The following is a 57,671-nucleotide window of genomic DNA, read 5'->3' on the forward strand; positions in this document are numbered from 1 at the left end:
CATGGTATGAAAAAAATAGAATCACTTCCCATAGTCGTTTTCCAGTTGTTGATCAAGGGATGAAGGTCGTTGGAATGGTCACTTCAAAAGACATTATGGAATTTGACCATAACCTTGCGATTGAAAAAGTAATGACAAAAAATCCGATATCTGTAGGTTTAAAGACAAGCGTTACCTCCGCTGCGCATATGATGATTTGGGAGGGGATAGAAGTATTGCCGGTTGTTGATGATTATCATCGCTTATTTGGGATAATCAGCAGGCAGGATGTTTTGAAGGCACTGCAAGTGAGTCAACGTCAGCCTCAAGTTGGTGAAACGATTGATGATATCATTACTACCCAAATAGAGACAGCTGCTGAAACTGCGGATAAAGAAAGTTATTTTTTTGAGGTTTCCCCACAAATGACGAATCCGCTTGGAACAATATCATATGGCGTTTTTACCACTCTAGTATATGAAGCGGCAACTCGAAAATTAAAGAAGCAGAAAAAAGGCGATATTGTTATTGAAAATATGACGATTTATTTTATCAAACCCGTTCAAATTGAAAGCACAATCGAAGTTGTCCCTACGATTCTCGAAGCAGGTCGAAAGTTCGGGAAAATAGATGTAGAAGTGTTTAATAAAGGTCTGCTCGTCGGAAAAGCATTATTAATGTGTCAATTAATAGATAAATAAGAAAAGCGAAAGCGCCTTGTTCAGCCCCGACAAGCAAATGTTCTTTGGCAAAAAAAGTCCGCCTTTTGACTTTTATTGCCGAAGGTTATTTGACCTCGAGGGGCTAGGCGCTGCAGCTGGACAGCAAAAAAAGCCATTCAATGGCTTTTTTATCAACTAATTTTTCATTTCTTCCAATTCTTTCATAACATACGGCCGATAAAATCGAAGTGATTTCATCCCGGCCCAAACACTAAAGAAGCCTAGGATAATAAAAATTGCACCGATAATATAGGTAATGGTTGATGGATGAAGAAATAATTGATTAATACCGAATAAACCAACGAAAAGACCTAATGAAATCCCTGATTTTCCGGATAAATATTTTCGTTCCATTGGAAGATGGCTTCTTACAAATTTTATTTTATAGAATACATAGAATGACAATGATAATATAATGAAAAACACTACTATAGGCAAAATGTTCCCTCCAAATATAATATTCAACATTGTTTACATTGTAACGAGTTTTATAGGAAAAAGCTACAAAGGAATATGACAAATTAAAGAAGGTGTCAACTTATGAAGGATAAAATACTAGAAACAATAAAACAATATGAGACGATTATTGTTCATCGACATGTTCGCCCAGACCCAGATGCATATGGATCACAAGGGGGATTAGTAGAAATTTTGCGCACATCTTTTCCGAATAAAAAAGTGTATGCTGTTGGTAAGCCCGATCCTTCACTTGAATTTTTAAAAGAACTTGATGTGATCTCAGATGAAACCTTTCATGGAGCACTCGTTATTGTTTGCGATACCGCAAATGAGGAAAGAATATGTGATCGTCGCTATTCTTTAGGGGATAAGCTAATTAAAATTGATCATCATCCAAATGAAGATGCTTACGGTGATCTCCTTTGGGTGGACACAACGGCATCATCAGTAAGTGAGATGATTTACGAATTTTATTTATTTGGTGCCGATAAAGGACTAAAAATGAATGATGAAGCAGCTCGGTTGATTTATGGTGGGATTGTTGGGGATACAGGTAGATTTTTATATCCTAGTACGACACAAAAAACATTCGATTATGCCGGGGAGTTAATCAAATATTCGTTCGATCGAAATGAATTATACGACAAAATGTATGAGCTAGATTCAAAAGTGATTCATTTGCAAGGATGTATTTTGCAAAACTTTCAAATGTTTGAAGATGGTGCAGCGATAGTTAAGCTGAGTACGGATATTCTTAAACAATTTCGCGTTATCCCTTCTGAAGCTTCCTTGTTGGTAAGTTCCTTAGGTAATGTTCGCGGAATGAAAGCATGGTGCTTCTTTATTGAGGAAGAAGATCAAATTCGAGTTCGATTACGCTCGAAAGGACCGGTCATCAACCAAATTGCAAAAAAATACAACGGCGGGGGCCATCCGTTGGCGGCTGGTGCCTCTATTTATTCTTGGGATGAAGCCGAACATGTAATAAACGATTTAAAGGCTGTTTGCAAAGACTAGAGTTTATGCTCTAGTCTTTAATTCAGCCTTAATTCGAGTTCGATACTAATTGTTGTATAAAAAATTATTGATTTTATGATATATCTATACGGACGGTTATTAAATTTCACCGTCTTATTTTCAATTGTTTTTATAATTAAATCTTTATTTTTAACTGTACTGTTAAGGTCATTTGCAATTAATGATTTCAAATCTTCCTTCACTTTATTCTCCTCTTCGAGTTTACTTTGTAAATCAATATTATATTTTTCGTAGTCTTTTATTTTTACTTGAACATTTTGAATGGTTAATAGATCAGCATTTTTTCGATTCAACTCTTTATATTCATCTTGCCAAATTTTTATATCTTGTTCTAAATTATTGATTGTTTCTTGTTGGAACTTTATTTTTTTTGCGTGTTTTTCTTGCGTAACACCAAACATAAATAAAAAGACAAGCCAACTAATACAACCGCCAATGACGATGCCAGCAATGAATCGTTGCCAAGCCGGACGACGATATAATGGTGGAATTCTCATTGGACTTCCTCCTGAGTTAACCATAGTATAATAAGCGCGGCTGTATTGGCTCCCCCCATTGCAGATAAAATTAATAAAAATTGTTTAAATAAATCTTTAATTTCTCCATTCAAAAAACCTTTTTCAAAACTGTATACCGTATCGAATGTTCCGCCAATAGCTGCAATAATCGCCCATATTCTTAACGTTTTTGAAATTTTTGCAATCGCTGTTAATACCTGTTCTCCAGTTATAAATGTGGCCAATCCAGCTCCAATTAAAGACCCTCCGATCATGACGCCAAAAGCAATAAAAAAACTATTAAAAAATGCAGGGAAGAATGCTTCATCCATGGAAATCACTCCAAACTGTATAACCATTTGCTATTAATATATATGGGACAACTTAAGATGATATGTAATGTAATCCGAAAAAATAAAAGTTAATATGGGAACATATTTTCTTTTTTCCTATGGAGGTCTTATAATATGAATAAAGATTTCAATTGAAAGGTGGGAGGAGATTGTCATTTGTCCATTTACAAGTAACAACCGCATATAGCTTATTATCTAGCACCATCTCAATTCAAAAACTAGTTGAAAAAGCTAAAGAGCTTCAATATCAAACATTGGCCATTACCGATCGGAATGTGCTGTACGGAGTGGTTCCGTTTTATAAAGAATGTATAAAAAATCAGATAAAGCCTATTATCGGATTAACAATAGATGTTATCAGTGAAATGGATAAAGAAACGTCCTATCCACTCGTCCTATTAGCTAAAAATACAACGGGATACAATAATTTATTAAAGCTTTCAAGTACGATCCAAACAAAATCACCAAATGGTATTCCGTTAAAATGGTTAAAAGGATACCATGAAGGCTTGTTTGGCTTTACACCTGGGATAACTGGTGAAATTGAACAGTATTTACTGCGGGGAGAATTCGAAAAGGCGGAAAAAGTGGCATCTATTTTCCAAAGTATTTTTGAAAAGGATTCATTCTATCTTTCTTTGCAAAATCATCAACTTGCTGATGAAAAAATAATAAGAGAAAAATTCGTTCAACTTTCAAAAAAATGTAATATAAAACTTATCGTTACGAATGATGTGCAATATTTGGAAAAAAGTGATAGCTTTAGCCACGAATGTTTACTTGCTATCAATGAAAATAAGAAACTTAGTGATGATGATCGAAAAACACTTCCATCCGAAGAGTACGATTTGAAAGATAAAAAGAGCATGGTGGAAGCTTTCTCTGAATATATCGACGCATTAGAAAATACAGTACTTGTAGCAAATTCGTGTCAATTACAAATTGAAATGGGGAGAAAACTTCTACCGAAATTTCCCTTGCCTATTGGGGAAACCTCTGACAAAGTTTTAAAGGAATACTGTGAAAAAGGGTTGCGGGAAAGATTTGATCATCCGGAACAGATTTATTGGGAACGTTTATCTTATGAATTATCAATAATTAATCAAATGAAATTTAGTGATTATTTCCTTATAGTTTCGGATTTTATGAAATTTGCACGAACCCAAGGAATATTAACTGGACCTGGTCGAGGTTCAGCAGCGGGCTCTCTTGTCGCCTATGTATTAAAAATTACGAATGTCGACCCAATTGAACATGAATTGCTTTTTGAACGATTTTTAAATCCAGAGAGAATAACGATGCCTGATATTGATATTGATTTTCCGGATCATCGTCGGGATGAAGTCATTCAATATGTTACTGAAAAATACGGACAGTTACATGTAGCACAAATTATTACGTTTGGAACATTTGCCGCAAAAGCTGCGGCAAGAGATGTTGCTAGGGTATTTGGCTTTAATTCAAAGGAATTAGAGCAATTGTCAAGGATGATTCCAAGTAAACTAGGTATAACATTAAAACAAGCATTTAAGGAATCAAAGAAGCTTCAGGAATTTGTTGATGAATCTGAAATACATCAAAAACTTTTTCAGACAGCATTAAAAATTGAAGGAATTCCACGACATGTTTCAACACACGCGGCGGGTGTCGTCATTAGTGAGGAACCGCTAGTTAACCTTATCCCCATCCAGGATGGACATACAGGCAGTTATTTAACACAATATCCAATGGACATCTTGGAAGAAATAGGCCTATTAAAAATGGATTTTCTAGGTCTTCGAAATTTATCGTTAATTGAACGTATAGTGACGAGTATTCAAAAAGGTACGGGAACAAAAATAAATATTGATCAAATTCCTTTAGATGATGAAAAAACCTATCAGTTGTTAAGTGAAGGAAACACTACCGGTGTATTCCAATTAGAATCAGAAGGTATGCGCAGTGTACTAAAAAGGTTAAAACCGACAGATTTTGAGGATATTGTTGCAGTAAATGCACTTTACCGTCCCGGTCCAATGGAAAATATTCCACAATACATTGATCGAAAACATGGGAAAGAAGTGATCAAACATCCACATCAAGATTTAGAATCAATTCTAAAGAAAACCTATGGCGTTATCATTTACCAGGAACAAATTATGCAAATTGCCTCACGAATGGCTGGGTTTTCGTTAGGTGAAGCGGATTTACTTCGAAGGGCTGTTAGTAAAAAGAAAAAGGATGTATTAGATCAGGAAAGGATTCATTTTGTTAATGGAGCGACTGAAAATGGATATAGCGAGAAAACGGCCAATGAAATATATGATTTAATTGTTCGATTTGCTAATTATGGATTTAACCGAAGCCATGCTGTTGCTTATAGCTTTATCGCCTACCAACTCGCATATTTAAAAGCTCACTTCCCATTATATTTTATGGCTTCTTTACTAACTTCTGCTGTTGGAAATGCGGATAAGATTGCACAATATATACGAGAAGCGAATCAGATGAACATTCAAGTGCTTCCGCCATCTATTAATAAAAGTCATTACTTTTTTAAGGTCGAAAAAAACGCCATTCTCTTTAGCTTAGCAGCGATAAAAGGATTAGGTGGTGTAGCATTAAAAGATATTTTAAATGCAAGAGCATCCAAGTCTTTTAGTGATCTATTCGATTTTTGCATTCGAACGTCACATCTGTCTATTAATCGGAAAACGATTGAAAATCTAGTGTTTTCAGGAGCGTTTGATGAGTTTCAGGTTGATCGTGCAACACTTTTGGCAAGTATTGACGTAGCATTGCAACATGCTGAACTTGTCAATCCTAGCGATAATATGGAAGATTTATTCTCTGATGATGAATTTTTTCAAATTAAACCAAAGTATGTGGAAGTGGAACCAATCAGTATTATTGATAAACTTTCTTTCGAAAAACAAGTACTCGGACTGTATTTATCAGACCATCCTATTCGTCCATTTCAAAAATTAATTAACGATTATACGAATGACACGATACTTTCCATTTCTAATAATCAAAAACACGTGAAACTAGGGGTTTACTTGAATGAAGTAAAAACTATCCGTACAAAAAAAGGGGAGCAAATGTGTTTCGTTAAAATCAGTGATTCTAGTGGTGAAATGGAGGGGGTATTATTTCCGAAAAGTTATCGACAATACAGTGGGTTATGTAGACAAGGGCAAGTAACATTACTAGAGGGAACCGTCGAAGTTAGAAATGATTCGAAACAATTAATTATACAAAAAATGACCGATATGAAAGATATAGAAGAAGCGAATAAGAAACTCTATCTTCGTATACCGTATTTGTTCCAGTCCCATGAAAGTTTAATTCGCATAAAGGAAATTATTCAATCACATCATGGAGGTATCCCTGTTATTTTATTTTATGAACATACCCAAACAACGATTCAACTTCCTAGAGTAAATTGGGTCCAACCTTCCGAGCAATGTATAGACGAGTTAATCCGATTATTAGGTGAGCAAAATGTAATTTTACAATAGGAATCTATTTTTTTACGAATGATTTCTTAAGTTCTGAAAAACAACTTTAATATTGTTTTTCACTAAAAAGGGAAATATGTTATATTATTTAATAGACCAATGTGGTCAGACCACCTAAATGTATATCGTTTGTAGTAAAAAGGAGTGGAAACTTTGACTTTACGAGAAGAAGCACTACATATGCATCGTATAAATAAAGGAAAACTAGAATCTAAATCAAAAGTTGCTGTAAGAAATGCAAAAGATTTAAGTTTAGCATACTCACCAGGAGTAGCTGAACCATGTAAAATGATATATGACAAACCTGAAACTGTATATGAATATACGATGAAAGGTAATATGGTTGCAGTTGTAACTGATGGAACGGCTGTACTAGGCTTAGGGAACATTGGACCGGAGGCAGCATTACCTGTTATGGAAGGAAAAGCTGTACTATTTAAAAGTTTCGCTGGTGTTGATGCATTTCCTATCTGTTTGAATACAACGGATGTAGATAAAATTGTTGAAACGGTCAAATTAATGGAGCCTACATTCGGTGGAGTAAACCTAGAAGATATTGCTGCACCAAATTGTTTTGCAGTTGAAGAAAGACTAAAAAAGGAAGCAAACATTCCTGTTTTTCACGATGATCAGCATGGAACGGCAATTGTAACTGTTGCCGGTCTTGTTAATGCATTAAAACTTGTCGGTAAAAAAATGTCTGAAATAAAGGTAGTTGCTAGTGGTGCCGGTGCAGCTGGAATTGCCATTATCCGTCTCCTTTATCATTATGGTGTGCGAGATATTATTATGTGTGATTCAAAAGGGGCTATTTTTGAAGGTAGAACGAATGGAATGAATGGTATTAAGTCTGAAGTGGCAAAATACACAAATCGTGAGCGTAAAGAAGGCACACTTGCTGATGTCATTGAAGGCGCTGATGTATTTATCGGTGTTTCTGTTGCAGGTGCATTATCAAAAGAAATGGTAGAATCTATGAAAACTGATTCCATTATTTTTGCCATGGCAAATCCGGATCCGGAAATTATGCCAGATGATGCAAAACTAGCAGGTGCAAAAGTGATTGGAACAGGTCGTTCTGATTTTCCTAATCAAGTAAATAATGTTCTTGCTTTTCCTGGAATTTTCAGAGGAGCATTAGATGTTCGCGCAACACATATTAATGAGGAAATGAAAATAGCGGCTGTTGAAGCAATTGCCGAATTAATTGATGAAACTGAATTAAACGCGGATTATGTTATCCCACGTCCTTTCGATCCTCGTGTTGCCCCAGCGGTAGCTGCAGCTGTCGCAAAGGCAGCAATGGAAACAGGTGTTGCTAGAATAAAAGTGGACCCTGAAGAAGTTAGAGAAAGAACAAAGAGGCTTGCTATTATTGGAAAAGGTGAGTGATTTGTTCGGTGAACAAAAATATAAGCCAAACGAAGGTATATCTTGAAATTGTCGACCAAATTCGTCAAATGATTTATGAAGATGGATTAGTTTCAGGTGATAAGCTACCTTCAGAGCGTGAACTCTCAGAGCGTCTTAAAGTTGGACGCTCTTCAGTAAGAGAAGGTTTAAGAGCATTAGAGTTACTAGGCTTAATCGAAACTCGCAGGGGAGAAGGGACTTTTCTCCGCGATTTTACGGACCACCATTTAGTCGAGTTATTAAGTACATTTATATTACAAGATGATAAAGTAAAAAACGACGTAAAAATAACGAAAGAACTGATTGAAAAGGATGCAATAAGATTAATAATCAATAAATTAGATCGTCAATCAATAGAGTTAATAAAATATAAATTAGAACAAGGCGAACTTATATTAGAAGATGATTTTTTTCTGGAAATTGTTCAACTTTCAAACATTCATCTTCTATTTAAAATTTGGTTATTATTAAAAGAATATGCATCACAATTAAATGGTTCTCGTGAAATTAAAAATATAAAACCATATTTACAATTACTACATACAATAGTAGAGGAAGATTTGCCTTTATCATTGCAATTTTACGATGACTTAAAAAATATGTCGAAGTAAAAACGACAAACTTTAGCAATATTTTTGTGCACCTTCAATTATATTGGACAAGAAGAACTAAAAAATATTCTAAGCTATTTTGTGGTATCAGCCTTTTAAAGGAGGATTTACTTTTGCTGAAAGACTTTTTCACTAAACCAAAGAAAAGAAAGTATGCTACAATACCATCGGAAGCTGCTAAGCACGATGTACCTGAAGGCATTATGTCAAAATGCCCAAACTGTCGTAAAATCCTATATACGAAAGAACTTCAAAAAAATCTAAAAGTGTGTAATCATTGCGGGTTTCATCATCAAATGAACGCATTCGAACGAGTGGAAAGTTTTATTGATGAAGGATCTTTCCAAGAACTTGATCGTCAGTTATTTTCGGAGAATCCCCTGAATTTCCCTGATTATCTTGAGAAATTAAAAAAAGACCAACAAAAAACTGGTATGAATGAAGCAGTTTTAACTGGTAGTGGAAAAGTAAACGAACATAAAGTCGTTATTGCTATCATGGATTCAACTTTCCGAATGGGAAGTATGGGATCTGTTGTTGGAGAAAAAATTACTAGAGCAATTGAGGAAGCAGATCGACTTCGCGTACCGTTTATAATTTTCACAGCTTCAGGTGGAGCAAGAATGCAAGAAGCCGTTCTATCTTTAATGCAGATGGCGAAAACAAGTGCTGCATTAAAACGTTTTAGTGATAATGGAGGTCTCATCATCTCTATAATGACTCATCCAACTACTGGCGGTGTTTCAGCCAGCTTTGCTTCTTTAGGTGATTATAATTTTGCGGAGCCTGGGGCATTAATAGGCTTTGCCGGAAGAAGAATCATTGAGCAAACAGTTCGAGAAGAACTACCGGAAGATTTTCAGACTGCTGAATTTTTGTTAAAGCATGGTCAACTGGATGCCGTTATTAATCGATTAGACTTAAAGGAAACAATTACGACAGTACTAGAAATTCATGAGCAAGTAGGTGAATTGCCATGGTAAATGAGCTGGAATTTGAAAAACCATTAAGTGAGCTTCAGAAAAAAATCGCTGAGCTAAGAGAGTTTACAAAAAACTCTGATGTAGATTTATCAGATGAGATTGAAAAGCTCGAGACGAGATTAAAAAAATTAGAAGTAGATATATACGAAAATATGCAACCATGGGATCGAGTGCAAATAGCTAGACATCCTAGTAGACCAACAACATTAGACTATATCCCTTATCTTTTTACTGATTTTATTGAGTTGCATGGGGATCGCTATTTTGGCGATGACGAAGCGATTGTTGGCGGTATTGCTAAGTATAAAGGTCTGCCAGTTACGATTATTGGACAGCAACGGGGAAAAGATACGAAAGAAAACATTAGACGTAATTTTGGGATGCCCCATCCCGAAGGTTATCGTAAGGCACTTCGTTTAATGAAACAAGCGGATAAATTTAATCGTCCAATTATTAGTTTCATTGATACAAAAGGTGCTTTTCCCGGAAAAGCTGCTGAAGAAAGAGGAATTTCAGAATCAATTGCTCGAAACTTATTTGAAATGGCTGGCCTCAATGTACCTGTAATTTGTATAGTTATTGGTGAAGGAGCAAGTGGAGGGGCACTTGGTATAGGTGTAGGAAATCATATACATGTCTTAGAGAATTCTTGGTTTTCTGTCATCGCTCCAGAGTCAGCTGCGACAATTTTGTGGAAAGATTCGTCCCAAGCTAAACGAGCAGCAGATATTATGAAAATTACCGCTCCTGATTTAAAAAAATTAGGTGTTATAGAAGAGGTAATTCCAGAAGTAAAAGGTGGCGCTCATAAAGATGTGGCTACCCAAGCCGAGTCTATCGACCGTGTGTTGGAAAAATCACTAAAAGAATTAGTTGGTTTATCAGCTGAAGAACTTATAGAGCAACGTTATAATAAATATCGAGCTATAGGTGAGTTTACTGAGTTAAAGGATGACGCGGGAATTTCTAAATCTGATATTAATAATTGAGTATTGACGAGCAATCGGACGAATCCGATTGCTTAGTTGTTTTTCCTTTCCTTTTGAACATTTATTGTTTGTGGACTTACTTATAAAATGATATTTTAGAAATATTAACTAGTACTCTTGACGATAATATTGTTGTAATTATCATTTTAGATTTTTAGCGAGTACGATTTTACATATAAGAAATTTTGAGGTGACTATAATGAAACGTATTGGTGTTTTAACTAGTGGTGGCGATGCGCCAGGAATGAACGCTGCCATTCGTGCGATTGTTCGTAAAGGAATTTTTCACGGACTGGAAGTGTATGGCGTTTATAACGGCTATAGCGGCCTGATTAATGGGAAAATAGAAAAACTTGAGGTTGGATCAGTTGGTGATATTATTCATCGTGGCGGGACAATGCTCCACTCAGCCCGATGCCTGGAATTTAAGACACAGGAAGGGCAGCAAAAAGGTATTGAGCAAATGAAAAAATTCGGGATTGAGGGTTTAGTTGTTATTGGTGGAGATGGCTCTTATCAAGGCGCAAAGGCTTTAACAGAACATGGCTTTCCGTGTGTAGGGGTTCCTGGAACCATTGATAATGATATCCCAGGTACTGATTTTACAATTGGTTTTGATACAGCGTTAAATACGGTGTTAGATGCAATTGATAAAATTCGTGATACTGCTTCATCACACGAGAGAACATTTATAATTGAGGTAATGGGCAGGGATGCAGGAGATATCGCGCTTTGGTCCGGTTTAGCGGGTGGTGCTGAAACAATTCTGATTCCTGAAGACAATTATGACATGAATGAAATTGCTGAACGTTTACGAAAAGGGCATGATCGTGGAAAAAAACATAGTATTATCGTAGTTGCTGAAGGTGTGAAAAGCGGAAGTGATTTTGCAAAGGAATTAGAGGAAGCAACTAATTTTGATACGAGGGTTTCCGTATTAGGACATATTCAACGCGGCGGATCTCCTACTGCTAGCGATAGAGTTTTAGCAAGTAGACTTGGAGCTAAAGCTGTGGAATTATTATTAGAGGGTAAAGGTGGAAGAGCTGTAGGAATCGAAAATAATGAGCTTGTCGACTATGATATCCTTGAAATTTTAGGAAAACCGCATAAAGTTGCCCTTGATATATATCGTTTATCAAAGGAATTATCAATTTAAGTTTAAGACAATGTTAAAGCAAATTATTGACTGCAGCATAAATCAACAGTCAAGTTTAAAAAAGGGAGTAAATAATATGAAAAAAACAAAAATCGTTTGTACCATTGGTCCTGCAAGTGAAAGTATAGAAATGTTGGAAAAATTAATGAAAGCCGGAATGGATGTGGCTCGATTAAATTTTTCCCATGGCAGTCATGAAGAACACGAAGCAAGAATTAAAAACATCCGAATAGCTGCGAAGAATACGAATAAAACCGTTGCTATCTTACTTGATACGAAAGGCCCGGAAATTCGCACCAATGATATGGAAAATGGAGCGATCGAGCTTTGCGAAGGAAATGACGTTACTATATCAATGGAGGAAGTTCTAGGAACAACCGAAAAATTTTCTATCACATATGATGGTCTTATTAATGATGTTGATAAAGGGTCAAAAATTCTTTTAGATGATGGTTTAATTGAATTGGAAGTCACTTCTATTGACAAGGCAAAAAAGGAAATTAACACTAAAGTAATGAATAGCGGTGTACTAAAAAATAAAAAAGGTGTTAATGTACCAGGTGTATCTGTTAATTTACCGGGAATTACAGAAAAAGATGCGAGTGATATTTTATTCGGAATTAAACAAGGAGTTAACTTCATTGCAGCTTCTTTTGTTCGACGTCCGTCAGATGTTTTGGAAATTAGGCAATTACTAGAAGAAAATAATGCCCTACACATCCACATTATTCCTAAGATTGAAAATCAAGAAGGTGTTGATAATATTGATGAAATCTTAGCGGTATCAGATGGTTTAATGGTTGCTCGTGGTGATTTGGGGGTTGAGATTCCAACAGAGGCGGTTCCTCTTGTCCAAAAGGAATTAATTAAAAAATGTAATGAACTAGGCAAACCGGTAATTACAGCAACTCAAATGCTTGATTCAATGCAAAGAAATCCACGTCCAACAAGAGCTGAAGCAAGTGATGTGGCAAATGCTATTTTCGATGGTACCGATGCCATAATGCTTTCCGGAGAAACTGCAGCAGGATCATATCCTTCAGAAGCTGTTCAAACAATGTATAATATTGCTATTCATGCGGAAAAAGCATTGAATCACAGTGCAATCTTAACAGAACGCAGTAAAAATAGTGATCACAAAATGACTGATGCTATTTGTCAATCTGTTGCACATACGGCGATAAATTTAGATGTAAATGCGATTATTACACCGACAGAAAGCGGACATACAGCACGGATGATTTCAAAATACCGTCCTAAAGCTCCAATCATTGCTGTAACATCTAATGAATCAGTATGTTTAAGTCTTGCTCTAGTATGGGGAGTGTATCCTGGTATTGGACAAAAAGTAGAAACAACTGATGAAATGTTGGAATTAGCCGTCCAAGAAGGTTTAAATACAGATATTGTTAAGCATGGAGATTTAGTTATTATTACAGCGGGGGTGCCAGTTGGCGAGGCTGGAACAACCAATTTAATGAAGGTTCACGTAGTTGGAGATATTATTGCTAAAGGACAAGGTGTTGGCAGAAAATCTGCATATGGTAAAGTAGTGATTGCCAAAAATGTCAGTGATGCAAAAGCGCAAATTGTACCTGGATCGGTTCTTGTCACTTATGGGGTTGATAAAGAAATGGTTCCTTTATTAAAAAAATGTTCAGCATTGATTACCGAAGAAGGCGGTTTAACTAGTGATGCTGCTGTAGTCGGTATTAATCTTGGTATACCAGTAATTGTTGGTGTGAAAAACGCTACGAATTTATTATCAACTGGTCAAGAAATAACAGTGGATCCTGTACGTGGCGTGATCTACAATGGACATGCTAGCGTATTATAACTTGTTTTTCTTTTTAAAAAAGGTGTGAAACTTAATCGTTTCACACCTTTTTTTAGTCTATATTCGTTTTTTGTTTTCCTACGATAAAATCCCATGTATCCCGAAATACATTGGCATTATGTAAAGTAGTAATGATTACAAGAGTGACTGGTCCAAGAATTAATCCAAGAAAACCAACAAGTTTAAATCCAACAAACAATGCAATTAAAGTGGCAAGTGGATTGAGTCCTATACTTGAGGACAAAATTTTGGGTTCCATTATTTGTCTCTGCACTACAACTACTGTGTAAAGTACCCCTAATCCGATTGCAAGTGGAATATCTCCTGAAATCGCTTCGTAAATAATCCATGGAATGAAAACAACTCCAGTACCTAAATACGGAAGGATATCAACAATTCCACTCACTAACGCAATCGTAATTGCGTAATCTACTCTTAAGATCAATAGCCCAATTAATACGATGACCAATGTAATGGAGATTAAAGTTAGCTGTGCTTTGATAAAACCGAACAATGCTTTTTTTAGATCATTTAATACCGTTCTTCCGCTTTTCATTGCACGATCAGGAAGAAATTTACCACCTAAACGTGATAATCGGTACCAATCTTTGCTAATAAAAAAAGTAGCAAGTAATGAGAATACTAGAACTGTTGCAGCATTTGGTATCCACGAAACGAGAGCTGGAAGCTTTAAGAAAAAGTTCTGAAGAAAACTTCCAGCACTCGTAGCAATTTTTTGCCCTGCGGTTTGGATATTATTTATAATGGTATCCTGCTGTCCAACATCAAGGCTTTTAAATAAACTTGCTGCTTGATTATAGAGCGGTATTACCTGTCCAGCAATAAAGTTTTCAACAAACTCTACTAATGTATTTACATGTTTAGGAACAACATCCGCTAAATAATTTGTTCCTGAAACAATTTCCGCAATCAATAAAGTTATTAATCCAATAAAAACACCAATAATTAAAATAATGGATATAATAACGGCGAGTGTCCGAGGAAGTTTAGCTTTATGAGATAAAAAATTTACTAAAGGGTTGATCAGAAAAGCAATAGCAATGGCAATTAAAAAAGGATAAGTTACTTTTGATACGAAATAAAACAGCATCGCAGCAACTATAACAATGCCTACAACAATTAAAAATCGAATGGTTCGATATATATATTCGGGATTCAAACTTTTCCCTCCCATCTTTTAGTTTAATTTTACATGGAGTCGCCGGTAAAAAAAAGCGTAATGATAAACTTTTTACAACAATACATCATGAGAGGAAAGGATGTAATAAAAATGATTCAGTCTTACCTATTTCTTATATTATTGTTGACCATTGGTTTGATTGCTAAAAATCAATCGTTAATCATTGCCGTCGCTGCCTTACTCGTTTTGAAAATAATTGGAATTGATCAAAAAATGTTTAGCTTAATACAATCGAAGGGTATTAATTGGGGAGTAACAATCATTACTATTGCTGTGCTTGCACCAATTGCGAGCGGACAAATTGGGTTTAAAGATTTGCTCGAATCATTGAAATCACCATATGCTTGGATTGCTCTTGCTGCGGGTATGGCGGTAGCTCTTATAGCTAAGAATGGTATCACTCTATTAGCGCAAGATCCACATATTACGGCAGCGCTTGTTCTAGGGACAATTCTAGCAGTCGCAATTTTTAAAGGTGTGGCGGTTGGGCCGTTAATTGGTGCAGGGATTGCATATATGGGTATGAAAATAGTTGAATTATTCACATAGTAATGATCCGATTTATGGCGAAGAAGAGTTGGAAAATTATTTGAGAATAAAAACCATAATGATAAAATATTTGCAAAAAAATGTAGAATTTTAATACACATACTTACTAGATTTGTTTATAATAAAGGATGTAAGCGAATAAATATCAGTCCTCAAAATGGACAAGTTTTTAAATTATATTATAATAGGGTATGTGTGATCGTTTGCATTTGTTTTTACATAATGGGCAAATGCTTTAAATCGAATACGTTTCGGTTTAAAATTATTTTTTTATATCATATCGCTGCTCAAATAAAAGAAATTGTTAAAGGAGAGATGATCATGACAGCAACAAAAGGTCTTGAAGGTATTGTAGCAACTACATCATCAATAAGTTCAATCATCGACGATACCCTTACATATGTAGGATACAATATTGATGATTTAGCAGAAAATGCTAGCTTCGAGGAAGTAATCTACTTACTTTGGCATCTTAAATTACCAAACAAAAAAGAATTAGATGAATTAAAACAACAATTAGCAGACAATATGGAGCTGCCTAAAGAAGTGTTAGAAAGCTTTAAAACTTATCCAATTGATCGCGTTCATCCTATGGGTGCACTACGTACAGCTGTATCAGCGCTTGGTCTATATGACGAAGAGGCAGACGTTATGGAAGACGCTGCTAATTATCGTAAGGCAATCCGTTTACAAGCAAAAATGCCTGCAATAGTAGCCGCATTTTCACGTGTTCGTAAAGGACTTGAACCGGTTGCTCCACGTAAAGATTTAGGTTTTGCTGCAAACTTCCTTTATATGTTAACAGGTGAAGAACCTGAAGCTATTGCTGTTGAAGCGTTTAACAAAGCACTAGTATTACATGCAGATCATGAACTTAATGCCTCTACATTCACAGCACGTGTATGTGTTGCGACACTTTCAGATGTTTATTCAGGCGTAACTGCAGCAATCGGTGCTTTAAAAGGACCTTTACACGGCGGTGCGAATGAACAAGTTATGAAAATGTTAAGTGAAATTGGATCAGTTGACAATGTTGATGCATATATCCATGAAAAACTTGATAACAAAGTGAAAATCATGGGATTCGGTCATCGTGTATATCGTAAAGGTGATCCACGTGCAAAACACTTAAAAGCAATGTCTGAAAAATTAACAAAACTTACTGGTGAACCAGAATACTATGAAATGTCTACAAAAATTGCAGATATCGTAACATCAGAAAAATCTTTACCACCAAATGTTGATTTTTACTCTGCATCTGTATACCATAGTTTGGGAATTGATCATGATTTATTTACACCAATATTCGCAGTAAGTCGTGTTTCAGGATGGTTGGCACATATACTTGAACAATATTCAAACAATCGCTTAATCCGTCCTCGTGCTGAGTATACAGGCCCAGGAATGCAAACTTACGTGCCAATTGAAAATCGTTAATTAAAGATATTTACAAATGCGAAAAAAATTGTTCTAATAAATGATGTAGTTTGTGCGCTTTTAATTCGAATTGGAGGGAAAGACATGTCACAAGGTGAAAAAATTACAGTAGAAAATGGCGTTTTAAAAACACCAAACAATCCAATTATCCCATTTATTGAAGGGGATGGAACAGGTCCGGATATTTGGGCGGCTTCTCAAAGAGTTCTTGATGCAGCTGTTGAGAAAGCGTATAAAGGTGAACGTAAAATTGAATGGAAAGAAGTATATGCCGGAGAAAAAGCATTTAACAAAACTGGCGAATGGCTTCCATCTGAAACTTTAGATGTTATCCGTGAATATTTAATTGCAATTAAAGGGCCTCTTACAACACCTGTTGGCGGCGGAATCCGTTCTTTAAATGTTGCTTTACGTCAAGAACTTGATTTATTTGTATGCTTACGTCCTGTACGTTATTTTGACGGTGTACCATCTCCGGTAAAACGTCCTGAAGATACAGATATGGTTATCTTCCGTGAAAATACTGAAGACATCTATGCAGGTATTGAATACAAAGAAGGTTCTGATGAAGTAAAGAAAGTTATTGATTTCCTTAAAAATGAAATGGGAGTTAATAAAATTCGCTTCCCTGAAACTTCTGGTATCGGCATTAAACCAGTTTCTAAAGAAGGAACTGAACGCCTAGTACGTGCTGCATTAAATTATGCAATTAAAGAAGGTCGTAAATCTTTAACACTTGTACATAAAGGCAATATCATGAAATTCACGGAAGGTGCCTTCAAAAACTGGGGATATGAATTAGCTGAAAAAGAATTCGGCGATAAAGTATTCACTTGGGCACAATACGATAAAATTAAAGAAGAACAAGGTACGGAAGCAGCAAATAAAGCACAAGCAGATGCTGAAGCAGCTGGTAAAATCATCGTAAAAGATTCGATTGCTGATATTTTCTTACAACAAATTTTAACCCGTCCACGTGAATTTGATGTGGTTGCTACAATGAACTTAAACGGTGACTATATTTCTGATGCGTTAGCTGCACAAGTTGGCGGTATCGGTATTGCACCTGGAGCAAATATTAATTATGAAACAGGACATGCTATTTTTGAAGCAACACATGGTACAGCTCCTAAATATGCTGGTCTTGATAAAGTAAATCCATCTTCTGTTATTCTTTCAGGTGTGCTTTTACTTGAACATTTAGGTTGGAACGAAGCTGCTAACCTAATTACAAAGTCTATGGAAGAAACAATTGCATCTAAAGTTGTAACATATGACTTTGCTCGTTTAATGGATGGCGCTACAGAAGTAAAATGTTCTGAATTTGGAACTGAATTAATTAAAAATATGAAAAACTAATAACACAGCCTGACAACAGGCATATGAAATTGCCGGCTGATGGATCAAATCTCTTCTGCCGGCAATTTTTTTTGAATGATTAGGTTTTTTTAGTGCTAAAGTCATTACATAATATCCTAGAGGGGGACGTAACAATGACAATGAATAGAAAAAAGATCTCCGTAATCGGCGGCGGTTTCACTGGAGCTACAACTGCTTTTTTGTTAGCTCAAAAAGAACTTGGTGATGTAATTCTTGTTGATATCCCACAATCAGAAAATCCAACAAAAGGGAAAGCTCTTGATATGCTTGAGGCAGGTCCAGTTCAGGGATTTGATGCAAATATTATTGGTACCTCTAATTATGAAGATACAAAAGATTCTGATGTTGTTGTTATAACTGCGGGTATTGCACGTAAACCAGGTATGAGCCGTGATGATTTAGTCCAAACAAACCAAAAGGTAATGAAAAGTGTTACTCAAGAAATAATTAAATATTCTCCTAATAGCTACATCATCGTTTTAACTAACCCTGTAGATGCCATGACATATACAGTTTTTAAAGAATCTGGATTTCCTAAAAACCGTGTAATTGGTCAATCAGGTGTTCTTGATACTGCACGTTTTCGCACATTCGTAGCCCAGGAGCTAAATCTTTCTGTTAAGGATGTAACCGGTTTCGTGTTAGGCGGACATGGAGATGATATGGTTCCTTTAGTACGTTACTCATATGCAGGTGGAATTCCTTTAGAAACGTTAATTCCCAAAGATCGTCTTGATGCCATTGTAGAACGGACACGCAAGGGTGGCGGAGAAATAGTAAATTTATTAGGAAACGGCAGCGCCTATTATGCCCCTGCCGCTTCATTAGTTGAAATGGTAGAAGCTGTAGTAAAAGATCAACGCCGCGTCCTTCCTTCCATTGCTTATTTAGAAGGTGAATATGGGTATGAAGGAATTTACCTTGGTGTACCAACGATACTTGGTGCAAATGGGATCGAAAAAATTATTGAATTAGACTTAACAGCTGATGAAAAGGCTGCATTGGATAAATCTGCTGAATCCGTACAAAATGTAATGAAAGTTTTAGCATAATAGCTAATAGGTCAAACCAATTATCGGTTTGACCTATTTTTTTGTACAACAAAAATAAAGCGTGATATGATAAGGGTATGTCTTGCAACCGGTTACAATAAAGGGGAGTGCTGTGGATGCTATTAGGGAAAAAGCGAAAACTTGGGAGAAAAATCGAGCAAATATCTGTGGGGGAAAAACTAACATTAACCGAAAATATAGAGGATAAAGATTTACTTCTATATTTGGGATTAACGAACGATGCCAATCCACTTTACATTCAACATGATTATGCTACACAAACACCATATGAAAAACCTATCGTACCTACGATTATGTTAACGGGTATTATTACTTCTGCTATTTCTAAATATTTACCCGGACCAGGGTCACATATAATAAAACAACAGTTGAATTTCCACAAACCAGTTTACCACTATGCATCGATTCAATTTCTATTCGAAGTCATTGAAGTAAATCTTAAGCAGCATACGATAGATGTTTTTGTTGAAGCGAAAAATGAATCCAATGAAACAGTTATTAGTGGAAATGTAACTGTCTGTCCGCCACATCGGATTGAAACATTAAGTGAAAAAGTATTAGATAACTTTTAACCTTTTTGGTCAGCTTTTATGCTGGCCATTTTCCTTTTATGAAGTGTCCATGCTAAAATGATTAAAGGTAGATATACGAAAACTCGTATGATTTGGGAGGGAAGATGATTGAGTAATAAATTGATTTTAATCGACGGGAACAGCATTGCTTATCGTGCTTTTTTTGCTTTACCATTATTGAATAATGATAAAGGCATACATACAAATGCGATTTACGGATTTACAACCATGCTCATGAAAATTTTAAATGAAGAAAAACCGACTCATATATTAGTAGCATTTGATGCCGGAAAAACCACTTTTCGCCATGAAACATTTAAAGAGTATAAGGGTACTAGGCAAAAAACGCCACCGGAGCTTTCTGAACAGTTTCCATTTATACGTGAATTATTGGATGCATATGGTATTCAGCGATATGAGCTTGCAAATTATGAGGCAGATGATATTATTGGAACCCTTTCTCTTAAAGCCGAAAAAGAAGGATTTGAAGTTAAGGTTATTTCAGGAGATAAAGATTTAACTCAGCTTAGTTCAAAGGAAACGACAGTCTGTATCACGAAAAAAGGCATAACAGATATCGAAGAATATACTCCTGAACATATCAATGAAAAATATGGATTAATTCCGGAACAAATTATCGATATGAAAGGTTTAATGGGAGATGCCTCAGATAATATTCCAGGAGTGCCTGGAATTGGTGAAAAAACGGCGATAAAACTTTTAAAAGAATTTAACACACTCGAGAACCTGTTAGACTCGATTGAACAGGTAAGTGGAAAAAAACTAAAAGAAAAGCTAGAGGAATTTAAAGAACAAGCGATAATGAGTAAACAACTTGCAACCATTACGCGTGAAGCACCAATTACGATTGCACTTAATGAAACTGAGTATAAAAGTGAAAATGACGAAAAGCTGATTTCCCTTTTTAAAGAGCTAGGATTTAATTCTCTTATCGATAAACTTGATGTGAAGATTTCTTCTGAGCATGAAGAAAAAATGAATGATCTTTCTTTCGATATCATCGAAAATATAACGGAAGAACTTTTCACTTCAGAATCATCACTCTATGTCGAGATTTTAGAAGATAACTATCATACAGGTGAAGTTATTGGGGTAGGGATTAGTAATCGAAATGGAACCTACTTTTTGCCTGCAAACGAAGCATTAAAGTCTTCCTTTTTTAAAAAATGGGCTGAAGACGATTCAAAGAAAAAATTTGTCTATGATGGAAAAGGTGCGATTGTTTCATTAAGACGGTTTGGAATTGATTTAAAAGGGATCGATTTCGATTTATTAATTGCTTCCTATTTACTAAATCCTTCGGAAAATGTGGATGATTTTGCTTCTGTAGCGAAACGACATGGATATACAGATATTCAAAGCGATGAACAGATATATGGAAAAGGTGCAAAACAAAAAGTTCCGGAGCAAAAAATTCTTGCTGAACATGTGGCGAGAAAGGCAGTGGGAATATCTTCGGTTGTTGATCAATGCTTAAAAGATTTAGAGGAAAACAACCAATCGCAACTCTTCGAAGAAGTAGAATTACCACTTTCATTTATTTTGGCAATAATGGAATCTACGGGAATAAAGGTAGATGTTCAGCGGCTTAAAGAAATGGGCGAAGAAATCATTGGTAGACTTCAAGCGATAGAAGCGAAAATCTTTGACTTAGCGGGTGAAATGTTCAATATTAATTCACCAAAACAATTAGGAATTATTTTATTTGAAAAGCTTGCATTACCAGTAATTAAAAAAACTAAAACGGGGTATTCAACTTCTGCGGATGTATTAGAAAAGCTTGAATCGAAACATGAAATAGTACGAGAAATTCTTCATTATCGCCAATTAGGCAAACTGCAATCAACTTATATTGAAGGATTACTTAAAGTAGTTCATTCAGATAATAGCAGAATCCACACAAGATTTAATCAAGTACTTGCGCAAACAGGACGATTAAGTTCTGTTGATCCTAACTTACAGAATATACCTATTCGTTTGGAGGAAGGACGTAAATTGCGCCAGGCATTTATTCCTACTGAAAAAGATTGGCTGATTTTTTCAGCTGACTATTCACAAGTTGAATTACGAGTCTTAGCACATATTGCAGGTGATGAAAAATTAATTGCCGCCTTTAATGAAAATATGGACATCCATACGAAAACAGCGATGGACGTTTTCCATGTAGATAAAGATGATGTAACAGATAATATGCGCAGACAAGCAAAAGCGGTAAATTTCGGGATTGTTTATGGGATTAGTGATTATGGGTTATCACAAAATTTGGGGATTACTAGAAAAGAAGCAGCTAACTTTATTGAGCGATATTTTGCAAGCTATCCGGGTGTAAAAGAATATATGAATGATATTGTTCAGGATGCGAAACAAAAAGGATATGTCTCAACAATCTTGAAAAGAAGACGCTATATTCCCGAAATAACAAGTCGGAATTTTAATATTCGCAGCTTTGCTGAAAGAACAGCTATGAATACACCAATCCAAGGAAGTGCCGCAGATATCATTAAGAAAGCTATGATTGATATGGCCGCACGGTTAAAAGAAGAAAAACTTCAAACAAGACTATTATTACAAGTACATGATGAATTAATCTTCGAAGCACCAAGTGACGAAATTGAAATATTAAAGAAAATCGTTCCGGAAGTAATGGAAAATGCAGTAGATTTAGTTGTTCCACTTAAAGTTGACTACGCATTTGGTCCGACTTGGTTTGATGCAAAATAACGATTAAAAGTAATAAAGAGGTGTTAATTAGTGCCTGAATTACCTGAGGTTGAAACGATTCGTAGAACATTACAAGAACTTGTAGTTGGAAAAACAATTGAACAAGTTTCTGTTTTCTGGCCAAAAATAATAAAAAATCCAGTAGAAATTGAACAATTTACAGATGCTCTACGTGGGGAAACAATTACTAATATAAATAGAAGAGGGAAGTTCTTAATTATAAACACAAACACGTATGCGCTTGTTTCACATCTCCGTATGGAAGGAAAATATGGATTATTTAACGGGGAGGAACCGTTAGATAAACATACACATGTCGTCTTTCATTTTACGGATGGGACAGAACTTCGCTATCGGGATGTTCGTAAATTTGGAACAATGCATTTATTTCTTAAAGGTGAAGAAAATAGCCAACTTCCACTGTTACAATTAGGACCTGAACCATTCTCTTCTGAATTCACCAAAAAGTATTTGCAAGAAAAACTCCAAAAAACGGAACGAAAAATAAAACCGGTACTGTTGGACCAAACAGTTGTAACGGGATTAGGAAATATTTATGTTGATGAGGCACTATTCCGTGCCAACATTCATCCTGAACGAAAAGCTAACACTATAACAAACAAAGAAATATCAATTCTTCACCGCGAAATCATTGAAACCCTATCTGAAGCAGTTGAAAAAGGTGGAAGTACGATTCGTTCATATGTTAATTCACAGGGACAGATTGGTATGTTTCAATTAGAATTACTTGCCTATGGACGTAAAGGTGAACCTTGCAAAAGATGTGGGACTCCAATTGAAAAAATCGTTACAGGGGGCAGAGGAACACATTTTTGCCCAAAATGTCAGAAAAAGAAACATTAAATAGTTTAACATTTGATAAGCTCCTTCCATATATTATAGTTAGTGATGTGAGAACAGGAAGGAGCACTTTTATGGGCTTTCAGTTATCACTCTTAATGTTAGCATTTGCTGTTAGTTTGGATAACTTTAGTGCAGGTTTTACTTATGGTTTAAGGAAAATGAAAATTCCATTAAAATCGGTGATTATTATTGGAATTTGTTCAGGATTTTCCCTCTTTATTGCATGTTTGTTTGGGCGAATTCTGCAATCATTTTTGGAACCGACTTTTGCCAATCGATTTGGTGGAGCAATTCTTATTTTGATTGGTGTTTGGGTGTTATATCAGTTTTTTCGACCGGAAAAAGAAGGAAATGATACTAACGAAAAAGTTGTATTAAATGTGGAAATTCGTTCATTAGGAGTTGTCATTAATATCCTAAAAAAGCCCACATCGGCTGACTTTGATAACTCTGGAACAATCAATGGAATTGAAGCTTTTATGCTTGGTGTTGCCCTTTCATTGGATGCTTTTGGAGCAGGAATAGGGGCTTCAATGCTTGGATATGCACCGATCCATTTAAGTATATCTGTAGCTGTTATGAGTATTTTATTTGTTGCTGGTGGATTAAAATTAGGAAAAATGTTCTCTCATCTCAATTGGATGCAAAAAATTTCATTTTTACCTGGGATTTTACTTATATTAATCGGACTTTTTAAATTTTAGTGAGGTAAAGATATGGCAATGATTATAGGATTAACAGGTGGAATAGCAAGTGGAAAAAGCACTGTTTCAACTATACTTAAAACAAAAGGTTATACAATTATTGATGCGGATATAGCTGCAAGGGAAGTTGTCAATATTGGCGAGGATGCTTACAATGGAATTATTGAAGCATTTGGAAAGAAAATCCTTCTTGAAGATGGCAATATTGACCGCAAACAATTAGGGTCCATCGTATTTCATAATACAGAAAAAAGATTGCTTCTTAATAGCATCGTACATCCTGCGGTAAGGAACTATATGCAAAAGAAAAAGACAGAAGCAATCGAAGCAGGAAAACAAACGATCATAATGGATATTCCGTTACTATTTGAAAGCAAACTTACTTATATGGTCGATAAAACGATACTCGTTTTTGTCGATCCTGATATTCAAAAAGAAAGGCTAATGAAACGAAATCAATTATCTGAAGAAGATGCAGTAGCTAGGATTGGTTCACAAATGCGATTGAATGAGAAAATTCAATTATCAGATGCTGTAATCGATAATAATAAAACAATAGAGGAAACGGAAAAACAACTATATAACATTATTAATGAATGGGAATTGGAACCCTAATATGATGTCATAAATAAAACACCGAAACACCACTTTTCATTAAAGTGGTGTTTTTCGTGTGTTTTTTTTAAAATCATCATATTTATACTTACATAATCCGGTTAATGTGTTATACTAATTTCAGAAAAAGTATTAAATGAGTATAACGTTAATATTGGAGGCTAGCATTGATGAAAACAAAAATAGCAATTAATGGATTTGGACGAATTGGTCGAATGGTATTTCGAAAAGCGATATTAGAAAAAGATTTAGAGATAGTAGCTATTAATGCAAGTTATCCTGCTGAAACATTAGCGCATTTAATTAAATATGATACTACTCATGGAAAGTTTGATGTAGATATTCTATCGACCGATAATGAATTAATTGTTAATGGGCACCGGATCCGATTACTTAATCAACGAAATCCTGTAGAACTTCCTTGGGAAGAACTTAATATAGATATAGTCATCGAAGCAACTGGAAAATTTAATGAAAGGGATAAAGCTGCCCAACATATGCAAGCGGGTGCAAAAAAGGTGATTTTAACAGCTCCAGGTAAAAATGAAGATGTTACGATTGTGATGGGAGTAAATGAAAGCGCATTAAATATTGAAGAACATGATATTATTTCAAATGCATCATGTACGACCAATTGTTTAGCGCCAGTAGTTAAAGTATTACATGAGCAATTTGGAATTGAAAACGGATTAATGACAACTGTCCATGCGTATACAAATGATCAAAAGAACATTGATAATCCACATAAAGACTTACGTCGCGCTCGAGCATGTGCGCAATCAATCATACCTACTACCACTGGTGCTGCGAAAGCTTTAGCATTGGTGTTACCTGAGCTAAAAGGGAAACTACACGGAATGGCCCTAAGAGTACCTACTCCGAATGTATCTCTTGTAGATTTAGTAGTAGATTTAAAGAAAGAGGTTTCAGTGGAAGATGTAAATAATGCTTTTATTACGGCTTCGACTGGATCATTACAAGGGGTATTAGATTTCACAACAGAACCGCTAGTATCTGTAGACTTTAATACAAATCCACATTCATCAATCATTGATGGATTATCAACGATGGTTATGGAAGGGAAAAAAGTTAAAGTCCTTGCATGGTATGATAATGAATGGGGCTACTCCTGCCGTGTAGTTGATTTAACAAAGTATGTGGCAAAAGAATTAAATAATAAATCAAAAGTAAAAATAGGATAAACCAAAAAAACTTGCTGAATTTACAGCAAGTTTTTTTATTCCTAATTTATTGAAGTAATTAATTTTATTAGAGAAATTAAAAATGATTATTGCAAAAAGAATTTAAACCAAGTATACTATTTTTCGTGAAGTTTAAAATTTAATATTTGTGGCTACTTAAAGGGTTAGGACCTCTTTGGACTAACTTTCCCCCGTGGTAGTTACATAGTGAAACAGATCATATGTTTATTGACCGCAGAAAATATTAAGTTTAAGGGGGAAACGATCATGGAAACAATGGGTCGTCATGTAATTTCTGAATTATGGGGTTGCGATTTTGAAAAATTAAACAATATGGATTTTATTGAAAAAACGTTTGTAGATGCAGCATTAAAATCTGGTGCTGAAATTCGTGAAGTGGCATTTCATAAATTTGCCCCACAGGGTGTTAGTGGTGTAGTTATTATTTCTGAATCCCATTTAACAATCCACAGCTTTCCTGAACATGGATATGCTAGTATTGATGTGTACACATGCGGTAATTTAGATCCAAATATTGCTGCTAACTATATAGCTGACAGCCTAAATGCCCAAAAACGAGAAACAATGGAACTTCCTCGTGGCATGGGTACAGTACAAGTGAAACAGGTAAAAGTAAACGCGTAATTAATACATGTAAATTGTATATAGTATAAAACAGAAAAAACGAGGTGTATGTCCTTTCATCATACACCTCGTTTTTTCTTGTGATTTTCATCGATTTTCTATATCATGAAAGTAATAATGCTATGAACGGAGCTGATTAAATGAAATGTCCATCATGTTCACATAACGGGACTCGTGTAGTTGATTCACGTCCTATTGACGAAGGCCGTTCGATTCGCAGAAGACGTGAATGTGAATTATGTACTTTTCGTTTTACTACTTTTGAAAAGGTAGAAGAACCCCCACTAATAGTTGTAAAGAAGGAAGGGGTTAGGGAAGAATTTAGCAGGGAAAAAATACTACGCGGTCTTATTAGAGCATGCGAAAAAAGACCAGTAACACTTGCAGAATTAGAAAAAATAACATTAGATATTGAAAAACATTTAAGAAATTTAGGACATTCTGAAATTAATTCTAATTTTATTGGCGAGTTAGTTATGGACAAGTTAGCACAAGTGGATGATGTGGCATATGTAAGATTCGCATCAGTCTATCGTCAGTTTAAAGATATAAATGTTTTTTTAGAAGAATTAAAGGAATTAATAAAAAAAGAATAAAGGCAAGGCGATCTTTCCTTGCCTAAATAAAGGCAAGGCGATCTTTCCTTGCCTAAATAAAGGCAAGGCAATCTTTCCTTGCCTAAATAAAGGCAAGGCGATTATCCCTTGCCCCGCAGGAAGGCTAGAGTAGTTGGCTAGTCTTTTGCTTTTCTTATAAGGAAGTGAAAAACAATGCATCAAATGTGGAGTGAGGTTCAACCTGTCGATCGCTATCAAGTGTCATTAAGCGGCATTTTGCATGAATATGATCGGAAAGTAATATCGTTATTATATCAGCCGCTTATTGGAACGAACTGTTATAGTCTATACACAACTCTTTGGAACGAAGTAGAAAATAATCGAATATTATCTGATGATTGGACCCATTATCATTTAATGAATTTCTTATCTTTAAATTTGAGGGAAATTTATGACGCTCGCTTAAAACTTGAAGGAATTGGTTTGTTAAAAACCTTTGTAAAACAAGTTGGAGAAGATCGCAAGTTTATCTATGAGTTACAACCACCATTATCTCCTGAACAATTTTTCACCGATGGAATGCTTAATGTTTTTTTATATCGTCAATTAGGTCGTACACATTTTTTAAGATTAAAAAATCTGTTTGCTGATCAAATGGTTGATAAACAGGAATATAAAGAAATTACACGTACGTTTCAAGAAGTGTATACTACTAACGCAGATAATTTATTCCAAGATACAGATGCCAATGAAGCAAGTAAGATAGGCTTCGATGAACAATTTGTTTCGAGATCATTGCCTCGTAAGATAAAAATTGAAAACACCGACTTTGATTTTGAATTATTAATGGCAGGACTGAATGAAGTTATCATTCCAAAGAGTGCGATCACGAAACAGGTTAAAGCTGCCATCACTAATCTATCATTTTTGTATAATATAAATGCGTTGGAAATGAAAAATTTATTGTTAAGCGCACTAAACTCGGAACAAGAAATTGATATTGAACAGCTTCGAAAAGCTGCAAGAGATTGGTACCAATTAGAACATTCCCAACAATTACCGAAGCTGATCGATCGATTACAGCCTGTTCTTTACCGTTCCCATATAGAGGAAACGAATACCCAGGAGGAAAAATTGATTGTTTATTTAGAAACCATTTCACCGAGACAGCTTCTAATAGATATTTCGGATGGGAGTGAGCCATCAAAATCTGATTTACAAGCTGTAGAAGAAGTTATGTTTCAGCAACAACTGCCACCCGGGGTTATAAATGTGCTTATTCAATATGTAATGCTTAAAACAGATATGAAACTTACTAAAAATTATTTAGAGAAGATTGCTTCCCATTGGTCTAGGAAAAAAGTGAAGACAGTTAAAGATGCGATGGAATTGGCTAAAAATGAACATAGACAATACCAGCAGTGGGCTGAAAATAAAAATGGACAAAAGGAAAAACGAAAAAAACCGATACGAACTGAAAAAATTCCCGAGTGGTTTAATGAAAATGATGATAAACCGGTAAATCAGGAGAATTCAGAGGATTTTAAAGAAAAACTAAGACAACTTGAATTAATTAAACAACAATATAAAAAATAGGAGGTGGATCGAATGGAAAGAATCAATGACACTTTAAAAAAATTGTCCATGCGTACAAACTTTAAACAGAGATATGAAGAAGAAAGAAATGAGATTTTAAAAAACGAAGACGTTCGAAGATTTCTATTGGAGAATGAAGGAAAAGTTACAAGTTCAATGATTAATAATAGTTTAATGAAATTATATGAATTTATTTCCCAATCGAAGAATTGTCAAAAATGCAATAGTTTAGATCAATGTATAAATATGATGCAAGGTTATGAGCCGGAACTTATTATAACTGGCAACTCCATTGATATAACGTATCGACCTTGTCATCGAAAAATATATCATGATGAAAGAAAGAAAACCGAAAAATTAATTCAAAGCATCTATGTTCCTAAAGATATTTTAAAAGCTCGAATCGCTGACTTTGATTTTAATACAAATACTCCGGGAAGAGCAATTGCTTTTGAATATGCAGAAAAATTCGCTAGAGAATATGAACCGGGAATCAATATGAAAGGTTTATATTTATTTGGCAACTTTGGGGTTGGAAAATCGTATTTATTAGCAGCTATTGCTAATCATTTAGCGGAAACGAAACAAATTTCTTCACTCATTGTTTATGTACCGGAATTTTTTAGAGAAATGAAACAATCGCTTGGTGACCATACCGTAAATGAAAAAATGGAAATGGTAAAAAAATCACCTATACTTATGCTCGATGATATTGGAGCAGAAGTTATGTCAAGCTGGACTCGAGATGAAATATTAGGATCTATTTTACAATTTCGAATGCAAGAAAATTTGCCTACGTTCTTTTCATCGAATTTTGATTTTGATGCTTTGTTGCATCATTTGACGTATTCACAACGAGGAGAAGAGGAGAAAATGAAAGCGGCACGGATTATGGAACGTATTAAATATCTTTCTACGCCGATACGCATAGATGGACCGAATCGTCGGCATTAGAAAACGGTCCTTTTTATTCATACCATACTTCTAAATTGTCCAAGCAATCCATATATATATATCATGGATGATTCCATGTAGGGGGGGATATGCTTGGATTTTATTTTTAAAGAGTTGGAAGATGCAATTTGGCTTCATGAATATTTTATTAAAAGGGATAAGACAGTTTGGTTCCATGAAACGATTTTTCAAAATCAAAAACAATATTTTTTATCAATTGATATTAATTTACTATCAAATACTGATATACAAGAGGGATTTATTCAATTTATTCTTTTAAAAAAACGATTAGATTGGGTTCGTGATATTTTAAATGAGTATTTTTATTATAAAGAGGAGTCAGAACAGAATAATATTCTTGATATTGTCATTGAAATGTTTAATGGTGAACGTGAGGAATTAACCAATATTATAGGTGTGATAAATGATGAGGAAATGATACAGGAGGCTGTTTTTTCTTTGTTGGAACAACATGAATCCGTTTCATTCGATTCGTTGCTTAAATTTAGATTAAAAGCCTATTTTGAACGATTGATTCATTATGTTGAGATGGCAATTGATGAATATAAGATGGAACAAGAATATCAAGTTTTTGTCCAAATGTTAAGGGACTATTTAGCTAAACGTGAACCGAAAATGAAAATAGTAAGAATATACTTCGAAGGTTACGGGAAGTTTTTTGATGAACATTTTAAAGAAATAACGAAGAAAGATATGAATGAATTAATGGATCGAAGGTTATTAACTAATCATCCTGTCTATATTGATTCCGTTACGATCGCACCCTTGTTATCTATTGCACCTACGATGATTTATGTGTATATTGATTCAGAAGAAAATGGGTTAATTCGAACACTCAGGAACATATTTGAAGAAAGAATTATTCTATTAAAAAAGGAACAATTTGCAAGGGATAAGCAGATTGTGATGAAAAATACGATAAATCAATAAATCACTCTTGATTTTCTCTAATGAACCATCTATAATAACGTACATATTAGTAAAGTACGAATGCCCTTTCATATATGGAATTAGTACTTAACAAATAATCTAAATGTAACGATGAGGACAACAGTATTCCTTTACGGTTCCCAGAGAGGAAAGATTTGGTGAAACTTTCCAACACGAAACGAGTACTTACCACCTCTAAACTTCAACTGCGAAAGAGCACTCTATTAGTAGTTGACGGAGCCATTCCGTTAAAAATGATCCGAAGTCATATCGAATTATTGATATGTAAACTAGGGTGGAACCACGTGTATATAACTCGTCCCTTTCCAGGGACGAGTTTTTTATTTTTGTCTAGCGCAAGCGCTTTTCTAAGTATTAATTAAATAGAAGGAGTGTAAAAACATGTCTGACATGATTAAAATGACTTTTCCAGATGGTGCCATAAAGGAGTTTCCTGCTGGAACAACAACTGAAGATATTGCGGCATCTATAAGCCCGGGGTTAAAGAAAAAAGCAATTGCCGGGAAAGTAAACGAAAAACTAATTGATTTCCGTACACCAATTAATGTTGATGGATCAATAGAAATTGTCACACCCGACCATAAAGATGCATTAGAGGTTCTTCGTCATAGTACCGCCCATTTAATGGCACAGGCTATAAGAAGAATATATGGCCATGTAAAATTAGGGGTTGGACCTGTTATTGAAGATGGATTTTTCTATGACATGGATCTTGAAGTATCTATTACACCTGAAGACCTACCAAAAATAGAAAAAGAAATGAAGAAAATTATCAGTGAAAATCTTGAAATCGTTCGTAAAGAAGTTACTCGTGATGAAGCGAAAGAGCTATTTGCGGGTGACGAATATAAGCAAGAATTAATCGATGCGATACCTGCAGATGAGAAAGTAACAATCTATGAGCAAGGTGAATTTTTTGATCTTTGCCGTGGTGTTCATGTGCCATCGACGGGAAAAATTAAAGAATTTAAACTTTTAAGTATTGCTGGTGCTTACTGGCGCGGAAATAGCGATAATAAAATGCTTCAACGGGTATATGGAACTGCTTTCTTTAAGAAAGAAGATTTAGAGCAACATTTAAAATTCTTAGAAGAAGCAAAAGAAAGAGATCACCGTAAAATCGGGAAAGAATTAAATTTATTTACGACTTCCCAAAAAGTTGGACAAGGTCTCCCATTATGGATGCCAAAAGGTGCAACTATTCGCCGTACTGTTGAACGCTATATTGTTGATAAAGAAGAGCGTCTCGGTTATGATCATGTATACACTCCAATTATGGGTAGTGTAGATTTATATAAAACAAGTGGTCACTGGGATCACTACCAAGAGGATATGTTCCCGGTTATGGAAATGGATAATGAACAATTAGTGCTTCGTCCAATGAACTGCCCGCATCATATGATGATTTATAAAAATGGTATTCATAGTTATCGTGAATTGCCAATTCGTATTGCAGAGCTAGGTACAATGCACCGTTACGAAATGTCGGGAGCACTTTCAGGATTACAACGTGTTCGTGGAATGACGTTGAATGATGCACATATTTTTGTTCGTCCTGATCAAATCAAAGAAGAGTTCCAACGGGTAGTTGAATTAATTATTGCGGTTTATAAAGACTTTGATATTACGGATTATTCATTCCGCCTATCGTACCGCGATCCTGAGGATAAAGAAAAATACTTCGACGACGATGAAATGTGGAACAAAGCTCAAAGCATGCTTAAAGAAGCAATGGATGGTCTAGGACTAGAATATTTTGAAGCAGATGGAGAAGCCGCTTTTTACGGACCTAAATTGGATGTTCAAGTACGTACAGCTCTTGGTAAGGATGAAACGCTTTCCACTGTTCAGCTTGATTTCTTATTACCAGAACGCTTTGACTTAACATACGTTGGTGAAGATGGAAAACCGCATCGCCCAGTCGTAATTCACCGTGGGGTTGTATCAACGATGGAACGTTTTGTTGCCTACTTAATTGAGGAATACAAAGGCGCTTTTCCAACTTGGCTAGCTCCGGTACAAGCGGTTGTTATTCCAGTGTCACCGGATATTCACTTTGATTATGCGAAACAAGTGGAAGAAAAACTTCGTTCTGAAGGCTTTAGGGTAGAGTTGGATTCACGGAACGAAAAAATTGGTTACAAAATTCGTGAACATCAAATGCAAAAAATTCCTTATATGCTTGTAGTGGGAGATAATGAAGTAAGTGAAAACGCAGTAAATGTGCGTAAGTATGGTGAACAAAAATCAGAAACGATTCCTTTCGAACAATTTATTACTCATTTGAAACATGAAGTAGTAAAATAAATTTCAAAAAAATGTTGCAGAAGAAATAAGATTTTGATAATATAAATGATGTTGCAAAAAGAAATCGTAATAATTAAAAGCCATTTGACATCAAATTGCGATGTATGATATATTATCTAAGGTAAATTGAATATTAGTTTGAGGAAAAGAAGAAGCACCCGCTTCTCGCCTGATTGACGCAAGATTGCAGTTGGCAGGTTTCGAAATTCATCACATTCTTAACTATTCATGCGAATGTAAAGTGCGGGTTCTTTTTTAAGGCCCGTACTTTTTTATTGCTTGTGAAACCAATGTTAGCTAAAAATTGTGTTCAAAACGGTATGCTGGCTTAATTCTTCACCCAAATGATGTATTCTAAAAATAGTGATCGGCATAAAGCTGATCAGTGTAAAAAACCTTGGAGGTGGCTAATTATTAGCAAAGATATGATGGTTAACGATGGCATTCGTGCTCGAGAAGTTCGTCTTATTGGTCAAAATGGCGAGCAGCTAGGAGTTAAATCTCGAAATGAAGCAATTGAGATCGCATCACGAGTGAATCTTGATCTTGTTCTTGTTGCTCCAAATGCAAAACCACCAGTAGCCAAAATAATGGACTATGGGAAATATCGATTTGAACAACAAAAGAAAGAAAAAGAAGCACGTAAAAATCAAAAAGTTATCAACTTAAAAGAGGTTCGATTGAGCCCAACGATTGATGAACATGACTTTAATACAAAGCTTCGCAATGCCCGCAAGTTTCTTGAAAAGGGCGATAAAGTAAAAGCTTCTATTCGTTTTAAGGGTCGTGCCATCACACATAAAGAAATTGGTCAAAAAGTTCTTGATCGTTTCGCTAATGAATGTGAAGACCTAGGTACGATTGAATCGAAACCAAAAATGGACGGTCGAAGTATGTTCTTAGTATTAGCACCAAAAACTGAAAAGTAATGTCTGAAGGAGGAAATATCCTATGCCAAAAATGAAAACTCACCGCGGCTCAGCAAAGCGTTTCAAAAGAACAGGTTCTGGCAAACTTAAACGTTCTCATGCTTACAGAAGCCATTTATTTGCAAATAAATTAACAAAACAAAAACGTAAACTACGTAAAGCAACACTTGTTTCTAAAGGTGATTTTAAACGTATTCGTCATATGCTTGACAATCTTAAGTAATGAGCGATTTATATAGGAGGGAAATAATATGCCACGTGTAAAAGGCGGAATTGTTAGCCGCAGACGTCGTAAAAAAGTTCTTAAATTAGCAAAAGGTTATTTTGGTTCAAAACATACATTATACAAAACAGCCAATGAGCAAGTAATGAAATCTTATATGTATGCTTATCGTGACCGTCGTCAGAAAAAACGCGACTTCCGTAAGCTTTGGATTACTCGTATCAACGCAGCTGCACGTATAAATGGTCTTTCTTACAGCCGTTTAATGCACGGTTTAAAGCTTGCTGGTATCGAAGTAAACCGCAAAATGCTTGCTGATTTAGCTATTCATGATGAAAAAGCATTCACTGAACTAGCTAACCAAGCAAAAGCTCAATTTACAAAATAATGCTATTTTAAAAGTCATCCTCTTTGTGAAGGATGGCTTTTTTTGTTTGTCATAACATAACAATTTATTAAATATCTTTTAGTAAAGTGCCTACATCAAGAATGACAAGAAGAGAGTGGTGAGAAAAATGAATGAGCAATTATTAATGTTATTTTCATTTGTAGAAGGTAGTGCAGTATTGGCTCCTTTTATGTTTATTCTTTTTCATGTGCTTAGGCAATTTTTATTTATTCCGGTGGCCGTTGTTTGTATGGCAGGGGGAATATTATTTGGAAGTTTACTAGGGATTATTTATTCATTAGTAGGGCTATTGCTCCTCTCAGTACTATTCTATTGGTGTATCAAAAAAATGCCAAAAACCTACGAAAAGCTTTTGAAAATTAAATTAAAATGCTTTGGGCAGTACGCAAAGCTTACAATTGGGCAAATAGCTATCCTTCGTTTAATACCTTTTTTTCATTATCATTTGCTAAATATTTGTTTACTTGAAAGAAATCCTACATTTAAAAGCTACTTAAAAGGATCTTTTATTACAAATATTCCACTGGTTGTGTTCTATACTGTTTTTGGCCAGTTCATCTCCCAATTTACACCTTCAATGATCATAATCATCCTTATTGCACTGTCCATTCTATTTTTTATATTAAGAGAAAAAGTAATTGTTATGAAGTGGAAAGAGTTTTTTCCGGGTACATAAAGAAAACTGCTGTCATGATCAGCAGTTTTCTTTTTATTTCTTACCAATTTCCTTGATGGGACTTTTCCAATCAATCGTAGCATTTGGATATTTTAATTTAACCTCTTTTTCCAAAAATAAAATATCTTGATAATTTAGTGTATTTAGTAATTGTAGATCATGTGGCCATACAAAAATGGATATAACATCAAAAGGTGTTTCATTAGATCTTACATATTTTTCACCTTCCAGCAAAACTCCATTATACGTAATCAGAAAGTTTTTCCGAATATTTTCAGAGTCATCATAAAAATAATAACGTTTTTCAGTATGTGCAAGTTGCAGTTTTCGCTTTGGATTACGTAGGTACGTAATAATTTTTGCAAGAAAGTAAATAACTAAGGCGAATATGGCAATTCTTATCAACCAAAGCATAATTTAAACCTCCATTTAATAATTACTACCTTTTGCATACGTGTATTACTTAAAAAGGATTCATTTTTTTTAGGATGCTTTCTTAAATTTTTTAGTTTTAAGAATACAACCGTTCCTTTCCGCTCCAATCCACTCTGCGTTTTCAATATTATTTAGCGTCTGAAGCAACAAACTTTTAGAAGACGTCCTTTTTTATGATAAATACTGATGCGAATTTTTGTATTTTTTTGATTTTATCTATTATAATAATTAGGGTACATACATATTAATATTGGAGGTCAACCATATGGCAAAGCTTGATGAAACATTGACGATGCTCAAAGACCTAACAGATGCAAAAGGCATTGCAGGTAATGAAAAAGAAGTACGGGAAGTAATGAAAAAATATATTGAACCCTTTTCAGACGAGATTACTGCAGATGGTTTAGGAAGTTTAATTGCTAAAAAAGTTGGAGATGAAAACGGCCCAAAAATTATGGTGGCTGGTCATTTAGACGAAGTTGGATTTATGGTAACTAAAATTGATGACAAAGGATTTCTACGTTTCCAAACAGTAGGCGGCTGGTGGTCACAAGTTATGCTTGCACAGAGGGTAACGATTGTTACAAAAAAAGGAGATATACTTGGTGTAATCGGATCAAAACCACCACATATTTTACCTGCGGAAGCTCGGAAAAAGCCATATGAAATTAAAGATATGTTTATTGATATCGGTGCTTCAAGTAAGGAAGAGGCTTTGGAATGGGGCGTACTTCCGGGGGATATGGTTGTACCTTATTTTGAATTTACTGTTATGAATAATGAAAAAATGCTCTTAGCAAAAGCGTGGGATAATCGTATAGGTTGCGCCATTGCAATTGATGTATTGAAAAATTTAAAAAACGAAAAACACCCGAATATTGTTTATGGTGTTGGTAATGTACAAGAAGAGGTTGGGCTTCGTGGTGCAAAAACTGCCGCTATGAAAATTAAGCCTGATATTGGCTTTGGAGTCGATGTTGGAATTGCCGGCGATACACCTGGAATTACAGAAAAAGAAGCTTTAAGCAAAATGGGAGAAGGACCGCAAATCATTTTATATGATGCATCAATGGTTTCTCATAAAGGGCTACGCGATTTAGTTGTAGGGGTAGCGGAAGAATTAAGTATTCCATATCAATTCGATGCCATTCCTGGTGGAGGGACGGACGCAGGTTCTATTCACTTAACAGCTAATGGAGTGCCATCCCTTGCCATTACCATTGCAACACGTTATATTCACTCACATGCAGCAATGTTGCATCGTGATGATTATGAAAATACGGTGAAATTGATTACAGAAGTCATTAAACGTCTTGATCGTGAAACTGTGGATAAAATTACCTTTGAGTAATAATATAATGAATGGCATATCCATACGGATATGCCATTCACTATGAAAGATAGAGAAGTATAACATTTTTTCTAACCAAGGCGCCCTGCGCTTTTCTTATTTAATGCTTTAAGCCCTCTTCTAATGTTTCAAGCATCATACTTTTCTCTTGTTCATCCGCATGATTCCAAATTACTTCAAATAAAACGCCCAAACCCGGTAGCATTTTTTCTTCTCCTCTTTGAATCGCATCAACAATTGTGTCCTTTAATTGTGACTGATCATTTCCAGATACATTATGAATAATGGCATTACGGAGATTCAAGTTCATTTTGTAGCACTCCTTTTTTTATTTCTTTTATATTTTGCTATTAGCATGTCACGAAATAGAATGTTATATGTATAAAAATTGCGATATAATGAGATATTGATAAGGGTGAAGAGGAGAATGAAAGTGAAATATATTGAGTCATTGAAGAATCCGCAAGTAAAACAGTGGAAAAAATTATTGACTAAAAAAGAACGTCAAAAAACGAATACTTACTTAGTTGAAGGTTTTCATCTTGTTGAAGAAGCACTTAAATTTAAAGAGAACATTATAGAAATAATGCACAGTGAAGAAATTGAACTTCCTCGAGAGTGGAATATTCACGGACTTCAAGTAACAAGAATTACATCAGAAATTAGTAAAGCGATTTCGGATACCGAAACCGCCCAAGGCATTTTTGCCGTTTGCCAAATAAAAAACACTTCTGTTGATAAATTATATGGAAAATCATTTTTGTTATTGGATGCGGTCCAAGACCCAGGTAACATCGGTACGATGATCCGTACAGCAGATGCTGCTGGTTTGGATGCTGTTATTTTAGGAGAAGGAACGGTTGATGCATATAATCCTAAAGTCATTCGTTCCGCACAAGGCAGTCATTTTCATATTAATATTCTAACGGGCCACCTAGATGAATGGATTAATAAGCTGCAACAAGAACAAGTATCGGTCTATGGAACGGCATTGGAAAATGGAATTCCTTATAAACAGGTTCAGCCGCAAGATTCTTTCGCGCTTATGGTAGGAAATGAGGGGAATGGGGTATCTAAACATTTACTAGCTTTAACAAAGCAGAATTTATATATCCCTATACATGGACAAGCAGAATCATTGAACGTTGCCGTAGCCGCTGGAATATTAATGTATTATTTAAAGAAGTAGCTATGTTAAAGTACAATGTTGATACTGAAAACTAAGTTGATTGGAGCGGCAGGTGCGAGACTCCTGCGGGATCAGCTGGACAGATGAGACCCCGCAGGGAGCGTAGCGAGGCCACTGAAAAACTTACGTTTTTTCCCCTTTTCATTTTGGGGTAATAAAAAAGATGACATTTCGTCTGTAATTAGATGAAATGTCACCTTTTTCCTATCCCCTTTTTACTCTTTTTCATTTAGGAGCTTTAGAATCCGCTTGAGATTTACCGCAAATATTGCTGTTGCCCCTTGGATTTCCATGCCAAATAGACCCGAGGAATTTGCTGTTTTAAACCCGTGTCTATGTTTGAGTTCGCTATTTTTGGCTTCAATTTTATAGCGAGTTTTTGCTAGTTGTTTAAATTTATCCGTTTCTTGAAATGCTTCCTGATCTTTATGTTCAGTTGATTTAACTGTTATTGAGTATGTCTTACTTTTTGCTCCTTCTTTATAGCACCCTTCACGAAACGGGCAGACTTTGCACTTCTCAATATCAAAAAAGAACTTAATTCTTGGATTTTTATCTTGCCCCTTTCTTTCTTCATATTTTTTCTTGTAGCCATTTGCCCCGCCTTACAAACGAACATTCCAGCATCTTTATTAAATTCAAATTCATCTTCTTTTGCCCGTGTTCCATGTGTTATATGTGGATGCAATTTAGAAATAAGTTCAAGTTGATTTTCTTTTGCATAACTAATATTGTCTTTTTCAGAATAGGCTGTATCACCAATTACTGTTTTAATTTCCATTCCTGTAGCTTGACTTTTCCCAACTAACTCTTGCAGGTATTTTCCATCACTTTTTTCTCCCGTTGTCGGAATCGCTGCTGTTATTATTCTTTCATCGCTCATCGCGATGTGTGTTTTGTATCCGAAAAATGAGGAATCAGCTGTTTTATGTCCTACCCGTGCGTCCGTATCAGTTGAACGGTTCATTTGACTCATGTGTTCTGTATAATCTTCTATTACTTCATGAAGGACATTTAATTTTTCATTTACTTTGGGAATTGCGGCTAATTGTGGTTCTGATTCGACAATAGAAACAACTCGGCGACAATAATTCAATTCATCTTCAACTTCATTGGAAGTTGGTTTTGGAGGAAATTTCTCTTTCATTGAGTCATCAATTTGATAAACTGCTTTTCTAAGATTTTTTGACTTCTCTTGTAAAAATTCCTTCGGTGACTTTTGGTTAAAACGTGATTGTGTATGTGTGGAGTCCACGATTATTGTTTTACTTTTTATGATTTCCTTTTCAAGTGCAATCTCAACTGTTTTCCCAATAAGTAAATCTAACAAGGTCACATCTTTAAGACGGAGCTTACGAAATTTTGTTAAGGAACTTGGATTTATTACTGGGTCTTCTGGTGCCATGTCGAGAAAATACTTAAATGACATATCATATCTAGAGCGTTCTACTACATCTACATCAGACAAATCATAAATCGATTTAAGCAATAGATACTTAAACATGCGGATTGGTGGCACTGCATTGCGACCATTATCGAGGCAGTATTTCGTTTTCAATTCTTCAATAATGAACGAAAAATTCACCAGTTCATTGATTTGACGAAGCATGTTATCTTTGGGAACAACAAGATCATAAATAGCTATATATGGACTAAGATTGAGAGATTCTTGGTTAGAAATCATTTGAGTATCACCTACATACATTTGATATCATCATTATAAAACAAAAAGGCAGATAAATGTTTGGTCAACTCAAACATCTATCTGCCTAATAATAAATGGACTTTTTCAGTGGCCTCGAGCGTAGCGATGAGGAGGCTCAACGTCAGCCCCGCGGAAAGCGAGTACCTGCAGCGGAAATCAACGGCCAAATATTAACATATCCAAAGAAATAAATTTGAATTTTATTTCACAAAATACTATAATATATATAATTGCATAAATGATAAAAGACAATGATAGGGAAAAGTAGTTTAATGAATCCATTTAGGGAGAAAATGCCAAAGACTGAAAGCATTTTTATGGAATATTAAGTGAAATTCACCCCTTGAGTCAGCATCGGGACCGTTTCTAATGAAATGTAAAGATGCCTCGGTGAAGAGCCGTTATTTAATGAAGTTGAGCATAATATATTTTGATGCTAATTAGGGTGGTACCGCGATGATAACCTCGTCCCTTCTAAGGACGGGGTTTTTTTATGCTTATTTATTAAGCTATGTTAATTAAGTTGATTGGAGCGGCAGGTGCGAGACTCCTGCGGGAATAACGGTAGACGGGAGACCCCCGTGCTGAGGTACGAGCGAGGAGGCTCTCGAACCGCCCGCGGAAAGCGAGCACCTGCAGCGGAAATCAACAACTGGGTTTAACATAGCCACTTATTAAAGGAGGTAGAAAAGATGGAGCAAAAATTAAAAGATTTACAAGCAGAAGCCTTAGCAAAAATTGAGCAAGCGGAAGACTTAAAGTCTTTAAACGATGTTCGCGTTGCATATTTAGGAAAAAAAGGGCCAATAACAGAAGTTTTAAGAGGAATGGGGCAGCTTTCAGCTGAGGAACGTCCGAAAATGGGTGCCCTTGCTAATGAAGTAAGAGAAGTAATCAGTAAGCAAATTGAGTCAAAAAGTGAAGCATTAGAAAAAGCTGCAGTTGAAAAGCAATTAGCGGAGGAAACCATCGATGTAACCCTTCCTGGTCGTCCAGTTAAAGTTGGTAACCATCATCCGTTAACAAGAGTAGTGGAAGAAATTGAAGATTTCTTTATCGGTATGGGATATACAATTGCCGAAGGACCCGAAGTGGAAAAGGATTTCTACAATTTTGAAGCTTTAAACCTTCCAAAAGGACACCCAGCTCGTGATATGCAAGATTCCTTCTACATTACGGAAGATATTCTTTTACGTACACATACATCACCAGTACAAGCGAGAACAATGGAAAAACATGAAGGAAAAGGACCAGTTAAAATTATTTGTCCTGGGAAAGTGTATCGTCGGGATAATGATGATGCAACCCATTCCCACCAATTTATGCAAATTGAAGGTCTTGTTGTAGATGAAAACATTACGATGGGGGATTTGAAGGGAACGTTAGAAGTTTTTGCGAAGAAAATGTTTGGTGATGAGCGCCAAATTCGTTTACGTCCAAGCTTTTTCCCATTCACTGAACCATCAGTAGAAGTGGATGTTTCCTGTTTCTCCTGTGGAGGAGAAGGCTGTAATGTTTGTAAAAAAACAGGCTGGATTGAAATGCTAGGTGCCGGAATGGTTCACCCCAATGTATTACAAATGGCTGGATTTGATTCAACCAAGTATACAGGATTTGCATTTGGAATCGGCGCAGAACGAATTGCAATGTTAAAATACGGAATCGATGATATCCGCCATCTATATACAAATGATACTCGTTTCTTAAAACAATTTTCTGTACATGAGTAAAAGCTAGGGAGGAAAAGATATGTTAGTTTCATATAAATGGCTGAATGAATATGTAGACTTAAATGGTCTATCCGCTGAAGAATTAGCAGAAAAAATAACGAGAAGTGGAATTGAAGTAGAAAGTGTTGAACACAAAGCAGCCTCAATTAAAGGTGTAGTTGTCGGTCATGTACTAGAATGTGAAAAGCACCCAAATGCTGATAAACTAAATAAATGCTTAGTTGATCTTGGTGGGGAAGCACCACTACAAATTATTTGTGGGGCAAAAAATGTAGCCAAAGGACAAAAAGTAGCTGTTGCTACTGTTGGAGCTGTTTTACCGGGAAACTTCAAGATTAAGAAATCAAAATTACGTGGAGAAGAATCAAATGGAATGATTTGTTCTCTACAAGAACTTGGGATTGAAGGAAAGCTGATTCCAAAGGATTTTGCCGAAGGAATATTTGTATTTCCTAGTGATGTAGAAGTAGGTTCCGATGCGTTAGCATTGTTAAATTTAGATGATAAAATTCTTGAATTAGGTTTAACGCCAAACCGTTCAGATTGTTTAAGCATGTTAGGTGTAGCCTATGAAGTAGCTGCTATTCTTGGTACAGATGTTAAACTGCCTGCAATCGAAATTGCTACTGATTCTGAAGCTGCAAGCGATTATATTTCAATTAAAGTCGATGCACCAGAAGAAAATCCACTATATGTAGCGAAAATTATTAAGGATGTAAAAATTGGCCCTTCTCCATTATGGATGCAAGCAAGATTAATGTCAGCCGGAATCCGCCCACATAATAATGTGGTGGATATTACAAATTACATTTTACTTGAGTATGGTCAACCGTTACATGCCTTCGACTATAATACATTAGGTTCAAAAGAAATTGTTGTTCGTTTAGCCCATGAAGGGGAAAAAATTACTACACTTGATGACGCAGAAAGAACGTTAAAAGCTTCTCATTTAGTTATCACAAATGGAAAAGACCCGGTTGCGATGGCAGGTGTTATGGGTGGTGCAAATTCTGAAGTAAGTGATTCTACAACAACCGTCTTACTTGAATCGGCATATTTTAACGGCCAAACCGTTCGAAATGCGTCTAAAGACCACGGATTACGCAGTGAGGCAAGTGCCCGTTTTGAAAAGGGTGTTGATCCGAATCGTGTCCATGAAGCGGCAGAACGTGCTGCCGAATTAATGGAAAAATACGCATCGGGTATCGTTTTATCTGGTACAGTGGAAGTAAGTACATTACGGGTTGAGCCTGCTGTTATTGAAATTACGTTAAGCAAAATAAATAAAACATTAGGAACAACCATTACATCAAATGAAGTACTTGAAATTTTTAACCGTCTACAATTTGATGTGAAATCAGACGGTGAAATTTTTACGATTACAGTACCGACCCGCCGCGGAGATATTACGATTCAAGAAGATCTCATTGAGGAAGTAGCACGTCTATACGGATACGATAATCTTCCAACTACATTACCTTCTGGTGAAACAACACCGGGCGGATTAACTGAAAATCAAAGAAAACGTCGTGCAGCAAAAAGATTTTTAGAAGGTGCGGGTTTAAATCAGGCAATCACCTATTCATTAACAAGTAAAGAAAAATCAAAGAATTACGCCATTGAAAAAAGGGATCCTATACGTTTAGCGATGCCAATGAGTGAAGAAAGAAGTCACTTACGTTTAAGTATTTTACCAGGATTATTAGACGTAGTTTCCTATAATCTTGCCAGAAAAAACGATTCGGTATCTATTTATGAAATAGGTTCGGTATTTTTGAAAACAACGGATCATGACCAGCCTGATGAATTTGAACATTTAGCTGGAGCAATTACTGGATTATGGCATTCTCAATTATGGCAGGGTGAGAAAAAGGCAGTTGACTTCTATGTAGCAAAAGGAGTTCTTGAGGGATTATTCGAAAAGCTTGGTGTAAGCCAACATATTTCTTATCAATCTGCACAAATTGACGGAATGCATCCTGGAAGAACGGCTGAAATCATTTTAGATAATGAAGTAATCGGTTTTATCGGTCAAATTCATCCACAAGTTCAAAAGGAATTGGATTTGAAAGAAACATATGTATTTGAACTAATGACAAAACAAGTATTTGGTTTCGATGTAAAGCCATTACAATATATGTCTATTCCGCGTTTCCCTTCTATTACGAGGGATATTGCATTAGTCGTTGACAGCACAGTAAATGCTGGAACATTAAAAGATATTATTGAAACAGCGGGTGGATCATTACTAAAAGAGGTTTCAATTTTTGACCTATATGAAGGTGAACATATGGAACAAGGGAAAAAATCCATTGCATTTTCATTAAAATATTTTGATCCGGATCGTACATTAACAGACGAAGAAGTGGTAAAAGCACATGGAAAAGTGCTCGATGCGGTTAAAGAACAAACAGGTGCTGAATTAAGAGGATAGAAAAAAACGCGGAACTTCCGCGTTTTTTTTTAAAAAGGTAAGAAATTTTTATAGAGTTAATATTCCTAATAAATAACTGCTTTGTCCAGCTCCAGCGCCTATCGACTAGAAAACTTCAGGACTTTTCCCTACGATAAGTCAACATCGATTCGCCTTGCAGGCTTATCGTGTTTCCTTTATCTCAGTCAAAGTCCTTCCAGTTTTTACGTCGATGAGCAAGGCGCTTCCGCTTTTCTTATTTGTCTAGCTCCAGCGCCTATCGACTAGAAAACTTCAGGACTTCTCCCTACGATAAGTCAACATCGATTCGCCTTACAGGCTCATCGTGTTTCCTTTATCTCAGTTAAAGTCCCGTAAGTCTTTTACGTCGATGAGCAAGGCGCTTGCGCTTTTCTTATATCAGCTTTAATGCTTTTTCCGTATTTGCAAAATGAATTTTAACGAAATCTTTTAAAGCAGGACGGCCTTTCTTTTTAATTAATTGTGCAGCAGCCTTATCGACCTGGTGTCCTGCCCCTTTTGGTAAAGTGAATCCTGCTTTTACGCTTAATTTATCAAATTCTTTAATGAATGCATATCTTGCTAAGATAGATGCTGCTGCTACCGCGAGATGAACACTTTCCCCTTTCGTACTAAAGTAAACGTTTTCGGTGCAAATTTCTTTTTGTCCCTTTAAATGCCGATAATATGTATCTGCTTCGACGAATTGATCAATCAAAATGGCATCGGGTTTGTCGGGTATTTTTTTCAAAAGATTATTCAACGCTTTGTTATGTAATAATGCTTTCATTTTTCCTTGTGTCATTCCATTTGCCTGCAATTGATTGTATTTTTCATTATGTAATATTAATAGACTGTAAGGAATGACATGAAGTAAATCCTTTGCAATAGATACAATTTGGGGGTCGGAAAGATCTTTGGAATCCTTAACACCCAATTCCTTTAACAACGGGATTTGTTCCTTCTTAACAAAGGCACTGACAACTGTTATAGGCCCAAAATAATCACCTGTTCCTACTTCATCAGAGCCAATTAGTGACAATGTTGAAATATCGGACGGTAATGGGTTTCCGGAAGTCTTATTTACCTTTATCTTCTTTTGTACGGGTGCAGCTTCTCCCCATTTACTTGCTTCATCAGAATGGAAATTTCCTTGGAACATCACCTTTCCTGATCGATAAGCCGTAATAGTGCATCCATTTTGTTTAGCGGTAAAAATTGCTCCAGGTGGAATTTTTTCAAGGAGTGACTTTGAATAATGATCCCTCATTTTATTTATCATCTCTTGAGAAACTTTTATGACAGTGTTTGACATAGTAACAACCTCCATTAGTAATTATATAGTATGTTTTATACAAATTTAGATGCTTTCGACATTAGTGGACAAAATCTTTCCAACTTATTCATTCCATGTTATTATAAACAATAGGATTTTTATATCGAGGGGGCAAAAAAGATTGACTGAAAAAAATCGCATAACGGTCGGTATATATGGACATCAATATACTATTGTCGGTGAAGATTCGGCAAATCATATACGCCAAGTTGCCTCATTAGTTGATGAGAAAATGCGTGAGATAAAGTCCAAAAACCCCTCATTAGATACTAGTAAACTCGCTGTTTTAACAGCTGTAAATGCTGTGCATGATTATTTGAAATTGAAAGAAAAAGCGGAAATTCTCGAAAAACAACTTCAACATTTAAAGGACTGAAGTCATGGTTAATTTAGTCATTCTATTAATCTTAATCATTGGATTTTTTGTTGGTCTGAAGAGAGGGTTTATTCTTCAGCTCATTCATATTACCGGTTTTATTATTGCATTTATTGTAGCATATATGTATTTTAAAGATTTAGCACCACATCTTAAGTTATGGATCCCATATCCGGCTTTGGATGAAAATAAATCGATATCTATGCTATTAAATGGATTAAATTTAGAAGATGCCTATTATCGGGCAATTGCCTTTGCTATTATCTTCTTTGCAGCAAAAATCATTTTACACATTATTGGTTCGGCACTTGATTTTGTTGCCCGTATTCCGATATTAAAACAATTAAATGTTTGGGCAGGCGGCATATTAGGCTTTCTCGAAGTTTACTTAATTATCTTCATTATCTTATATATTGGGGCCCTGCTGCCGATAGAATCGATCCAGCATGCACTCGACCAATCATTTATCGCCAAAGGAATCGTTAAAAATACGCCTATACTTTCAAATCAAATTGAAAATTGGTGGATTAGTAATATTTCATAGAAACTTCTCTTCATTGGGAAGTTTTTTCTTTATTGGTTAACATTTTTCTTTTTACATGCCTTTTCAAAATATTTTTGCTAGTATATATGTAAATATACAAACGTAAGAGCTTTCTTTTCGCTTAAAAGGAGACTGATTTTGTAATGGATAAAAAGTCGATTATTCGATTATTAGAACATATAGCTATTTATTTAGAAATAAAAGGGGAAAATTCATTTAAAGTTTCCGCTTATCGCAAAGCAGCTAAAAGCTTGGAAGCGGATCGTAGAAGTTTAAATGAGATAGAAGATTTTACAATCATTGAAGGAATAGGAAAAGGTACAGCAGAAGTAATAAAGGAATTTATCGAAACGGGTAAGTCAACACTTCTCAAAAGCTTGCAGGTCGAGCTCCCAACTGGATTAATCCCACTTCTCCAACTTCCGGGACTAGGCGGGAAAAAAATTGCTTCATTGTATCATGAATTAGGAATTACGGACGTTGATTCACTTAGAGATGCTTGTGAAGAAGGACTCGTCCAAAAATTAAAAGGATTTGGTCAAAAAACAGAAGAGAAAATTTTGAAATCAATTGAGGAATTGGGTTCAAGGCCTAATCGTTTTTCAATCCCATTCATGATGAAATATATTGAGCTTTTTGATGAGGTTTTATCAACCATGGATGATGTCATTCAATTTTCCCGTGCAGGCAGTTTAAGAAGAGTGCAGGAAACGATGAAGGATTTAGACTATGTAATTGCAACGGAAGAGCCAAAACTGGTAAAAGAACAATTATTTCGATTATTTGAAGTGTCTGAGGCAATTGCTGATGGGGATACGAAAGTTTCTCTAAGTGTTTCAGATACTGTCAATGTAGATTTTCGTCTGGTGGATCCTACTGAATTTGCTACCGCTTTACATCATTTTACAGGTTCAAAGGAACATAATGTACGAATGCGACAACTAGCCAAAAAACGCGGGGAAAAAATTAGTGAATACGGTGTTGAAAACCTTAAAACTGGTGAAGTAATCACGTTTTCGAATGAAACGGAATTTTTTCACCATTTTGGATTGCCATTTATCCCACCGGAAATTCGTGAAGATGGTAGTGAAGTGGATGAATTCACATCAGATATACAATTAATTTCATTAAGTGATATTATTGGTGACCTTCATATGCATACAACCTGGTCTGACGGAGCAAACTCCTTGGAAGAAATGGTTAATGCATGTAGAGCAAAGGGTTATAAATATATGGCAATTACGGACCACTCGAAATATTTAAAAGTAGCAAATGGCTTAACGGTAGAAAGAATAAAAGAACAAAATGCAGAAATTAGAAAATTGAATGAGAAATATGATGACATCATCATTTTATCTGGAATTGAAATGGATATTTTACCCGATGGTACACTAGATTTTGAGGATGAGGTATTAGCGGAATTGGATATTGTTATAGCTTCCATTCATTCTAATTTTAACCAGCCAAAATCAAAAATTATGGAAAGATTAAAGACTGCCCTAAATAATCCTCATGTTGATATCATTGCACATCCGACTGGCCGCTTAATTGAGAAAAGGCAAGGCTATAGTGTTGATATTGATTTATTAATTGAATTAGCAAGGGAAACGAATACAGTTCTAGAATTAAATGCGAATCCTAATCGACTTGATTTAGCTGCTGAAAATGTCCGGAAAGCACAAGCAAAAGGCGTAAAAATAGTCATTAATACTGATGCACATAATATAAAAAATCTTGAGTATATGAAGTATGGTGTAGGTACGGCAAGAAAGGGCTGGATTGAAAAAAATACAGTATTAAATGCGATGGAACCAGAGGAACTATTGAAATTTTTGGATAAGAAACAACGTTAATATGGTAATGGTTATAGATGGGGATATGATTAGTAATTTACATCTTTTCATTCATTCCCACCTCTAACCTTGAGAAAATAGGAGGCTTGCAACTTGTTATGCAAGAGAAAATACTTAAAACACTAGAATTTAACAAAATTAAAGAATTGCTTTTCGACCATGCATCCTCATCCCTTGGACAAGTTAAAATAAGTGAATTAGTTCCATCTTCTTCATTTGATGAGGTATTGGAACTACAGGCTGAAACGGATGAAGCTAGCCATGTACTCCGGTTAAAAGGTCATGCACCATTAAGTGGTATTTTCGATATTCGACCACATATAAAAAGAGCCCAAATAGGCGGGATATTAAATGCAATGGAATTAGTTCAAACTGCCAGCACGATTTATGCAGCACGAACAATGAAAAGATTTATCGAGGGTTTGCTTGAAAACGCTGTTGAGATTCCCATTCTTGAAGCGAAGGCAGACCAACTCACAATTCTTACACCACTTGAACATAAAATTAAAAACGCAATTGATGAAAATGGTGAAGTTCTTGATGGAGCCAGCGAAACATTACGACAAATCCGTCAAAAATTACGTTCGAATGAAAGTAGAATTCGTGAAAAACTTGAAAGTTTGATACGTTCTCGAAATGCTGCCAAAATGCTTTCTGATGCAATCGTAACCATTAGAAATGATCGTTACGTAATTCCTGTAAAGCAAGAATATCGATCTAATTATGGTGGAATCGTTCATGATCAATCCGCATCTGGACAAACCCTTTTCATTGAGCCACAATCTGTCGTGGAATTGAATAATCAATTAAGGGAACTTCATATGAAGGAACAACAAGAAATTGAACGTATATTAAGCGAATTATCTGCAGAAGTTGCTGATTCAGGTGATGAATTGACAATCATTGTATCGATCATGGGAGAATTTGATTTTATCTTTGCCAAAGCACGTTTTGGAAAAACAATTAAAGCGACAAAACCAATTATAAACAATCAAGGAATCATTCAATTAAACAAAGCTAGACATCCGCTATTACCTATCGATGATGCAGTTGCGAATGATATCACATTAGGGAAAGATTATACGACTATTGTTATAACGGGTCCAAATACTGGGGGAAAAACCATTACCCTTAAAACGATAGGGATCTGTACATTAATGGCACAAGCTGGATTACAGATTCCTGCTTTGGATGGGTCTGAAGTCTCTGTATTTAAAGAAGTATTCGCGGATATTGGTGACGAACAATCAATTGAGCAAAGCTTGAGTACCTTCTCCTCTCATATGGTCAATATTGTCGATATTTTAAAGCATGTTGATCACGAAAGTCTTGTACTATTTGATGAATTAGGTGCCGGAACTGATCCGCAAGAAGGAGCTGCTTTGGCAATTTCAATATTGGACGAGGTGTATGGAAGAGGGGCGAAAGTCGTTGCTACAACCCATTACCCAGAGCTAAAAGCGTATGGGTATAACCGGGATGGAGTGATTAATGCGAGTGTTGAATTTAATGTGGAAACATTAAGCCCGACCTATCGTCTTTTGATTGGTGTACCAGGAAGAAGTAATGCCTTTGAAATTTCGAAACGATTAGGATTATCTGAACATGTCATTCAACATGCCAAATCATATATTGGTGCGGATACGAATCAAGTGGAGAATATGATTGCTTCTTTAGAAAAGAGCAAACGAGATGCAGAAAAAGAGCGCCAAGAGGCATTAGATTATTTAAAAGATGCCGAAAAGCTTCATAAGGACTTACAAAAACAGATGATCGAATTTTATGAGCAACGGGATCAAATGTTTGAAAAGGCAGAAATAAAGGCAGCAAATGTCGTTGAGAAAGCAAAAGATGAAGCGGAAGAAATTATTCGTTCTTTACGTAAAATGCGACTCAATAATCAAGCAGCGATAAAGGAACATGAGTTAATTGAAGCGCGTAAACGTTTGACAGATGCTGTACCTACACTAGAAAAGAAATCGGTTAAAAAATCTGTGAATAAAAAGCATCAATTTGCACCTGGGGATGAAGTGAAAGTCATTAGTTTTAATCAAAAAGGCCACTTACTGGAAAAAATTAATGATGTAGAGTGGCAAGTGCAAATGGGAATCATGAAAATGAAAGTAAAGGAATCTGACATGGAATTTATCCAATCACAACAGAAGATTGAGACAAAACCTCTTGCAACCGTGAAAGGAAAAGAGTATCATGTCGGATTGGAGCTTGATTTACGTGGTGAAAGATATGAGAACGCACTTCTTAAGGTAGAAAAGTATATTGATGATGCACTATTAGCAGGATATCCACGTGTATCTATTATTCATGGAAAAGGAACCGGGGCACTTCGTCAAGGAGTTCAAGAATATTTGAAACATCATCGCTCTGTTAAACGTATAAGATTAGGTGATGCTGGTGAAGGTGGAAGTGGAATTACTGTAGTCGAATTTAAATAAATACTTTCTCTTTGCCGATAAACTTATTCGAGATGTTAAGGAGTCTATGAGAGATGATGAACCGATTTTGGGAAAATCCCTTTGTTTTAACTGCTGGATATTATAGTGTTGTTATTTTATGTATGATTGTGTTTTTAGTCATATTTGAAATCGTTACAAAATATCGAAATTGGGAAGAGATTAAAAAAGGCAATGTAGCAGTAGCAATGGCAACTGGGGGAAAGATTTTTGGGATTGCCAATATTTTTAGATACTCGATACAACATCACGATTCACTTTTTGTCATGGTGGGATGGGGATTTTACGGATTCCTTTTACTACTGATAGGATATTTTATATATGAATTTTTGACGCCAAAGTTTAAAATAGATGTTGAAATTGAAAATGATAATCGAGCGGTCGGATTAATATCGATGATTATTTCCATCGGATTATCATTTGTAGTTGGGGAAAGCATTTCGTAAGATGAACTTGGAAGAAGATAGGTGAGATAGCAAATGGAAACATTAGCAAAAGTTTTACTCGCTGTATGTGCATGTTTCTTAGTAGTGGGTATAATTTATATATTAATGACATAAATAATAATGAAAGACTGACATTTTTTTCTGCTCAGTCTTTTTTTATAGCCATAAAATAGATAACGAACAAAATAAATGAACATTCATTCATTTTCTATTCTTTTCAAATTGTAACCATTTGCGTAATAGTCTATAATAAAGTAATAAGTTTAAATTTTCTAACACTATTTGAGGAGGGGACATATGGAACAAAAGCCTTGGCTGTCACAGTACCCAGATGAGATACCGGCAATGTTATCATATGAAGAAAAACCGGTTCACTCTTATTTAACGGAAGCCGCAAAGAATTACTCAAATAAAATAGCCGTTCATTTTATGGGGAAGAATATTATGTATCAAGAAATCTATGAATCTGCACTGAAATTTGCAAATTATTTAAGAAATCTAGGAATAAAAAAGGGAGACAGAGTTGCAATTATGCTCCCAAATGGACCGCAATCAGTAATCGGTTATTTTGGTGTGTTATATGCAGGAGCAATTGTGGTACAGACAAATCCTCTCTATACAGAAAGAGAATTGGAATATCAAATGGAGGATTCGGGTGCAAAAGTTATTTTAACATTAGATATTTTATTTCCTCGAGTAAGTAAGGTGATGGGGAAAACGTCGATTAAGCATATAATTGTAACCGCTGTCAAAGATTATTTGCCTTTCCCAAAAAACTTGATTTATCCTTTTATTCAAAAGAAACAAACTGGGATTGAAGTGAATATTAATCATGAAGGAAATCATCATCTATTAAAGAGAATACTATCTGATACACAGGCAGTACCGTTAGAAAATGAATTTGATTTTGAAAACGATATCGCGTTGTTACAATATACTGGTGGAACGACAGGCTTCCCAAAGGGGGTAATGTTAACACATAAAAATTTAATTGCAAATGCATCTATGTGTGATGCTTGGATCTATAAAGCAAAAAAGGGAGAGGAGACGGTACTTGGCTTATTACCCTTTTTCCATGTTTATGGGATGACAGCTGTTTTGCTGCTTTCAGTCATGCAAGGATATAAAATGGTATTACTCCCTAAATTTGATGCAGAAACTACATTAAAAACGATTCAAAAACAACGTCCAACAATATTTCCTGGGGCTCCAACAATTTATATTGGATTATTAAATCATCCGGATATTCAAAAATATGATTTATCATCTATTGATTCATGTGTAAGCGGCTCTGCTGCACTGCCTATTGAAGTACAGCAAAAATTTGAAAAGGTAACAGGCGGAAAATTAGTTGAGGGATATGGTTTATCCGAATCCTCACCAATCACCCACGCCAATTTTTTATGGTCGGGAGACAGGGTGAAAGGTAGCATAGGCGTTCCGTGGCCTGATACGGATGCTGCAATTTTTTCGTTAGAGGATGGAAAGCCATTACCTAGTGGTGAAATAGGAGAACTTGCGGTTAAAGGTCCACAAGTAATGAAAGGCTATTGGAATCGACCTGAAGAGACCGAGCAAGTGTTAAAAGATGGTTGGTTATTCACAGGAGATATGGGTTACATGGATGAACAAGGATATTTCTATATCGTTGATCGGAAAAAAGATATTATCATCGCAGGCGGTTATAACATATATCCTCGTGAAATTGAGGAAGTTTTGTATGAGCATCCTGATATACAAGAGGCAGTCGTAGCTGGTATACCTGATCCGTATAGAGGAGAAACTGTAAAAGCCTACGTCGTATTAAAAGAAAATGCACATGTAACCGAAGAAGAATTAAATACATTTTCTCGAAAATATTTAGCTGCATATAAGGTACCGAGATTGTACGAATTTAGGAATGAACTGCCAAAAACAGCTGTCGGGAAAATATTGAGACGATCATTAATAGATGAAGAACGCAAAAAGCTCGAAAAAGATGACAAATTAGGGTAAGCTAAATTCCTAGAGCCGTCGCGTGGCTCTTCACTTTTTTTATAAGTTCCTTGACAGAGTTTATGTTTCACATTATTATTAAGGTATGAATGAATGGTCATTCATTTTTAAGAAAGGTATATGAGAGTGTGTGGAATTAATTATTATGGGTAAATATTTTGACCTTCACCTCTCGCTTTAAATTGAAAGGTGTGGTGTTGGTTAGACATGAAAACAAATAAACCGAAATATAAACAAATTATTGATGCAGCAGTTATAGTGATTGCCGAAAATGGATATCATCAAGCACAAGTTTCCAAGATTGCGAAACAAGCAGGTGTTGCTGACGGGACAATCTATTTATATTTTAAGAATAAAGAAGATATCCTTATTTCATTGTTTCAAGAGAAGATGGGAATGTTTATTGAAAAAATTGATGAAGAAATAGCAGGAAAACAGACGGCTGCGGAGAAGTTATTAGTAATGGTTGAAAGTCATTTTAAAATTTTGTCAGACGACCATCAATTAGCGATCGTTACTCAACTCGAGCTTCGTCAATCTAATAAAGAACTTCGTTTAAAAATAAATGAAGTGTTAAAAGGGTACTTAAAACTAGTCGATAAGATCATTGATCACGGGATAGAAACCGGTGAATTCAAAAAGGATATTGAAGTTCGTTTAGTTCGCCAAATGATTTTTGGAACGATTGACGAAACGGTAACGACATGGGTAATGAATGAGGAAAAATATGATTTAGTTTCACTTGCTCCAGCTGTACAGCAATTGCTTATCAATGGTTTTGGAGCATAATTTAACAAGTCATCAAAAGAAAACTGGCAACGAATTTCGGTGAGAAACATTACTCTTACCGATTCGTGCCTATCAAAACGGCAAGGGGGATGGAAATGGAGTACATACAAATAAAAAAAGAGAATCAAGTGGCATTGATTTCTATTAATCGACCGCCGGCAAATGCTTTAGGTTCGGCGCTAATAGAAGAATTATCTCAACTACTTGATCAAGTGGAAGATGACTTTGACACGAGAGTAATCGTTCTTCATGGTGAGGGTCGCTTCTTTTCTGCAGGTGCAGATATAAAAGAATTTACGACCATTCAATCAAGCGAAGATTTTGGAAGTTTGGGAGAAAAAGGTCAAAACCTTTTCGAAAGAATGGAAAGGTTTCCAAAACCAATAATCGCAGCAATCCATGGTGCAGCATTAGGCGGAGGATTGGAATTAGCCATGGCTTGCCACATCCGTTTAGTAACTCAGAATACTAAGCTAGGTTTGCCTGAGCTCCAATTAGGCTTGGTTCCGGGATTTGCAGGCACTCAAAGATTGCCAAGATATGTTGGGATGGCGAAGGCTGCTGAAATGCTTTTTACGAGTGAACCGATATCAGGTGAAGAAGCTGTTAAATGGGGACTAGCTAACCACGCATATTCTGATGAGGAATTATTGAATCGAGCAAAAGAATTGGCTGGAAAAATAGCTAAGAAAAGTCCGGTATCCATTAAGGCTGCTATTGAACTATTAAACTATGGAAAAACAAATCAGTTTTATGATGGTGTAAAACGTGAATCAGAATTATTTGGCGAAGTTTTCAGCTCTAAAGATGGTCAAGAAGGTATTAAAGCGTTTATTGAAAAACGCGAGCCACAGTTTAAAGGTGAGTAAAAGGCATTGCCTTTGAAATAAATTAAAATGTTGGGGGAAATAATCTTGGCTCACATTCATTCTTCAACATAAGACGAAAATTCAAAATCTTTAAAACAAATGAAATGTTTTTAAATCCTAGGAGGGACTCACATGAATATCTTCGTACTTTTGAAAAGAACATTTGACACAGAGGAAAAAATAACGATTTCGAATGGATCGATTAATGAAGATGGTGCCGAATTTATTATCAATCCTTATGATGAATATGCCGTTGAAGAGGCAATCCAAGTTCGTGATGAACATGGCGGTGAAGTAACGGTTGTGTCTGTTGGAAGTGAGGAAGCGGAGAAACAATTACGTACAGCACTTGCTATGGGGGCAGATAAAGCAGTTCTCATCAATACGGAGGATGATTTAGAACATGCCGATCAATTTTCAACAGCAAAAATTCTTGCTGAATTCTTAAAAGATAAAGAAGCGGACTTAATTATTGGTGGGAATGTCGCTATTGATGCAGGTTCCGGACAAGTAGGTCCACGTGTTGCAGATCTTCTGGGAATACCTTATGTGACAACAATTACAAAATTAGATATAAATGGCGAAAATGTCACAGTTGTTCGTGATGTGGAAGGTGACTCTGAAGTAATCGAAACAAAATTACCTTTATTAGTAACTGCGCAACAGGGACTAAATGAACCAAGATACCCTTCTTTACCAGGAATAATGAAAGCGAAGAAAAAACCGTTAGAGGAATTAGAACTAGATGATCTTGATCTCGATGAAGATGATGTAGAAGCAAAAACAAAAACGATTGAAGTATATTTGCCACCTAAAAAAGAGGCTGGCCGTATTCTTGAAGGTGATTTAACAGATCAAGTAACTGAGCTTGTTCACCTTCTTCATAAGGAAGCAAAAGTCGTTTAATTTTCATATTCAGTTTCAAACTATTCATCAATCTATGTTCACAAACAGGAGGTAATTCAAATGGCTAGAAAAGTGTTAGTTCTAGGAGAAGTTCGTGATGGATCACTACGTAATGTTTCTTTTGAAGCGATTGCAGCTGGAAAAACGGTTGCTGAAGGTGGAGAAGTAGTTGCTGTTTTATTAGGAGATAATGTAAACGCTTTAGGACAAGAACTAATCCAATATGGAGCCGATCGTGTCGTTGTCGTTGAAGATGAAAAATTGGGTCAATACTCTTCAGACGGTTTTTCCCAAGCATTTATGGCTGTAGTTGATTCTGAAAATCCGGAAGGGATCGTATTTGGCCATACAGCCCTTGGAAAAGATTTATCACCAAAAATTGCAAGTAAATTGGAAACAGGATTAATTTCGGATGCTACTGATGTAGAGGTTGCTGGCGGAAATTTAGTCTTTACTCGACCAATTTATTCCGGTAAGGCGTTCGAAAAGAAAATTGTAACTGACGGAGTGATTTTTGCTACCGTCCGTCCGAACAATATTGCGTCTTTAGAAAAGGATGAATCTAGAACCGGTGATGTTAGCACTGTGACAGCTGAAATTAAAGATCTTCGAACTATTATTAAAGAAGTCGTTCGTAAAGCGAGTGAAGGCGTTGATTTATCTGAGGCAAAAGTTGTCATTGCTGGGGGACGTGGAGTTAAAAGTGCGGATGGATTCGAACCGTTAAAAGAATTAGCGAATGTACTTGGTGGAGCTATTGGTGCTTCGCGCGGCGCTTGTGATGCAGATTATTGCGATTATTCCTTACAAATCGGCCAAACAGGTAAAGTAGTTACTCCAGATCTTTATATTGCATGTGGTATTTCAGGTGCTATTCAACATTTAGCAGGAATGTCCAACTCAAAAGTGATTGTTGCAATCAATAAAGATCCTGAAGCGAATATCTTTAAAGTAGCAGATTACGGTATTGTAGGAGATTTATTCGAGGTTGTACCAATGCTAACAGAAGAATTCAAAAAGTTAAAAGTAGCATCTTCATAATTAAAGATAACTGAGCAGAGAAAGAATTTTTCTTTCTCTGCTTTTCTAATTTTTTAAGTAATGTAGGACAATGCCTGTTCAATAAAATAAAAGGAGAGTGATTTAAGTAAAGAAGGGAGAACAGCTAGCTTGTCTTATGAAATAATTATTTCCCAACAATTAAACTGGAATATTCCTTTGCTTATCCTTTGTCTATTAACCATTGGACTCTATTGTTTTTTTTCTCGAAAGATTCAATTCATATTTTTTAGTAGTGGAATACTCCTTTTATATTTGTTACTAGGGTCTCCCATTAGTACATTTAGTCATTTGTCATTCACGACCCATATGCTTCAAATTAGTTTATTATATTTTATTGTACCCCAACTCCTTTTACTAGGATTAACTACAACTTTTTATCAAAAGATTAGTCAATCATTGCTAAAGCATATAAAAATCGATTCTTATCTATTTATTATTCTTTTTTCTTTTTCCTTATATATTTACCATCTTCCCGTTGTTTTTACTTTTATTACATCTTTAAAAATTTATCACGATGTAACCATTTGGATTCTATTTATCCTTGCCATAGGAATGTGGGCTCCCTATATTTCCTCAATAAAACAGCAAAATATTTGTTATCAAACTTCCTTTAAGATGATGAATGTATGGCTTATTACACCAGCATGCCTATTGTTAATCTTGCTTCCCGAACAAGAAACTAACCCCTTACTCGATCAAATGATTAATTTATGTATACCACCAAGTGTAAATGTTGAATTTTTTAAACCGATTATTGATATTAAACTTGATCAGCAGATGGCAGGAATTCTTATGTTTTTTATGCATAAATCTAGTTTTCTGTTTGCTGGAGGGTTGACAAAGTTAGAAATGAATCGGAAAGAAACAATATGTATTATCGATTTCTTTTTTAAACGAGGGTTCTAGTCCGAATTTATAAAAATAAACTAGTAATAAATATGGACTAAAGTTGGGTGAATTGAATGGTTGAATCAATGCAAATAGATATTAAGGGGATGCATTGTAGCGCATGTGCAACAAGAATCGAAAAAGT

The 57,671-nt window shown here is 35.5% G+C and carries 52 protein-coding genes, 1 pseudogene and 3 other annotated features (2 of these 56 cut by a window edge); of the genes and pseudogenes, 45 read left to right on the top strand and 8 right to left on the bottom strand.

From position 1 onward, the window contains the following. Positions 1–680, top strand: the 3' portion of a protein-coding gene (locus I5776_RS06890; protein ID WP_202779684.1) for a CBS domain-containing protein. It extends 634 nt beyond the left edge of the window; only the last 680 of its 1,314 coding nucleotides appear in the window; its start codon lies beyond the left edge, outside the window; its stop codon occupies positions 678–680. Between the two features lie 156 nt (positions 681–836). On the opposite strand, the gene I5776_RS06895 is transcribed toward I5776_RS06890, so the two are convergent. Further along, positions 837–1,139 carry a YtpI family protein gene (locus tag I5776_RS06895; protein WP_202779686.1) on the bottom strand — a complete coding sequence of 101 codons (303 nt, stop codon included), beginning with the start codon at positions 1,137–1,139 and terminating at the stop codon, positions 837–839. Positions 1,140–1,241: 102 nt separating this feature from the next. On the opposite strand from I5776_RS06895, the gene I5776_RS06900 reads away from it, so the two are divergent. Next, positions 1,242–2,177 (top strand): DHH family phosphoesterase, encoded by a 936-nt coding sequence (locus tag I5776_RS06900; protein WP_202779687.1) that lies wholly within the window; start codon positions 1,242–1,244, stop codon positions 2,175–2,177. A 17-nt stretch (positions 2,178–2,194) separates the two neighbouring features. On the opposite strand, the gene ytrI is transcribed toward I5776_RS06900, so the two are convergent. Both ytrI and ytrH read right to left on the bottom strand, forming a co-directional pair. Then, positions 2,195–2,695, bottom strand: a complete 501-nt coding sequence (gene ytrI / locus I5776_RS06905; RefSeq protein WP_202779688.1) for a sporulation membrane protein YtrI — start codon at positions 2,693–2,695, stop codon at positions 2,195–2,197. Then, the gene (ytrH, locus tag I5776_RS06910; RefSeq protein WP_202779689.1) at positions 2,692–3,027 is read right to left on the bottom strand and encodes a sporulation membrane protein YtrH; all 336 of its coding nucleotides are present in this window, start codon (positions 3,025–3,027) and stop codon (positions 2,692–2,694) included. Before ytrH ends, ytrI begins: the two co-directional genes overlap by 4 nt. Positions 3,028–3,197: 170 nt before the next feature. Between ytrH and dnaE the strand changes: the two genes are divergently transcribed. The 7 genes from dnaE to pyk all read left to right on the top strand — a co-directional run bounded on the left by dnaE (position 3,198) and on the right by pyk (position 13,540). Beyond that, positions 3,198–6,548 (top strand): DNA polymerase III subunit alpha, encoded by a 3,351-nt coding sequence (gene dnaE, locus I5776_RS06915; RefSeq protein ID WP_202779690.1) that lies wholly within the window; start codon positions 3,198–3,200, stop codon positions 6,546–6,548. A 153-nt stretch (positions 6,549–6,701) separates the two neighbouring features. Continuing rightward, positions 6,702–7,940 carry an NADP-dependent malic enzyme gene (ystJ, locus tag I5776_RS06920; protein ID WP_202779691.1) on the top strand — a complete coding sequence of 413 codons (1,239 nt, stop codon included), beginning with the start codon at positions 6,702–6,704 and terminating at the stop codon, positions 7,938–7,940. 8 nt (positions 7,941–7,948) lie between these two features. Next, complete coding sequence (locus tag I5776_RS06925; RefSeq protein ID WP_202779692.1) at positions 7,949–8,572, top strand: FadR/GntR family transcriptional regulator; 624 nt, start codon at positions 7,949–7,951, stop codon at positions 8,570–8,572. 113 nt (positions 8,573–8,685) lie between these two features. Further along, positions 8,686–9,555, top strand: coding sequence for an acetyl-CoA carboxylase, carboxyltransferase subunit beta (accD, locus tag I5776_RS06930; protein ID WP_202779693.1), 870 nt, complete (start codon positions 8,686–8,688; stop codon positions 9,553–9,555). Beyond that, on the top strand, positions 9,549–10,544 hold the full coding sequence (accA, locus tag I5776_RS06935; protein WP_202779694.1) for an acetyl-CoA carboxylase carboxyl transferase subunit alpha: 996 nt from the start codon (positions 9,549–9,551) through the stop codon (positions 10,542–10,544). Before accD ends, accA begins: the two co-directional genes overlap by 7 nt. 199 nt (positions 10,545–10,743) lie before the next feature. Then, a complete protein-coding gene (gene pfkA / locus I5776_RS06940; protein ID WP_202779696.1) occupies positions 10,744–11,703 on the top strand; it encodes a 6-phosphofructokinase in 960 nt (319 codons plus the stop codon). A 76-nt stretch (positions 11,704–11,779) separates the two neighbouring features. Then, positions 11,780–13,540: a pyruvate kinase gene (gene pyk, locus I5776_RS06945; RefSeq protein WP_202779698.1), complete on the top strand. Its 1,761-nt coding sequence runs from the start codon at positions 11,780–11,782 to the stop codon at positions 13,538–13,540. A 52-nt stretch (positions 13,541–13,592) separates the two neighbouring features. On the opposite strand, the gene ytvI is transcribed toward pyk, so the two are convergent. Next, positions 13,593–14,720: a sporulation integral membrane protein YtvI gene (gene ytvI, locus I5776_RS06950; RefSeq protein WP_202779700.1), complete on the bottom strand. Its 1,128-nt coding sequence runs from the start codon at positions 14,718–14,720 to the stop codon at positions 13,593–13,595. A gap of 111 nt (positions 14,721–14,831) precedes the next feature. Between ytvI and I5776_RS06955 the strand changes: the two genes are divergently transcribed. From I5776_RS06955 to I5776_RS07050, 20 genes are all read left to right on the top strand, one after another. Then, a complete protein-coding gene (locus tag I5776_RS06955; protein ID WP_202779709.1) occupies positions 14,832–15,290 on the top strand; it encodes a DUF441 domain-containing protein in 459 nt (152 codons plus the stop codon). Between the two features lie 321 nt (positions 15,291–15,611). Then, complete coding sequence (citZ, locus tag I5776_RS06960) at positions 15,612–16,727, top strand: citrate synthase (protein WP_202780722.1); 1,116 nt, start codon at positions 15,612–15,614, stop codon at positions 16,725–16,727. Positions 16,728–16,811: 84 nt separating this feature from the next. After that, positions 16,812–18,086 (top strand): NADP-dependent isocitrate dehydrogenase, encoded by a 1,275-nt coding sequence (gene icd, locus I5776_RS06965; protein ID WP_202779711.1) that lies wholly within the window; start codon positions 16,812–16,814, stop codon positions 18,084–18,086. A gap of 134 nt (positions 18,087–18,220) precedes the next feature. Next, the gene (gene mdh, locus I5776_RS06970; protein ID WP_202779713.1) at positions 18,221–19,159 is read left to right on the top strand and encodes a malate dehydrogenase; all 939 of its coding nucleotides are present in this window, start codon (positions 18,221–18,223) and stop codon (positions 19,157–19,159) included. Between the two features lie 116 nt (positions 19,160–19,275). Continuing rightward, positions 19,276–19,752 (top strand): MaoC/PaaZ C-terminal domain-containing protein, encoded by a 477-nt coding sequence (locus I5776_RS06975; RefSeq protein WP_202779718.1) that lies wholly within the window; start codon positions 19,276–19,278, stop codon positions 19,750–19,752. Positions 19,753–19,860: 108 nt separating this feature from the next. Beyond that, positions 19,861–22,494 carry a DNA polymerase I gene (gene polA / locus I5776_RS06980; RefSeq protein ID WP_202779719.1) on the top strand — a complete coding sequence of 878 codons (2,634 nt, stop codon included), beginning with the start codon at positions 19,861–19,863 and terminating at the stop codon, positions 22,492–22,494. Positions 22,495–22,524: 30 nt separating this feature from the next. Next, positions 22,525–23,358, top strand: a complete 834-nt coding sequence (mutM, locus tag I5776_RS06985) for a DNA-formamidopyrimidine glycosylase (RefSeq protein ID WP_202779720.1) — start codon at positions 22,525–22,527, stop codon at positions 23,356–23,358. 71 nt (positions 23,359–23,429) lie between these two features. Then, positions 23,430–24,062 carry a sporulation membrane protein YtaF gene (gene ytaF / locus I5776_RS06990; protein ID WP_202780723.1) on the top strand — a complete coding sequence of 211 codons (633 nt, stop codon included), beginning with the start codon at positions 23,430–23,432 and terminating at the stop codon, positions 24,060–24,062. A gap of 12 nt (positions 24,063–24,074) precedes the next feature. Beyond that, on the top strand, positions 24,075–24,677 hold the full coding sequence (gene coaE / locus I5776_RS06995; protein ID WP_202779721.1) for a dephospho-CoA kinase: 603 nt from the start codon (positions 24,075–24,077) through the stop codon (positions 24,675–24,677). 170 nt (positions 24,678–24,847) lie between these two features. Beyond that, the gene (locus I5776_RS07000) at positions 24,848–25,879 is read left to right on the top strand and encodes a glyceraldehyde-3-phosphate dehydrogenase (RefSeq protein ID WP_202779722.1); all 1,032 of its coding nucleotides are present in this window, start codon (positions 24,848–24,850) and stop codon (positions 25,877–25,879) included. A 267-nt stretch (positions 25,880–26,146) separates the two neighbouring features. Further along, the gene (speD, locus tag I5776_RS07005; RefSeq protein ID WP_202779723.1) at positions 26,147–26,524 is read left to right on the top strand and encodes an adenosylmethionine decarboxylase; all 378 of its coding nucleotides are present in this window, start codon (positions 26,147–26,149) and stop codon (positions 26,522–26,524) included. Between the two features lie 140 nt (positions 26,525–26,664). Next, positions 26,665–27,120 (top strand): transcriptional regulator NrdR, encoded by a 456-nt coding sequence (gene nrdR / locus I5776_RS07010; RefSeq protein ID WP_202779732.1) that lies wholly within the window; start codon positions 26,665–26,667, stop codon positions 27,118–27,120. Between the two features lie 174 nt (positions 27,121–27,294). Continuing rightward, positions 27,295–28,677: a replication initiation and membrane attachment family protein gene (locus I5776_RS07015; RefSeq protein WP_202779734.1), complete on the top strand. Its 1,383-nt coding sequence runs from the start codon at positions 27,295–27,297 to the stop codon at positions 28,675–28,677. A gap of 12 nt (positions 28,678–28,689) precedes the next feature. Beyond that, positions 28,690–29,631: a primosomal protein DnaI gene (gene dnaI / locus I5776_RS07020; RefSeq protein ID WP_202779743.1), complete on the top strand. Its 942-nt coding sequence runs from the start codon at positions 28,690–28,692 to the stop codon at positions 29,629–29,631. A gap of 93 nt (positions 29,632–29,724) precedes the next feature. After that, entirely contained in the window at positions 29,725–30,582 is an 858-nt protein-coding gene (locus I5776_RS07025) for a putative sporulation protein YtxC (RefSeq protein ID WP_202779745.1), read from the top strand. Between the two features lie 99 nt (positions 30,583–30,681). Continuing rightward, positions 30,682–30,909: a binding site (T-box leader), on the top strand. A 75-nt stretch (positions 30,910–30,984) separates the two neighbouring features. Next, positions 30,985–32,910: a threonine--tRNA ligase gene (gene thrS / locus I5776_RS07030; protein WP_202779747.1), complete on the top strand. Its 1,926-nt coding sequence runs from the start codon at positions 30,985–30,987 to the stop codon at positions 32,908–32,910. A 140-nt stretch (positions 32,911–33,050) separates the two neighbouring features. After that, positions 33,051–33,190: a sequence feature (ribosomal protein L20 leader region), on the top strand. Positions 33,191–33,254: 64 nt separating this feature from the next. Next, positions 33,255–33,839: a translation initiation factor IF-3 gene (infC, locus tag I5776_RS07035; RefSeq protein WP_246483944.1), complete on the top strand. Its 585-nt coding sequence runs from the start codon at positions 33,255–33,257 to the stop codon at positions 33,837–33,839. Between the two features lie 22 nt (positions 33,840–33,861). Further along, on the top strand, positions 33,862–34,062 hold the full coding sequence (rpmI, locus tag I5776_RS07040; protein ID WP_202779749.1) for a 50S ribosomal protein L35: 201 nt from the start codon (positions 33,862–33,864) through the stop codon (positions 34,060–34,062). A gap of 28 nt (positions 34,063–34,090) precedes the next feature. After that, on the top strand, positions 34,091–34,450 hold the full coding sequence (rplT, locus tag I5776_RS07045) for a 50S ribosomal protein L20 (protein ID WP_066227020.1): 360 nt from the start codon (positions 34,091–34,093) through the stop codon (positions 34,448–34,450). A 127-nt stretch (positions 34,451–34,577) separates the two neighbouring features. Beyond that, complete coding sequence (locus I5776_RS07050) at positions 34,578–35,147, top strand: TVP38/TMEM64 family protein (RefSeq protein WP_202779751.1); 570 nt, start codon at positions 34,578–34,580, stop codon at positions 35,145–35,147. Positions 35,148–35,180: 33 nt separating this feature from the next. On the opposite strand, the gene I5776_RS07055 is transcribed toward I5776_RS07050, so the two are convergent. Further along, on the bottom strand, positions 35,181–35,561 hold the full coding sequence (locus tag I5776_RS07055) for a sigma-w pathway protein ysdB (protein WP_202779753.1): 381 nt from the start codon (positions 35,559–35,561) through the stop codon (positions 35,181–35,183). A 286-nt stretch (positions 35,562–35,847) separates the two neighbouring features. Between I5776_RS07055 and I5776_RS07060 the strand changes: the two genes are divergently transcribed. After that, entirely contained in the window at positions 35,848–36,933 is a 1,086-nt protein-coding gene (locus tag I5776_RS07060) for a M42 family metallopeptidase (protein WP_202779755.1), read from the top strand. Positions 36,934–37,033: 100 nt separating this feature from the next. Here the strand turns inward: I5776_RS07060 and sspI are convergent, their stop codons facing one another. Beyond that, positions 37,034–37,243 carry a small acid-soluble spore protein SspI gene (sspI, locus tag I5776_RS07065; protein ID WP_202779757.1) on the bottom strand — a complete coding sequence of 70 codons (210 nt, stop codon included), beginning with the start codon at positions 37,241–37,243 and terminating at the stop codon, positions 37,034–37,036. Between the two features lie 123 nt (positions 37,244–37,366). Here sspI and I5776_RS07070 point away from each other — a divergent pair, with 123 nt between their 5' ends. Next, entirely contained in the window at positions 37,367–38,122 is a 756-nt protein-coding gene (locus I5776_RS07070; protein WP_202779759.1) for a TrmH family RNA methyltransferase, read from the top strand. 215 nt (positions 38,123–38,337) lie between these two features. Here the strand turns inward: I5776_RS07070 and I5776_RS07075 are convergent. After that, positions 38,338–39,806 (bottom strand): annotated as a pseudogene (locus I5776_RS07075) (IS1182 family transposase). Between the two features lie 263 nt (positions 39,807–40,069). Then, positions 40,070–40,303 (top strand) — a binding site (T-box leader). A 216-nt stretch (positions 40,304–40,519) separates the two neighbouring features. On the opposite strand from I5776_RS07075, the gene pheS reads away from it, so the two are divergent. Continuing rightward, on the top strand, positions 40,520–41,557 hold the full coding sequence (gene pheS / locus I5776_RS07080; RefSeq protein ID WP_202779761.1) for a phenylalanine--tRNA ligase subunit alpha: 1,038 nt from the start codon (positions 40,520–40,522) through the stop codon (positions 41,555–41,557). A gap of 19 nt (positions 41,558–41,576) precedes the next feature. Beyond that, positions 41,577–43,991 (top strand): phenylalanine--tRNA ligase subunit beta, encoded by a 2,415-nt coding sequence (gene pheT, locus I5776_RS07085; protein ID WP_202779763.1) that lies wholly within the window; start codon positions 41,577–41,579, stop codon positions 43,989–43,991. 394 nt (positions 43,992–44,385) lie between these two features. On the opposite strand, the gene rnhC is transcribed toward pheT, so the two are convergent. Then, positions 44,386–45,306 (bottom strand): ribonuclease HIII, encoded by a 921-nt coding sequence (gene rnhC / locus I5776_RS07090; RefSeq protein ID WP_202779765.1) that lies wholly within the window; start codon positions 45,304–45,306, stop codon positions 44,386–44,388. A 142-nt stretch (positions 45,307–45,448) separates the two neighbouring features. On the opposite strand from rnhC, the gene zapA reads away from it, so the two are divergent. From zapA to I5776_RS07150, 12 genes are all read left to right on the top strand, one after another. Next, positions 45,449–45,703 carry a cell division protein ZapA gene (zapA, locus tag I5776_RS07095; RefSeq protein ID WP_246483945.1) on the top strand — a complete coding sequence of 85 codons (255 nt, stop codon included), beginning with the start codon at positions 45,449–45,451 and terminating at the stop codon, positions 45,701–45,703. A gap of 4 nt (positions 45,704–45,707) precedes the next feature. Beyond that, positions 45,708–46,247 (top strand): CvpA family protein, encoded by a 540-nt coding sequence (locus I5776_RS07100; protein WP_202779769.1) that lies wholly within the window; start codon positions 45,708–45,710, stop codon positions 46,245–46,247. Between the two features lie 143 nt (positions 46,248–46,390). Continuing rightward, the gene (gene polX / locus I5776_RS07105) at positions 46,391–48,100 is read left to right on the top strand and encodes a DNA polymerase/3'-5' exonuclease PolX (protein ID WP_202779771.1); all 1,710 of its coding nucleotides are present in this window, start codon (positions 46,391–46,393) and stop codon (positions 48,098–48,100) included. 98 nt (positions 48,101–48,198) lie between these two features. Then, positions 48,199–50,553: an endonuclease MutS2 gene (locus I5776_RS07110; RefSeq protein ID WP_202779773.1), complete on the top strand. Its 2,355-nt coding sequence runs from the start codon at positions 48,199–48,201 to the stop codon at positions 50,551–50,553. A gap of 56 nt (positions 50,554–50,609) precedes the next feature. Next, positions 50,610–51,017 (top strand): DUF350 domain-containing protein, encoded by a 408-nt coding sequence (locus tag I5776_RS07115; RefSeq protein WP_202780725.1) that lies wholly within the window; start codon positions 50,610–50,612, stop codon positions 51,015–51,017. A 297-nt stretch (positions 51,018–51,314) separates the two neighbouring features. Further along, on the top strand, positions 51,315–53,012 hold the full coding sequence (locus tag I5776_RS07120) for an AMP-binding protein (RefSeq protein ID WP_202779774.1): 1,698 nt from the start codon (positions 51,315–51,317) through the stop codon (positions 53,010–53,012). Between the two features lie 207 nt (positions 53,013–53,219). Next, positions 53,220–53,801 (top strand): fatty acid metabolism transcriptional regulator FadR, encoded by a 582-nt coding sequence (gene fadR / locus I5776_RS07125; protein WP_202779775.1) that lies wholly within the window; start codon positions 53,220–53,222, stop codon positions 53,799–53,801. A gap of 95 nt (positions 53,802–53,896) precedes the next feature. Beyond that, on the top strand, positions 53,897–54,670 hold the full coding sequence (locus I5776_RS07130; RefSeq protein ID WP_202779776.1) for an enoyl-CoA hydratase: 774 nt from the start codon (positions 53,897–53,899) through the stop codon (positions 54,668–54,670). A gap of 132 nt (positions 54,671–54,802) precedes the next feature. After that, on the top strand, positions 54,803–55,576 hold the full coding sequence (locus tag I5776_RS07135; protein WP_202779777.1) for an electron transfer flavoprotein subunit beta/FixA family protein: 774 nt from the start codon (positions 54,803–54,805) through the stop codon (positions 55,574–55,576). A 60-nt stretch (positions 55,577–55,636) separates the two neighbouring features. Then, positions 55,637–56,617, top strand: coding sequence for an electron transfer flavoprotein subunit alpha/FixB family protein (locus tag I5776_RS07140; protein WP_202779778.1), 981 nt, complete (start codon positions 55,637–55,639; stop codon positions 56,615–56,617). 273 nt (positions 56,618–56,890) lie between these two features. Continuing rightward, a complete protein-coding gene (locus I5776_RS07145; protein WP_246483993.1) occupies positions 56,891–57,544 on the top strand; it encodes a cytochrome c oxidase assembly protein in 654 nt (217 codons plus the stop codon). A gap of 56 nt (positions 57,545–57,600) precedes the next feature. Beyond that, a protein-coding gene (locus tag I5776_RS07150; RefSeq protein ID WP_202779780.1) for a heavy metal translocating P-type ATPase crosses the window boundary here: on the top strand, positions 57,601–57,671 show its start. The gene runs 2,116 nt beyond the window's last position; only the first 71 of its 2,187 coding nucleotides appear in the window; the start codon lies at positions 57,601–57,603; the stop codon falls past the right edge of the window.

This window comes from Heyndrickxia vini (assembly GCF_016772275.1).
GTDB classification, from domain to species: domain Bacteria; phylum Bacillota; class Bacilli; order Bacillales; family Bacillaceae_C; genus Heyndrickxia; species Heyndrickxia vini.

What these genes read in the sequence shown, in the direction of transcription:
- I5776_RS07135 (WP_202779777.1), top strand. Translation starts at nt 54,803, where the DNA reads ATGAATATCTTCGTACTTTTGAAAAGAACATTTGACACAGAGGAAAAA.
- nrdR (WP_202779732.1), top strand. Translation starts at nt 26,665, where the DNA reads ATGAAATGTCCATCATGTTCACATAACGGGACTCGTGTAGTTGATTCA.
- polX (WP_202779771.1), top strand. Translation starts at nt 46,391, where the DNA reads ATGGATAAAAAGTCGATTATTCGATTATTAGAACATATAGCTATTTAT.
- citZ (WP_202780722.1), top strand. Translation starts at nt 15,612, where the DNA reads ATGACAGCAACAAAAGGTCTTGAAGGTATTGTAGCAACTACATCATCA.
- thrS (WP_202779747.1), top strand. Translation starts at nt 30,985, where the DNA reads ATGTCTGACATGATTAAAATGACTTTTCCAGATGGTGCCATAAAGGAG.
- ytrH (WP_202779689.1), bottom strand. Translation starts at nt 3,027, where the DNA reads ATGGATGAAGCATTCTTCCCTGCATTTTTTAATAGTTTTTTTATTGCT.
- pyk (WP_202779698.1), top strand. Translation starts at nt 11,780, where the DNA reads ATGAAAAAAACAAAAATCGTTTGTACCATTGGTCCTGCAAGTGAAAGT.
- mdh (WP_202779713.1), top strand. Translation starts at nt 18,221, where the DNA reads ATGACAATGAATAGAAAAAAGATCTCCGTAATCGGCGGCGGTTTCACT.
- infC (WP_246483944.1), top strand. Translation starts at nt 33,255, where the DNA reads ATGATGTATTCTAAAAATAGTGATCGGCATAAAGCTGATCAGTGTAAA.
- I5776_RS07050 (WP_202779751.1), top strand. Translation starts at nt 34,578, where the DNA reads ATGAATGAGCAATTATTAATGTTATTTTCATTTGTAGAAGGTAGTGCA.
- I5776_RS07115 (WP_202780725.1), top strand. Translation starts at nt 50,610, where the DNA reads ATGAACCGATTTTGGGAAAATCCCTTTGTTTTAACTGCTGGATATTAT.
- pheS (WP_202779761.1), top strand. Translation starts at nt 40,520, where the DNA reads ATGGAGCAAAAATTAAAAGATTTACAAGCAGAAGCCTTAGCAAAAATT.
- fadR (WP_202779775.1), top strand. Translation starts at nt 53,220, where the DNA reads ATGAAAACAAATAAACCGAAATATAAACAAATTATTGATGCAGCAGTT.
- I5776_RS07060 (WP_202779755.1), top strand. Translation starts at nt 35,848, where the DNA reads ATGGCAAAGCTTGATGAAACATTGACGATGCTCAAAGACCTAACAGAT.
- I5776_RS07140 (WP_202779778.1), top strand. Translation starts at nt 55,637, where the DNA reads ATGGCTAGAAAAGTGTTAGTTCTAGGAGAAGTTCGTGATGGATCACTA.
- speD (WP_202779723.1), top strand. Translation starts at nt 26,147, where the DNA reads ATGGAAACAATGGGTCGTCATGTAATTTCTGAATTATGGGGTTGCGAT.
- rpmI (WP_202779749.1), top strand. Translation starts at nt 33,862, where the DNA reads ATGCCAAAAATGAAAACTCACCGCGGCTCAGCAAAGCGTTTCAAAAGA.
- I5776_RS07110 (WP_202779773.1), top strand. Translation starts at nt 48,199, where the DNA reads ATGCAAGAGAAAATACTTAAAACACTAGAATTTAACAAAATTAAAGAA.
- I5776_RS07120 (WP_202779774.1), top strand. Translation starts at nt 51,315, where the DNA reads ATGGAACAAAAGCCTTGGCTGTCACAGTACCCAGATGAGATACCGGCA.
- dnaI (WP_202779743.1), top strand. Translation starts at nt 28,690, where the DNA reads ATGGAAAGAATCAATGACACTTTAAAAAAATTGTCCATGCGTACAAAC.
- pfkA (WP_202779696.1), top strand. Translation starts at nt 10,744, where the DNA reads ATGAAACGTATTGGTGTTTTAACTAGTGGTGGCGATGCGCCAGGAATG.
- I5776_RS06900 (WP_202779687.1), top strand. Translation starts at nt 1,242, where the DNA reads ATGAAGGATAAAATACTAGAAACAATAAAACAATATGAGACGATTATT.
- I5776_RS07100 (WP_202779769.1), top strand. Translation starts at nt 45,708, where the DNA reads ATGGTTAATTTAGTCATTCTATTAATCTTAATCATTGGATTTTTTGTT.
- sspI (WP_202779757.1), bottom strand. Translation starts at nt 37,243, where the DNA reads ATGAACTTGAATCTCCGTAATGCCATTATTCATAATGTATCTGGAAAT.
- ytrI (WP_202779688.1), bottom strand. Translation starts at nt 2,695, where the DNA reads ATGAGAATTCCACCATTATATCGTCGTCCGGCTTGGCAACGATTCATT.
- accA (WP_202779694.1), top strand. Translation starts at nt 9,549, where the DNA reads ATGGTAAATGAGCTGGAATTTGAAAAACCATTAAGTGAGCTTCAGAAA.
- I5776_RS06955 (WP_202779709.1), top strand. Translation starts at nt 14,832, where the DNA reads ATGATTCAGTCTTACCTATTTCTTATATTATTGTTGACCATTGGTTTG.
- rnhC (WP_202779765.1), bottom strand. Translation starts at nt 45,306, where the DNA reads ATGTCAAACACTGTCATAAAAGTTTCTCAAGAGATGATAAATAAAATG.
- I5776_RS07015 (WP_202779734.1), top strand. Translation starts at nt 27,295, where the DNA reads ATGCATCAAATGTGGAGTGAGGTTCAACCTGTCGATCGCTATCAAGTG.
- icd (WP_202779711.1), top strand. Translation starts at nt 16,812, where the DNA reads ATGTCACAAGGTGAAAAAATTACAGTAGAAAATGGCGTTTTAAAAACA.
- ytaF (WP_202780723.1), top strand. Translation starts at nt 23,430, where the DNA reads ATGGGCTTTCAGTTATCACTCTTAATGTTAGCATTTGCTGTTAGTTTG.
- I5776_RS07130 (WP_202779776.1), top strand. Translation starts at nt 53,897, where the DNA reads ATGGAGTACATACAAATAAAAAAAGAGAATCAAGTGGCATTGATTTCT.
- pheT (WP_202779763.1), top strand. Translation starts at nt 41,577, where the DNA reads ATGTTAGTTTCATATAAATGGCTGAATGAATATGTAGACTTAAATGGT.
- coaE (WP_202779721.1), top strand. Translation starts at nt 24,075, where the DNA reads ATGGCAATGATTATAGGATTAACAGGTGGAATAGCAAGTGGAAAAAGC.
- rplT (WP_066227020.1), top strand. Translation starts at nt 34,091, where the DNA reads ATGCCACGTGTAAAAGGCGGAATTGTTAGCCGCAGACGTCGTAAAAAA.
- I5776_RS07055 (WP_202779753.1), bottom strand. Translation starts at nt 35,561, where the DNA reads ATGCTTTGGTTGATAAGAATTGCCATATTCGCCTTAGTTATTTACTTT.
- I5776_RS06975 (WP_202779718.1), top strand. Translation starts at nt 19,276, where the DNA reads ATGCTATTAGGGAAAAAGCGAAAACTTGGGAGAAAAATCGAGCAAATA.
- I5776_RS07000 (WP_202779722.1), top strand. Translation starts at nt 24,848, where the DNA reads ATGAAAACAAAAATAGCAATTAATGGATTTGGACGAATTGGTCGAATG.